The sequence below is a fragment of the Microbacterium sp. PRC9 genome, assembly GCF_031844125.1.
Taxonomy (GTDB): Bacteria; Actinomycetota; Actinomycetes; order Actinomycetales; family Microbacteriaceae; genus Microbacterium.
In genome coordinates, this window is the sequence record NZ_JAUZUR010000002.1 from 675,682 (window position 1) to 730,646 (window position 54,965).

Below are 54,965 nucleotides of genomic sequence, written 5' to 3' on the forward strand. Positions count from 1 at the left end.
CATAAACCGAACGCCCCGGCTCACGGCCAGGGCGCGATTGTGCTGATGTCCCGCCAGACTACGTCACGGCGTCTGTTCGGACAAACTCACTCGGGCAGCACCCAGCACGAATTCACGAACCCGGTGGTGGCGAGCGCGGTCGTCGGGATCGTCTCGCGGAAGGCGCGCGCGTGGAGCTCGGATGCCGGCAGCTCGACGACCCGCCAGCCCACCACGCCGTGCTCCTGGTCCTGCGCCTCGATCGCGCACGCGACCGCGGCGCCGGGGGGACTGCTGATCTGGAATCCGAGCGTCACGGAGTGCTCGTCGACGACGTCGAACGATGTCGTGTCCGAGTCGACGGAGTTGAGCGAGGCTCGCACGGTGGACCAGCCGAAGAGACCGACGACGGCGACCGCCACCACGATGCCGGCGCCGATGAGCCACGCGCGTGCAGGGGAGCGGCGGCGGCCGTAGCGCTCGTCGAGCATGTCCTGCGTGGTCACGCCGCTCCTTCGGGCTCGTCGGGTCGGATCGGAAGATTAGGCTGGGACTCCAGGCTATGCGCTCGCGCGCACCCCCGACGACACCGCCCGCCCCGCGGGCAGAGCGAGGACCCCATGCAGCACGCGATCGTCGCACTCCTGTCCGCAGCGACGACCCCGACGCCGACGCCCACGCCCGCGGTCGATCCGAACCTCGTGAGCCCCGGCGTCGTGGGATTCCTCTTCACCGCGCTCATCGCGATCGCCGTGATCTTCCTGATCTGGGACATGATGCGCCGCATCCGCCGGGGCCGCGTGCGCGCCGACATCCAGGAGCAGCTCGACGCCGAGGAGCAGGCGGCGCGCGCCACGGACGCGACCGAGGTCGACGACCAGAGCATCGACCCGGCGGCCGACGACGACCGCGGGGACGCCACGGCGCCGCCCAAGGGCTGAGCCGCCGCGAGCGGTGGCGGTGACGGATGCTGCGGCCCGCAGCATCCGCCATCATGTTCAGTTCGGAAGCCCCAGCGACGGGGAGTACGGGTGCAGCGCGATGATGAGGCACGCCGTCCAGTGGCAGAGGAATGCGAGCACCGTGCAGACGTGGAAGATCTCGTGGAAGCCGAAGTGGCCGGGCCACGGGTTGGGACGCTTCAGCGCGTAGACGACGGCGCCGCCGGTGTAGAGCAGGCCGCCGATGGCGACGAGGACCATCATGGCCGCGCTGGCCTGGAACAGCGGAACGATGTACATGACGGCCGCCCACCCCAGCAGGAGATAGAGGGCGACGTAGAGCCAGCGCGGCGCGTTGATCCAGAAGACGCGGAACAGGATGCCGAGCAGGGCGCCGCTCCAGACGAGGACCAGCAGCAGCGCCCCCTGCTGGGGCGGCAGCGCGAGCACCGCGATCGGAGTGTAGGTGCCCGCGATCAGCAGCACGATGTTGGCGTGGTCGATGCGCTTGAGGATCGCCTTGGTCTTCGGCTTCCAGTTGAACCGGTGGTAGAGCGCGGAATTGCCGAAGAGCAGCAGCGAGGTGGCCATGAACACCGCCGACGCCCACTTCGCCGGCGCGCCCTGCGCGAGAACGATGAGCACGATGCCGGCCGCGATCGCGATGGGGAAGGTCGCCGCGTGGATCCAGCCGCGCCACGTCGGCTTGAGATCGGGTGTCGCGGCGTCGACGGCCGCGGCGTCCATCAGCGGCAGCACGGGGACCTCAGGGGCCCGGGGAATACTGCGACGGCGGCTCATTCCCCCAGCGTAGAGGGGCGCGCATGCCGCGAGGGGAACATGCTCGGTGGCAGGGGAAGTGGCACTCGGTCCCACGCTAGGGTCGACGTCGCGCGGGAGGTAGCGTAGGCATGTGGCGCGCGGCGAGACGAACGAGGGCAGGGGGCCCCTCTACCGGCTCTACATAAACCGCCTGCGCCGACGCCTGGACCCGGCATCCGTCCCCCGCCACCTCGCGATGATGATCGACGGGAACCGCCGGTGGGCGAAGCAGCTCGGTTACGACTCCGCCGCGCACGGCCACCGCGCGGGCGCGGCCAAGATGAAGGAATTCCTCCGCTGGTGCGACGACGTGGGCATCCGCGTCGTGTCGCTGTACCTGCTGTCCAACGACAACCTGCGCAAACGCGATTCGCGGGAGCTCTCCGACCTCATCGAGATCATCGCCGAACTCGCCGACGAGCTCTCGCACGAGCGTGACTGGCGCGTGAAGCACGTGGGCCGGGCGGACGCGCTGCCGGCGGACCTCCGGCGCGTCCTCGCCGACGTCGAGACCCGCACCAAGGACAACGCGGGGATGCACGTCAACCTCGCGGTCGGCTACGGCGGCCGGGGCGAGATCGTCGACGCCGTGCGCAGCATCATCGCCCAGCACGATGAGCGCGGGGGATCGCTCGAGGAGCTGGCGGCGAGCCTCACGCCCGAGCAGATCGGCGAGCATCTCTACACCGGAGGACAGCCCGATCCCGACCTCGTCATCCGCACGTCGGGGGAGCAGCGGCTGAGCGATTTCCTCCTGTGGCAGTCGGCCCACTCGGAGTTCTATTTCGTCGAGGCTCTCGGCCCGGATCTGCGCGAGGTGGACTTCCTCCGCGCCATCCGCGACTTCGCCTCGCGTGACCGTCGATACGGCGGTTGATCGGCCGCTCACACGGCTGATCGCACCTCTGCCAGAATGATCCGCGTGACGGATCTGGATTCATATCTGGCGTCGTTCGATGGGGAACCGGGGTATCTGGACTGGGCGGCGTTCGGGCCGCTCTCGCCTGCGGTCCGCAGCGAGGCGCAGGGGGACACCGAGCTGCTCGGCTCGGGCCGGCGGACGAGCATCGAACTCGTGGCCGACCACGAGCGAGAGGCCCGCGAGCTGGTCGCGGAGCTGATCGGCACGGATGCCTCGCACGTGGTGCTGCAGCCGTCCACGACGTACGGCCTCATGCACGCCATCTACGGACTGGCGGGCGGCCTCATGCTCGGCCGCGGCGAGTTCCCGAGCCTGACGGTGGCGGCGACCCGCGCGTCCGAAGCGTTCGGCTCGGTGCAGCTGCAGTGGGTCGAGCCGGCCGACGGGTTCATGACGCCCGACGCGATCCGCTCCGCCCTCTCCGACGACACCCGTGCGGTGGCGGTCAGCCTCGTCGACTTCCGCACGGGGTACCGCACCGATCTGTCGGCGATCCGCGAGGTGATCGGCGATCGACTCCTCATCGTCGACGCCATCCAGGGATTCGGCGCGGTCGAGGCCGACTACCTCGCGGCGGACGTCGTGTGCGGCAACGGCTACAAATGGCTTCGCGCGGGGCGGGGGACGGGGTTCGCGTGGTTCGGCGATCGCGCTCTCGAGCGCATCGCGCCCGTCCTGTCGGGCTTCCAGGGAGTGGAGGGCGACCTGCCGGTGGACACCGTGCCCGTGCCCGCCGCCTCGGCACGGGCCTTCTCGGTCGCCGGCTTCGACACGCTCGCCGCGGCGCGCCTGGCGACGGCGCTGCGCGAAGTGGTCGATGTGGGCGTCGCCGCCATCGAGGCGGTGCTGGCTGCGCGGGCGACCGACGTCATCTTCTTCGCGGATCGCTACGAGGTGCCGGTGGTCACACCGAGGGACCCCGAGCGCCGCGCGGGCATCGTGACCCTGGAGCCCCCTCCGCAGGACGCAGCGCCCCTCGCCGCCTCCTTGGCGAACCACGGCCTCACCGTCACGACGCGGGCCGGCCGCATCCGGGTCGCCCCGCACGTCGGCACCGGTGCCGACACGCTGCGGCTGTTCGGCGACGCGCTCGCCGCCTTCTCGTCGGCGCGCGTCTGGTGACAGGGGATGCTGCTCGTGCAGCATCCGTTCACCGACATGTCACGAATTCGTGCGTGTCGAGCGCGTCCGACGACGCGGCGCGGTCGTAACGTGAGCGCATCGGGCAAGGAGCCCGGTCGAGTCGGCCTTCCGGATCGCGACTCGTGACCCATGGTCGACTCGTGACTGCCGGGTGAACCACCCGGGGCGGGAGTGGGTTGTGACCACACGAGCACCACACGAGCAGCGCAGTCAGGACCTCGAGCGGGTCGCCGATTCCGATCAGGATCTGCGGACCTATGTACTCGACACGTCGGTGCTGCTGAGCGATCCGCGGGCGTTCTTCCGTTTCGCCGAGCACAGCGTCGTGATCCCCGTCGTGGTGATCACGGAGCTGGAGGGCAAGCGGCATGATCCCGAGATCGGCTACTTCGCCCGGCAGGCACTGCGCCATCTCGACGAACTCCGTGTCGAGCACGGGCGCCTCGACTTTCCCGTTCCCGTCGGTCAGGGCGGCACGCTTCGCGTCGAACTGAACAACACCGACGCGACGGTGCTCCCCTCGGGGATGCGGCTCGGCGACAACGACAGCCGGATCCTCGCCATCGCGATGAATCTCGCCCAGGACGGGCAGGAGGTCACCGTCGTCTCGAAGGACCTGCCGATGCGGGTCAAGGCGGCGTCGCTCGGCATCACCGCGGAGGAGTACCTCGCGGAGCAGGCGGTCGATTCCGGCTGGACCGGCATCTCCGAGCTCGACGTCTCGGGCGACGACATCAGCGACCTGTACGAGAGCGAAGTCGCCTCCAGCGAGGACGTGCAGGGGCTCCCGGTGAACACGGGCCTGATCATCCATTCCGAGCGGGGCTCGGCGCTGGGTCGGGTCGTCGGTGACGGCGAGTACCGCCTGGTGCGCGGCGACCGCGAGGTCTTCGGCCTCCACGGGCGCTCGGCCGAGCAGCGGATAGCCATCGACCTGCTGCTCGATCCCGAGGTCGGCATCGTCTCGCTCGGCGGCCGTGCCGGCACCGGAAAGTCGGCTCTCGCCCTGTGCGCCGCTCTGGAAGCGGTGCTCGAACGACAGCAGCAGCGCAAGATCATCGTGTTCCGGCCCCTGTTCGCCGTCGGCGGCCAGGAGCTCGGCTACCTGCCGGGGGACCAGCAGGAGAAGATGAACCCGTGGGGCCAGGCGGTCTTCGACACGCTCGGCTCCGTGGTCTCGACCAACGTGCTCGACGAGGTGGTCGAAAGGGGCCTCCTCGAGGTGCTGCCGCTGACGCACATCCGCGGACGCTCGCTGCACGACGCGTTCGTGATCGTCGACGAGGCGCAGTCGCTCGAGCGCAACGTGCTGCTGACGGTGCTCAGCCGCATCGGCCAGAACTCCCGCGTCGTCCTGACCCACGACGTGGGCCAGCGCGACAACCTGAGGGTCGGTCGGCACGACGGCGTCGCATCGGTCATCGAGACGCTCAAGGGTCACGCGCTGTTCGGCCACGTGACGCTCGTGCGGTCGGAGCGGTCGGCCATCGCGGCGCTCGTCACCGACCTCCTGGAGGCCGGAGAACTCGCTTGAGAGCCGCCGTCATCAGCTGACGACGCAGCGGGCCGGGATGTCGGATCCCGGCCCGCTGTGCCGTGCGAGCATGAGGAAAGTCTCATCGCCCACGGCGCATACCGCGCGATCGGTCTGTCACCATGGATGAGGGGAAACGATTCCGCGCACACGGAGGGCAGGCGAGAAGTGCACGCACGCACGGGACTCGTGATCGGCGGCATGACCGCTGTCGCAGCGAGCGTCGCTGTCGTGACTGCCGTCGCCCTCGCGAACACTGCGGCGCTGGCCGAATCCGAGGGCACGAGCGTCGCATCCCAGCGCATCGTCGTCCCGGCGGCGGCATCCCCCTCGGCGACGCCCCACCCCGCGCCGGCCGCGACGCCCGACGCCCTGGTCCCCTCGGCCGAGCCCGAGGTGGTCCAGGCGCCCGCCCCTGTCGAGGTCGCGCCGCCCGAGTCGACCAGCACGCGCACTCCCGGGAGCGCGGCGCCCGAGGCGGCGCCCGCCGCCCCGGCTCCTCCCGCAGCACCGGGCGGCGACATGGATTCTGCCATCGCCGCAGCGAAGGCCGCGGGCACGTGGGACGCGCTGCGCAGCTGGGCTGCCTCCCATGGCTGGGCGAGCGGTCGGCTCGATGCGCTGATCGCACGTCTGGAGCGTGAGATCGCCGACCAGACCGAGCAGGTCGACCGGAGCGACTCGGTCGATTCGAGCAACTCGAGCGGATCCACCACTCAGCGACAGGGCATCGTCCAGGCTCCGGCCCCGGAGCAGAAGGCCCCTGCGCAGCCGCCTCAGAAGCAGCAGAATCAGTCCGGTCAGCAGTCGATCGGTCAGAAGCCTCCCGCGCACGCGGGATCGAACGTCGGAAACGGCAACGGCGCCGGCAACGACGGAAAGAAAGACCAGTCGCGCAATTCCCCAGACAAGCGCGACTGACAACGGTCGGATCCCCCAGTCCGGCCCTTCACAGCCCCCGGTGTCCCCCAGCACCGGGGGCTTCTTCCTGCCCAGGCAGGGCACCCCCGCCAACGGGATGCCCGACGGCTCACTCCCAGCGGTAGCCCGCGCCGCGGACCGTGACGATGTGGTCGGCGCCCAGCTTGCCGCGCAGGTAGCGCACGTACACGTCGACCACGTTGGAACCGGGATCGAAGTCCAGCCCCCACACACGGCTCAGCAGCTGCTCCCGGCTGAGCACGCGGCCGGGGTTGCGCAGGAACTGCTCCGCGAGTGAGAACTCGCGCGCCGACAGGTCGACCTCGCGGCCACCTACGGTCGCGCGGCGCGCGAGGATGTCGAGCACGACGTCGCCGTGCGAGATCGCGACGCCGGGCTGCGGCACGCTCTCGCGCAGGCGCGACCGCACGCGCGCGAGCAGCTCTTCGAACGTGAACGGCTTCGGGACGTAGTCGTTGGCGCCCGCGTCCAGGCCGGTGACGGTGTCGCGCGTGCTGGATCGGGCGGTGAGCATGATCACGGGCACCGCGGAACCGCGGGCTCGCAGCTCGCGCAGCACCTCGAAGCCGTCCATCGTGGGCAGGCCGACGTCGAGGAGCACGAGGTCGGCATCGCCGCGCAGCGCCGACTCGAGTCCCTCCGGGCCGTCCTCGAAGACGAGCGTCTCGTAGCCGGCGGCCTCGAGGCCGCGACTGACGAACGCGGCGATCCGAGGTTCGTCCTCGACGATGAGGATCCTGGTCATCCGGCGGCCTCCCGTTGCAGCACGTCTCCGGCACGCACCGGTGCCGGCAGTTCGGCCTCCGTGCGAGGCAGGTGGATCGTGAACGTGGCGCCGCCTCCCGGCGTATCGGTGACGACGCAGTGCCCGCCGTGCCCCTTCGCGATCGCATCCACGATGGCGAGGCCGAGACCCGACCCGCCCACCGAGCGCTTCACGTGCGCGCGGTCGAATCGGCGGAAGATGCGGGCCCGGGCGCCAGGCGGGATGCCGGGGCCGTGGTCGCGCACCCAGAGCCGCGAGCCGTCGTCCGAGTGGGCGCTGCCGATCTCGATGGGACTGCCCTCGGGCGTGTACTTGGCGGCATTGTCGGCGAGCTGCAGCCATGCCTGCAGCAGGCGGTCCTGGTCGCCCACGGTGACTCCTTCGGCGCGGGCCTCGACCGTCCAGCTGTGGCCGGGGATGACAGCCACGAGCTCGCCCACCCGCTCGGTGAGCCCGGCGAGGTCGACGGTCTCGAGGCTGTACGAGTCCGCCTCGGCGGTGGCCAGCAGGTCGATGTCCTCGACGAGGCGCGTGAGCCGGTCGAGCTCGGCGATGCCGATGTCCCGGGCGGACGCCACATCCGCAGCATCCTGCGGGTTCATGAGCTCGAGGTGACCCCGCACGATCGTGATGGGCGTCTTCAGCTCGTGGCGCACGTCGTCGAGGAGCTGACGCTGGACGTCGACCGAATCCTCCAGGCGATCGAGCATCGAGTTGACCGTGCGCGACAGGTCGGCGATGTCGTCGTTGCCCTGGGGCTCGAGGCGATGCGAGAGGTCGGTGATCGAGATGGCGTCGGCCGTCTCGCGGAGGCGCCGGATCGGCGACAGCAGCCGCCCGGTGACGAACCACCCCACGATCCCGATCGCGAACAGCACGGCGACCGCCGCGATCACATACGTCGTCATGGCGAAGGTCACCGGCTGGAGCTCCGCGCCGAGATCGACCGCGCGAACGTACATCCCCTGGCGGGGATCGCCGGCCATGCTCACCGGGATCGCGATGTAGCGGAGCGAACCCTGGTCGGTCACCGCCGTTCCCATGTGCGGCGTGCCGTCAGCGGTCTCTTCGACGACGCGGTCGATGAGCTGCTGGTTCTTCGCGATGGGGATTCCCGTGAGGGTGGACGGCACCCACCTCGGCACGCCGTCGATCAGCGCCAGCGAGCCTTCGTTGCGCGCGGGCACCAGGCGCGCCACCACCGCGTTCAGGTAGTCGTCGACGTTCTGGAAGTCACTCTTGTCGAGCTCCTCCGTCGCCGCGGACGCGCCGTCGGTCGCGTCGGCGGAGTCGCCCTCGGCCACGGTCTGGAGCGACGCGACCTGGGCTTTGAGCCGATCGTTGACGCCACCGAGTGCCTGCTCGCGCTGTACGAGGAACGTGACGCTGCCCACGATCGCGAGACCCACGCACGCGACGGCCAGGATCGCGGCGAGGATCCTGACGCGCGCGGGAACCGGGCGGGGGGTTCGGGCCATGACCCGATTATCCCGCCGACGCACGGCTTGCGACATCGGGTGGGCTGATCAGCCCGGGTGCGTCATCGAGAGAAGGTCGAGCTTCTCGTCGAGCTGCTCGAGCGTGAGCTCGCCGCGCTCCACGTAGCCGAGGTCGATCACAGCCTCGCGCACCGTGATGCCCTTCGCGACGGAGTGCTTGGCGATCTTGGCGGCGGCCTCGTAGCCGATGAGCTTGTTGAGCGGGGTGACGATCGACGGCGACATGCCGGCGTACGCGGCGGCGCGCTCGACGTTCGCCTCGAGCCCGTCGATGGTCTTGTCAGCGAGGACGCGCGAGGTGTTCGCGAGCAGCTCGATCGACTCGAGCACCGCGCTGCCCATGATCGGGATGGCGACGTTGAGCTCGAAGGCGCCCGACGCGCCCGCCCAGGCGACCGTGGCGTCGTTGCCGATGACGCGGGCGCAGACCATGAGCGTGGCCTCGGGGATCACCGGGTTGACCTTGCCGGGCATGATCGACGATCCAGGCTGCAGATCGGGGATGTGGAGCTCGCCCAGACCTGTGTTCGGGCCCGAGCCCATCCAGCGGAGGTCGTTGTTGATCTTGGTCAGCGACACCGCGACGGTGCGGAGGGCGCCGGATGCCTCGACCAGTCCGTCGCGGTTGGCCTGGGCCTCGAAGTGGTCCTTGGCCTCGGTGATCGGCAGCTCGGTGTCGGAGACGATGAGCTCGATCACGCGCTGCGGGAAGCCGAGCGGCGTGTTGATGCCGGTGCCGACCGCGGTCCCGCCGAGGGGGACCTCGGCGACGCGGGGGAGCACCGCCTGCACGCGCTCGATGCCGAGGCGGATCTGGCGGGCGTAGCCGCCGAACTCCTGGCCGAGGGTGACGGGGGTCGCGTCCATGAGGTGGGTGCGGCCCGACTTCACGACGGTCTTCCAGAGGTCGGCCTTCGCCTCGAGGGCGACGGCCAGGTGGTCGAGAGCGGGGATCAGGTCGTCGATGAGCTCCTGAGTCACCGCGATGTGCACCGAGGTGGGGAACACGTCGTTGGACGACTGGGACGCGTTGACGTGGTCGTTCGGGTGCACGGTCGCGCCCAGCGCCTGCGTGGCGAGGGTCGCGAGCACCTCGTTCATGTTCATGTTCGACGACGTGCCGCTGCCGGTCTGGTAGACGTCGATCGGGAACTGGTCGGCGAACTCGCCGGCGATGATGCGGTCGGCCGCACCGGCGATGGCGTCTGCGATGGCGCCGTCCAGCGTGCCGAGCTCCTTGTTCGCGAGGGCCGCGGCCTTCTTGATGCGCGCGAGCGCGACGATCTGCGCGGGCTCGAGCCGGTCGCCGGAGATGGGGAAGTTCTCCACGGCGCGCTGGGTCTGCGCGGCGTAGAGCGCGTTCTTGGGCACGCGCACCTCGCCCATGGTGTCGTGCTCGATGCGGTACTCGATGTCGGTCACGTCGTTGTTCCTCACGTGTCGGTACAGGGGATGTCTTGGCAGAGCTGGGGGTTCAGGCGGGGTCGGTGATGCCGACGATGACGTCGGGTACCGCGGTGCCTTCGCCGAGGCGGTAATTGGCGCCGACGATCGCGAGGCGCCCCTCGGCGACGGCGGAGCTGATCAGCTCGGAGGAGTGGAGCAGCTCGCCGACGGTGTCGCGAAGATGCTCGCGGCCGACCTCTTCGGCGTCGATCACGTCGGGGTACACGCCGTCCACCGCGGACGCCCGCTGGACGCGGCGCACCGCGGGCACGATCGGCGAGATCAGCCGCCAGATGTGCGGGGGCAGCGGATCGGCGTCGGGGCTGGTGCTGTCGATCGCCGCGCGGACGGCGCCGCACGCGTCGTGGCCCAGCACCACGATGAGGGGCACACCGAGCACAGCGACGGCGTACTCGAGGCTGCCCACGACGGACTCGGAGACGACCTGGCCCGCGTTGCGGACGACGAAGAGGTCGCCGAGGCCCTTGTCGAAGATGATCTCCGCCGCCAGACGCGAGTCCGCGCAGCCGAAGAGGGCGGCACGGGGTCGCTGCCCTCCCGCGAGTTCATGCCGGGTGTCGACGTCCTGCCGGGGGTGGCGGGGTTCGCCGGCGACGAAGCGCGCGTTGCCGCGCTGCATCTCCCGCCAGGCCTTCGCGGGGGTGGGCTGATCGGTCACTCGGCCTCCTGGCGCAGTGCGGTGATCTGGTCGGTGACGGAGCGTGCCGTCTCTTCGAGGGCGGTCTCGCCCGCGGCTCCGTAGATGAGCACCGTGTCGGTGCCGGCGTCGGTGGTCAGCGCGACCGAGATGTTCCCGGTGCGGTCGGGGTCGAGCTCGTAGCGCTCCCACGTGATGCCGTCGATCGTGACGGTGTCCTGCGGGGCGGAGCCCGAGAGCACGCGGGCCGGCCACGACTCGTCGGCGTCGAATCCCTGGGCGACACGCAGGAAGCCGCGCTCGTCCTCCTGGGAAGGGGCGTAGACGACGGTGAACGCGCGGACTCCGCCGTTGCCCTCGATGCCTGCGCGGTTCACGATCCACCCGTCGGACATCTCCGGGGTGATGACCGTGCGGCCTTCGGAGGCGGCGACACCCTCCGCGACCGCAGCGACGTCGATCGCTTCGCGCGGCGGGGGCGTGCCGCGGGGCACGGCGGCGATGATGACGATCACGACCGCCAGCGTCGCGAGCAGCGCCGCGATGAGATTGCGCACGTTCTGACTCGAGCGGTAGATCCGCGACGACTCGGCCTTGCGGTCGGCGGTCTCCTGCGGCGTCTCGGGGCGACCGAGTTCGGCGACGATGCGGGGTTCGCGTGACATCAGAGCGCCTCGCCCTGTGCGCGATCGGCGGAGGCGCGAGCGGCCTCGAGACGGCGCTTGGCGCCCAGCAGCCATTCCTCGCAGCGGGCGGCGAGCGCCTCGCCGCGCTCCCAGAGTGCGAGGGAGTGCTCGAGGGTCGGGGCGCCCTGCTCGAGTTCGGCGACGACGCGGACGAGTTCGTCGCGCGCCTGCTCGAACGAGAGGGCCGCGACGTCCGTGAGGGCGCCGCTCGTCTCAGTCATGGTCACAGTCTATTCGGCCGCGGGACCCGCCCCGTGCCCCGCCCGGTTCGGCTCGACGTCGTCGTCGGTCCGCGTGTCGTCCTCGGCGATCTCGCCCTCGGAGCGCGCCGCGAACGAGCCGCGCCCGACGGTGACGACGATGGGAGTGGATGCCGGGGCCTGCGCGGCGTCGCGCACGATGACGCCGTCGGCGAGGTGCGCGATCGCGTAGCCGCGGGCCAGCGTCGATGCGGGGGAGAGGGCGCGCAGCGTCGCGCGGAGCTCGGCGGTGCGCTGCTCCTGGACGCGCAGCGACCGGTCGATGCGATCGCGCCCGCGAGCCGCGAGGAGCTCGACCTCGTGCGAGCGGGTGGTCAGCAGCGTCTCGGGGTCGCGCAGCACCGGGCGGGAGCGCAGCTGCTCGAGCTGGGCGATGTCGTGCGTGATGCGCTGCGTGAGCCTCGTGTTCATGCGGGCGCGCAGCTGACCGACGAGCGCGCGCTGCTCCGCGACGTCCGGCACGACGCGCTTGGCGGCGTCGGTCGGGGTCGATGCGCGCAGGTCGGCGACGTCGTCGAGGAGGGGGTGGTCGTTCTCGTGGCCGATGGCGCTGACGATGGGGGTGGATGCCGCCGCCACCGCCCGGACCAGCCGCTCGTCGCTGAAGCCGAGCAGGGTCTGCGGGTCGCCGCCGCCGCGGGCGATGATGATGACGTCGACGTCGGGTGCGGCATCCAGCGCCTTCAGAGCCGCGATCGTCTCGGGAACGCACCGGTCTCCCTGCACTGCGGCGTACTTCGTCTGGAACCGCACCTGCGGCCAGCGCAGTTCGGCGTTGCGATGGACGTCCTTCTCGGCATCCGAGTTCTCGCCGGTGATGAGGCCGATGAGGTGCGGCAGGAAGGGGATGGGCTTCTTGCGCGAGGGATCGAACAGTCCTTCGGACCGCAGCTGCACGCGCAGGCGCTCCAGCTTCTCCAGCTGGTCGCCGAGTCCCACATGGCGCATCGCGGAGACGCCGAAGCTGAAGTCGCCGTTCTTCACGAAGTAGTCGGCCTTGACGCACGCGATCACGTGGTCGCCGACCTTCAGGTCGCCGGGCAGCCGGTCTCGCGTGGAGGACCAGATGCGGAACGAGATCGTGGCGTCGGTCACGAGGTCCTTCAGGCGGCCGAACACGTTGCCGCCCCGCTGGTTCCACCCCGTGACCTCGCCCTCGACCCACACCGAGCCCCAGGTCTGGACGAAACCGCGGATCGTGTCGTTGAGCCGGGCGACGGAGGTCGGCGCCTGCGCCGTGGAATCTCGCGGCGGAACGGAGTCGGGAGGTGGCGGCTCGCCGGGGACGGTGGCGGGCTGGAAACTCGTCATGCGGTCCTTTCATGCCCGGGCGCGGGCTGCTCGCACCGGTGAGCCGGCGGGCGTCGCGGGCTCCTCGGCGGAGTCCCCGCTCAGGAGCCCGCCCGTAGAATCGAGGGGTGAGCATCAGCACCGCGGGGCAGACCCGAACGAGTCAGGCCCCTGTGAGCATGCCCGTCCCGCGGATCCCGCGGCGGCGCGAACCGCTCAAGGATATCGCCGGGGCCGGACACAAGCGGGTGCTCCTGGCATCCCCGCGCGGCTACTGCGCGGGCGTGGACCGCGCCGTCATCGCCGTCGAGAAGGCGCTCGAGCGCTACGGTGCCCCCGTGTACGTGCGCAAGCAGATCGTGCACAACATCCACGTCGTCACCGAGCTCGAGAAGCAGGGCGCCATCTTCGTCGAAGAGGTGGACGAGGTCCCCTCGGGCGCCCACGTCGTGTTCAGCGCGCACGGGGTGTCACCCGCGGTCGTGAACGCGGCATCCGATCGTGGTCTACGCGCCATCGATGCGACGTGCCCCCTCGTCACGAAGGTGCATCGCGAGGCGGTGCGCTTCGCGCGCGACGACTTCGAGATCCTCCTCATCGGCCACATCGGCCACGAGGAGGTCGAGGGCACCGCCGGCGAGGCTCCCGACCATGTCACGATCGTGAACTCGCCCGAAGAGGCCGACACGATCGAGGTGCGCGACCCGTCGAAGGTCGTGTGGCTGTCGCAGACGACGCTCTCGGTCGACGAGACGATGGAGACCGTGCGCCGTCTGCGGGTGCGCTTCCCCGAGCTGCAGGATCCGCCGTCGGACGACATCTGCTACGCGACGCAGAACCGCCAGGTCGCGATCAAGAAGGTCGCGAAGGACGCCGATCTCGTGATCGTCGTCGGGTCGGCGAACTCGTCGAACAGTGTGCGACTCGTCGAGGTCGCGCTGGAGCACGGCGCCAAGGCGGCCTACCGCGTCGACTACGCGGACGAGGTCGAGCAGGCGTGGCTCGAAGGGGTCGAGACCGTCGGCGTCACCAGCGGCGCGTCGGTGCCCGAGGTGCTCGTGCAGCAGGTGCTCGACGACCTCGCCGCCGCCGGCTACCGCGATGTCGAAGAGGTGCGCACGGCCGAGGAGGATCTGCAGTTCTCCCTCCCGAAGGAGCTGCGGACGGATGCTGCCGGCAAGCGCGACGACCGCGCCCTCGGCGGACGGACCCGCGCATGAGCGACGCCGCGAACGCCGAGCCCGATCCGCGCTCGCGTCCCCGTCCCCAGTACGGCGAGTACGCGACGCCGGAGGAGCAGCGGGCGCGCATCCAGGAGCCCGCGCCCTGGCAGCAGGAGCCGATCGCGCCGATCATGACCGATGCGCCGGCCGACGGCATCCCACCCGCTCCCGCCGTCGCCGAGAAGCGTCGGCACCCGGTCGATCGCATCGTGACGTTCGCGCTGCTCGCCTACGGCCTGGTCAACGTGATCACCTCGGTGCCCGCGTTCCTCGACTACGGCTCGTACGCCGAGACGATGCTCGGACTGATGGGCGTCGACGTGCAGCTCTCCGATCCCGCCGCGGCCAAGCCGTGGGCGATCGCTGCCGTGCTCGTCCTCGTGGTCGGCTGGTGCGCCACCGCGGCCCTCTCGGTCTGGAACATGCGCCGCTCGCGCGTGACGTGGTGGATCCCGCTGGTGGGCGGCATCGTCTTCTCGCTGATCGCCGGCGCGCTGATGGTCGCGCCGCTGACGAACGACCCCGCCGTGTGGCAGGCCCTCCTCGACAGCGCGCGACTCTGACCTTCCGCGGCGCGCGGATCGCGCGCCGTGCGGTCCCGCCACCGCGGGTCCATACTCACTGGTGACAGCGCGGGCGCGCTGCGGATTCACGTGAACCCGCGGGTGGCGTGTCTCGTGTCTCCTGCGGGAGGTGATGGATGCCGCACGACAGCGTGGAGCGCCGAGACAGGGCCGCCGGACGCGATGCCGCGCGCCTGGCCGCACTGTACGACGCACATGCGGCGCCCGTCTGGCGCTATGTCGTGCATCTCACCGGCGACCGCGCCGGTGCCGACGATATCGTGCAGGAGACGCTGCTGCGGGCGTGGCGAACGCCCAAGATCCTCGAGCAGGATCCCTCGACCACGCGCTCGTGGATGTTCACCGTCGCGCGTCACCTCGTGATCGACGAGGCGCGCAGCGCGCGGCGGCGCCGGGAGATCGGCGTCGCCGAGGTCCCCGAGCGCACCGCGCCGGACGCCACCGACGCGCTGTTCGAGGCGATCCTCGTCGAGGAAGCGCTGGCCACGCTCACCACCGACCACCGCGCCGTCGTCGTGCGCGCCTACTACCGGGGACTCTCCGTCGCCGAGATGGCCGACGAACTCGACATCCCGGAGGGCACCGTCAAGTCGCGCCTCCACTACGGGCTGCGCGCCCTCCGGCTCACCCTGCAGGAGAAGGGGGTGACGCGATGACCACGGATCACGCCCGCTTCGCCGACTGGGACGCCGCGTACGTCGTGCGCGCGCTCAGCGTGGACGACCGCCGCCGGTACGAGACCCACCTCGACAGCTGTCCCGTCTGCCGCGGCGCGATCGCCGACCTCGCGCCCACCATGGGACTCCTGGCGCGGGTCTCACCCGAACGCGCCGAGACGCTGCTCGAACCGTCGGACCAGGACGGGCCCGGCCCCGCGGCGCGCGAGCGCATGGTCGTCCGCGGGACGCGCGACGCCCGCAGGCGCCGCATGATCGCGTGGGGCAGCGGCCTCGCCGCGGCGGCGGCCGTCGCCGTGGTGGTCGCGTTCGCGGTGACGACGGCGGTCGCGCCGGCGAGCGTGCCCGAAGAGGTCGTCGCGCTCCAGGCTGTGACGGACGTGCCACTGACCGCGAAGGTGGAACTGACCGACGTGGCGTGGGGCACCCGCATTGCGATGACCTGCCACTACCCGCCCAGCCGCGATCCCTACACGGCCGACCAGGAGTGGCCCTACGTGCTCGTCGTCACCTCGACCGACGGCACCACGAGCGAGCTGTCCTCGTGGCGAGCAGGGCCGGGGACGACGGCCCACCTCGACGCCGGCACGGCCCTCGACCGCGACGACATCGCGTCGATCGAGGTGCGGGCCGTGTCGGACGGCCGCGTGCTGCTGCGCGGCGAACCCGCGGCGCCGCCGGGGGAGTGAGGGCGGCGACGGCGCTCCCGGGCTGCTCGACCGCCACGCCGACCCCGAGTGAACGAAGGCCCCGGCACCTGCCCCGCGAGGCCGGTGCCGAGGCATCCGTCGAATCTGCTGCTTACGCGCCGAGGCTCTTGCCGGCCGAGCCGAGCTGCTTCGTGGCCTCGACCACGCGGGAGGCCATCGCCGACTCGGCGATCTTGCCCCAGGCGCGCGGGTCGTAGGCCTTCTTGTTGCCCACCTCGCCGTCGACCTTCAGGACGCCGTCGTAGTTCGAGAACATGAAGCCGGCGACCGAGCGCGTGAAAGCGTACTGCGTGTCGGTGTCGACGTTCATCTTCACCACGCCGTTGGCGACCGCGAGCGCGATCTCTTCGTCCGTCGAGCCGCTGCCGCCGTGGAACACGAGATCGAGCGGCTTCGGGCCGGTGCCGAACTTCGCGGCGATGCCCTCCTGGATCTCACCGAGGAGCTCGGGGCGGAGCTTTACGTTGCCCGGCTTGTACACGCCGTGCACGTTGCCGAAGGTGAGGGCCGAGATGTAGCGGCCGTTCTCGCCGAGGCCGAGTGCCTCGACGGCCTTCGTCACGTCGGCGACCGTCGTGTAGAGCGCCTCGTTCGAGCCCTCGTGCTGGACGCCGTCCTCCTCGCCGCCCACGACGCCGATCTCGACCTCGAGGATGGCGTTGATGTTCTTGAGGCGGGGGAGCAGGTCCTTCGCGATCTCGATGTTCTCGTCGAGCGGGACAGCCGAGCCGTCCCACATGTGCGACTGGAAGATCGGGTTGCGGCCGGCCTTCACCTCTTCCTCCGACGCCTCGATGAGGGGGAGCACGAAGTCGGCGAGCGCCGGCTTCGGGCAGTGGTCGGTGTGGAGGGCGACCGTGATGGGGTAGCTCTTGGCGACCTCGGTGGCGAACTTCGCGAACGCGAGCGCACCGGCGGCGCGGTTCTTCACGGTGTGGCCGGCGAAGTAGTCCGCGCCGCCCGTCGTGACCTGGATGATGCCGTCCGAGCCGGCCTCGGTGAGTCCCTGGAGGACCGCGTTGATCGACTGCGAACTGGCGACGTTGATGGCGGGATACGCGAAGCCACCGGCCTTCGCGCGGTCCAGCATGTCGGCGTACTGCTCCGGGGTGGCGACGGGCATGAGTGCTCCCTTGATCGAGTGGGCGTCACCGCAAACTCTACCCAAGGGGCGGAAGCCGGAACGGATGCCGCTGCCCGGCGGATCGCGGGAAACCCGCGTCCCTGCGCTATGGGAAAGAAACGTGATTCCTTCGCTTTCGATGGCGTGAAATTCTCGTGAATCGGCCGCCATGCTGGCATAGGCTGACCGCATGGTGAGCCTGACCGCGGACATGAGTCCCCTCCACCCCGACCGCAACCTCGCACTCGAACTCGTGCGGGCGACCGAAGCGGCGGCGATCCGCGCAGTGCCGTTCATCGGCCGCGGCGCCAAAGAGGCGGCCGACGGGGCCGCCGTCGACGCGATGCGGGCGTTCTTCACCACCGTGAACTTCGACGGCACGATCGTCATCGGCGAGGGCGAGAAGGACGAAGCGCCCATGCTCTACAACGGCGAGCGTGTCGGCAACGGGCGCGGCCCGCAGGCCGACGTCGCGGTCGATCCGATCGACGGCACCTCGCTGACGGCGGCTGGGCGCAACAACGCTCTGTCCGTCATCGCCGTCTCGGACCACGGCACGATGCTCGACGCGTCGAGCGTCTTCTACATGGACAAGCTCGTCACCGGCCCCGCGGGCGTCGGCGTCGTCGACATCCGACTGCCGATCGGCGAGAACATCCGCCGGCTGGCGAAGGCCCTCGACAAGCCCGTCGACGAGCTGGTGGTCTCCGTGCTGCACCGCCCGCGCCACGAGCGTCTCATCGAAGAGATCCGCGAGGCCGGCGCGGGCACGCGCCTGATGAGCGACGGCGACGTGGCAGGCGGCATCAACGCCGCGCGCCACAACGCCCGCACCGACATGTGCGTCGGTGTCGGCGGCAGCCCCGAAGGCATCGTCACCGCGTGCGCGATCAAGGCGCTCGGGGGTCACATCCAGGGCCGCCTCTGGCCCCGCGACGACGACGAGAAGCAGCGCGGCATCGACGCGGGCCTGAACCTCGACGGTTACGTCTACGAGGCGGATGACCTCGTGAAGGGCAACAACACGATCTTCGTCGCGACCGGCGTCACCGACGGCGCGCTGGTCGCCGGCGTCCGTCGGGAAGGCGGGTACGTCTACACCGAGAGCGTCGTGCTGCGCGGCGCGTCGGGCACGCTGCGCCGGATCTCGTCGGAGCACCTCGTCTCGAAGTGGCTCTGACCGCCTGACGGAAACGGCCGCGGCGGTGCGACACGTGATGCCGCCGTGACCGTTTCGTGACCGGCCTTCGAGGGAACTCTGGCAGAATCTTCAGTGGTGTCGATGGAGACACGTCTGTGTTCCCAACCCGAGGAGTTGACGATGTCTGCGCACTCAGCTGATCCGTCGTCGCCCCAGACGGGCGCTCAGGCGGTGGTCGCGAACGCGATCGATCCCGCCCGCCGGCCGGACGTGCTTCTGCGTGTCCGCCGTGACGAGGGCCACGAGATCAGCGCGTGGTGGATGATCGGCGCGTTCGTCGGCGTCTCCGCCGCGGTCATCGTGCTGCTGAGCTTCGTCCCCGGCGGCGCCTGAGCCTCACTCGTTCGGCGCGGCGATGCGTGCGCGCACGTCGCCGAGCTCCGCGGTCGCGGAGAGCCGCGGCGGTTCGATGTCGCTGCCGGCGCCAGGTTCGGGCCGCTCTTCGAGCCCGGGGAGCGTCTCATCGAGCAGCTCCGGGGCCGTGAGGCGGCGCGGGCTCTTCTCGATGGCCGCGGGCTCGTTCACGGCGTCGAGTTTGGTCGCATCGATGCCGGGGAACTTGCGCGCGCTCACCAGCACGCGCGTCTCGAGGGATCCGGCGAACCGGTTGTAACTGTCGACGGTGCGCTCGATCGCCCGGCGCAGGTCGTCGGCGTGCGACGCCAGCGATCCAAGCCGCTCGTAGAGCTGGTTGCCGAGGTCGAAGAGCGCGCGGGCCTCCTGCGACACGTCCTGCTGGGTCCAGGTGTAGGCGACGGTCTTGAGTACCGCCCAGAGGTTCACGGGCGAGGCCAGCGCAACGCGCTTGCCGAACGCATAGTCCAGCAGCGAGGGGTCTTCTTCCAGCGCAGCCGCAAGGAGCGACTCGCTCGGCACGAAGCACACGACGAACTCGGGGCTCGACGAGAGCCCCGCCCAGTAGGTCTTGCGGGCGAGGGCGTCCACGTGCGCCCGTACGGCCTTGACGTGCTTGTCGAGCAGGCTGCGCCGACGGGCGGCCTCCGCCCCCTGCGCCGTCAGCGGGATGGCGCTCGCCTCCAGGAAGGCGTCGAGGGGCACTTTCGCGTCGACGGCGATCGCCTTCTCGCCGGGGAGGCGGATGACCATGTCGGGCCGGCCCGCGCCGGCGTCCGACGTGATCGACGTCTGCAGGTCGAAGTCGACGTGGCGCGTGAGCCCGGCGGCCTCGACGACGCGCCGCAGCTGCGTCTCGCCCCACACGCCACGGGTGCTGCCCGAGCGCAGGGCGCCGGCCAGCGACTCGGTGGTCGCCCGCAGGGCCTCGTCGGATTCGTGCGCCCGTCGCAGCTGCTCGGCGAGCGTGCCGAACTGCAGGTGCCGGTCGCGCTCGAGATCGTCGACCTTCGTGTGCATCGCGGCCAGCGTCTCCTGCACGGGCGCGAGCGCCCGGAGCACCGACTGCTCGCGGCGCTCGCGCTCCTCGCGGGCCGCCTGGTCGTGGCGCGCCTGGCTCGCGAGCTCGCGGTAGAGCACCTGCTGATGCTCGAGCTGGGCCTGCACGCCCTGCCGCGCGGCCTCCGAGCCGGCGAGCCGCGCGGTGAGGTCGGCCTGTTCGCGCGCGGCTCGTGCCGCGCCGCGGGCGAGTCCCGCCGCCCAGCCCGCCATCACGCCGACGAGAAGACAGGCGATTGCCACCACACTGATCACGACTGCGTCCATGACTCCAGGGTGCCGGATGCCTCGGACATCGCCTGCGCGGGGGACCGGTTCCGCGTCAGACGACGGCGAACGAGACCGCGGGGGCCTCGGTGACCGCGATCTGCGACACTCGCACGCCGACCGCCTCGGTGAGGGCGTCGATGTCGCCGGCGCCCACCCGCCGCGCCGCGTCGATCATGACGTGCGCGCAGGCCATCGCATCGGCAGTCGCGTTATGGTGCGGGAAGTCGGCGAATCCGGCCTCCGCGGCGACGAACGGCAGCCGGTACGACTCGAGACGGTAGACCCGGCGGGCCACCTGCAGACTGCACGCGTAGCGGTACGGCGGACACTCGTCGCCGGTCGCGTCGCAGGCCCGCTTGAGCACGGCCATGTCGAAGCCTGCGTTGTGGGCGACGAGGATGTCGTCTCCGGTGAAGGCGACGATGTCGGCGAGCTGGCGGCTCCACGGCGCTGCGTCGACGACGTCCTCGGGGCGGATGCCGTGGATGCGGACGTTCAGCTCGAAGAACACGTCGTGCCCGGCCGGTGGGCGGATCAGCCAGCCCGTCCGGTCGACGATCTCGCCGTCGCGCACGCGCACGAGCCCCACCGCACAGGCCGAGGCGTTGCTGGAGTTCGCCGTTTCGAAGTCGATCGCGGTGAAGTCCAGAGGCACATGTCCACACTCACCCCGGCTCGGGTGCGCGGACGGAAGGCGCGCCGAGCGCGCACTGTCGTCATAGGGTCGGAGACATGGCCAGTCGCGAGGAGATGTCGCTGTCGTTCGGAGCCGCGGCGGCCGCGTACGAGTCGGGCCGTCCCGACTATCCGCGCGAAGCCGTGGACTGGATGCTCGCCCCGGTGCGCGAGCCGGGCCGCGCTGTGCGCGTCGCCGACGTCGGGGCGGGCACCGGCAAGCTCACGCGCACGATCGTCGAAGCCGGCGCCGAGGTCGTCGCGATCGACCCGGACGCCGACATGCTCGCCGCTCTCCGCGAGCACGTCCACGGGGTTCCGACCTTCGTGGGGACGGCGGAACGGATGCCGCTTCCCGACGCCTCCGTCGACGCTGTGCTGCTCGGCCAGGCGTGGCACTGGGTCGACCCCGTCGCCGCGTCCGCCGAAGTCGGCCGGGCGCTTCGCAAGGGAGGTGTGCTCGGGCTCGTCTGGAACATCCGCGACGAGTCGGATCCGTGGGTCGCGCGCCTGACGGCGGCGATGCACGGCAGCCACGCGGAAGAGATGCTCGCGGGCGACGGGCCCCGTGTGGCCGAGCCGTTCGACGGACTCGAGCCGCGCTCGTGGACATGGACGCGCTCCCTCACGCGCGCAGCGCTCCTCGATATGGTCGCCTCGCGCAGCTACGTCATCACCGCGTCGGACGCTGACCGGGCGGCGATCCTGGCCTCGGTGAGCGACCTGTTCGACGAGCGCCGGGTCATCGAGGCGACCGGCGCCGAGGTCGTGGACCTGCCGTACGTGACGCACGCGTTCCGCGGCATCCGGTCCTGATCTCGGCAGGTCACGCGCGCACGGAGCCGACGACGTGCCATGGTCCGCTGACCTCGCGGTAGCGCGGTTCGAGGCCGCGCCCGCTCAGCACCGCGATCATGGCGTCGGGCGTGTGCGCGTACGCACGGTAGGGGTTGCCCGTCAGGTGGTACCAGGCGTTGATCGCGCGCGCTGAGAACCGGGCGAACAGCGTGCGCGGCGGGTGGCTGAACACGACGGCGCGCTGGGCTCTTCCGGCGGCGGCGCCGAGCAGACGCTCGTAGTCCGGGTAGCAGCAGACGACGCGATGCAGCACCACGATGTCGGCCGGCTCCACCGCCTCGGGCGTGCTCGCGAGATCGACCCCCAGCATCCGTGTCACCCGATCGCGCAGGCCGGCCTCGTCGAGCAGCCGGGCGGCCTCGGGCTCGTAGGCGGCGGACAGCTCGACGTTGGTCGTGTGGGACGCGCCCCGCTTGAGCGCCTCCAGCTGGATGTCGCCGATCCCCCCGCCGATCTCGAGCAGCGACGCTCCCTCGAGCCCGACGGAGCCCGCGAACTCGAGCACCAGCGCCGCGCTCGGCGACAGGCCGTCGCTGCGGTACTGCCGAGCGAGCCGCCGGGCGAACCGGGCGTTGAACTCCCGGTCGTAGCCCTCGGGCGCCCGCGGCGCGCAGCACTCGTCCACGCGCTCAGTATCGCCGCGTGCGACACGCCCGGCAACGGGTGCCGCCCTCAGAAGGACGGATGCCGCGGGGCGTGGCATCCGTCGCCATCTAGACTGGATGCCCGTGGCTCTCACCATCGGAATCGTCGGTCTCCCGAACGTCGGCAAGTCGACCCTCTTCAACGCCCTGACCAAGAACCAGGTGCTCGCGGCGAACTACCCGTTCGCGACGATCGAGCCGAACATCGGCGTGGTCAACCTGCCCGACCCGCGGCTCGACAAGCTGGCGGAGATCTTCCACTCCGAGCGGATCCTGCCCGCCGCCGTGTCCTTCGTCGACATCGCCGGCATCGTCCGCGGCGCGAGCGAGGGCGAGGGACTCGGCAACAAGTTCCTCGCGAACATCCGCGAGGCCGATGCGATCGCCCAGGTCGTGCGCGGCTTCGACGACGACGACGTCGTGCACGTCGAGGGCGCGGTGAACCCGCAGAGCGACATGGAGACCATCAACGCCGAGCTGCAGCTCGCCGACCTCGAGACGCTCGAGAAGGCGATCACGCGGTACGAGAAGGAGGTCAAGGGCAAGAAGCTCGACCCCTCGGTGCTCGCCGCGGCGATCGAGGCGAAGGATGCCCTCGAGCGCGGCGTGCTGTTGTCGGCCTCGGGCATCGACCCCTCGCCGATCAAGGAGCTGGGCCTGCTGACCGCGAAGCCCTTCATCTTCGTCTTCAACGTCGATGAGGCGGTGCTGACGGATGCTGCGAGGAAGGCCTCGCTCGAGGCTCTGGTCGCGCCGGCCAAGGCGGTGTTCCTCGACGCGAAGATCGAGTCGGAGCTCATCGACCTCGACCCGGAGGACGCGGCGGAGCTGCTCGCCTCGACCGGGCAGGACGAGTCCGGTCTCGATCAGCTGGCGCGCATCGGCTTCGACACGCTCGGGCTGCAGACGTACCTCACGGCCGGCCCGAAGGAGGCCCGTGCCTGGACCATCGGCAAGGGCTGGAAGGCTCCGCAGGCGGCCGGCGTGATCCACACCGACTTCGAGAAGGGCTTCATCAAGGCAGAGGTCATCTCGTTCGACGACCTCGTCGAGACCGGTTCGGTCGTCGAGGCCCGCTCGAAGGGCAAGGCCCGGCTCGAGGGCAAGGACTACGTCATGCAGGACGGCGATGTCGTCGAGTTCCGCTTCAACGTCTGACGATCGCTTCCCGGAAAGGCTTCCCATGACCGACACCACGCAGATCTTCGAGCCCGACGGACGCGCGATCCCCTACATCGTCGAGGGCGACGGGCCCATCGGCCTGGTGCTGATCGCCGAACCTGGACAGGACGCGCTGGGTGTGGTGGGGCACTACCTCGCCGAAGAGGCGGGATTCCACATCATCCGCGTCGGCTACCGCACGAACGTCGACGCGGCGTCGACCGGCGATCAGGCAGACGACGTCATCGCGGTCATCGATGAGCTGGGCCTCGAGCGCACGTGGGTCGGCGGGCACGGCCGCGGCGGCACCGTCGCGCGGGCGCTCGTCGCCGCGCACCCCGAGCGCGTCAACGGACTGCTGCTGCTGGGTGTCGAGGACGAAGACATCGCTCTCGCCCCGGTCATCCCCGTGCTGATCGTGCAGGGCGCGGACGACGAGGTGACCCCCCGCGCCAACGGCGAACGCCTGCAGGCGACGGCGCCCGAGCGTGCGAGCGTCAAGAACCTCGACGGGGCCGGTCACCTCTTCCCGCTCACTCACCCCGTCGAGACGGCGGTCATCGTCGAGGAGTACCTCGACTGGGACTGAGGTCCGGACGCGTCAGCCGATCGGAATCAGGTACGCGACCACGCCCACGACAGCCGCGATGGCGAACGCCAGCAGGCTGATGAACACCGCCTTGCGCTGATCCTTCCGCCGGAACTCGGCGTCCTGGACGCTCTCCTCTCCGCCGAGGTCGCCGAAGTTGTACAGACCCCGGCTGGCGAACCCGACGCAGAAGTGGAACGCGGCCTGCAGGAATCCCTGGGCCGACAGGAACACCGGCAGCGCGACCAGCAGACGCCACGGAGCCGCCCACCCGAGGGCGAACGCGATGCCCAGGAAGACGACGGCGATCGCGAGCCCCCACCACCCCGAGGCCCGGCGCCTGCGGATCTCGGCGGGACCGATGTTGCACACGCCGGGCTGGTAGGCGGCAGTCTGGTTCATGGCGACATTCTGGCGCACCGGCTACGCGATCCCCGCGAATTCCGCCAGGCGCGCCCGCCCTGCGCCGATGTTCTGCTTGAACCGCGCCGCGGCGGCGAGCACGGCCGGGTCATCCGCCTGCTCCGGCGACACGCGCGCGGGGTTCAGCGACGTCGTGTTCGACCACGCCCGCAGATCCGTCTCCTTCGACATCGCGAGCGACGCGTCGCCGCCGATCGTCTGCATCGTCGCCCAGTCTGCGGGGGTGTCGGAGTACGGCGAGGGGCGGCAGACGCGATTCTTCTCGGCGTCGTCGTCGCGGGTCGCCTCGACGTAGCCGGAGAGCGCGGCGCCGTAGCAGGGGAAGCCGACCCGCACCGGCTGCGGAGTGATGGCCTCCGGGGTCCAGATGGGTCGCAGGCCCGGGTACTTCAGCCCTTCGGCCGCGCAGTGCACGACGAGCGAATCGGCGGGAACGTGCACGTCGCCGTCGGCGAACGTCAGGCGTCCATGGCCGGCGGCCTTCAGGTGTCCGCGACGGACGACGTCGTCGATCGTGCGGACGAGGTCGAGCTCCCACGTGGCGAGCGTCGGCGTCTTGGCCATCGTCGGGGTGACGGCGGGATCGAAGCGCAGCATGATCCCGGCATCCTCCATCCGGAAGAAGACGTCGTCGGGATCCGAAGCCGCCGCCGCGGCGGCCATCGTGTCGGCCGCCATGCCGAGGAAGATCGCCGGGTCGGGCTGCACGACGGCACGGTTGAGCAGCCACGGGTCGCGCGGACGGACCCACGTGATCGCGTTCGCGCCGACGCCGTTCTGCAGCAGCCACACGCACGTGTCGGTCGCGGTCTTGCCGGCACCGACGATGACGTAGTGGCCGGGAGCCTCGGCGAGGCGGACGAGGTCGTTGACGGCTACGACGTGGGCGCCGTCCTCGACCGCGAACGGCGGGGGAGTGAGCAGCGGGATGTCGGGGGACAGGTACCGCGCGTCCACCACCCGTGCTCGGGGCGCATGGAAGCGCGAGCCGCTGAGCAGCGACACGAACCGGCGATCACCCAGGTACTCGCTGCGGCCGTGGAAGGCGACCCTGCCCGACCGGACGAGTCGTGCGAGCACGCGGGCGTAGTACTCCGACACCTCCGCGGCGCTCGCGCGCTCGTGAAGTCCTCGCTCCGGACCGTCGTCCTGCAGCCGCCCGCCGCCGAGCAGAGTCGAGGCGACGCCGTAGAAGGCCGACGCCTGGTGCAGCCGCACGAATCCGTACGCATCGAGCCAATGACCGCCGGCCCCGTGCCGGCGGTCGACGATCGCGACCGACACGTCATCGGCGGCCCCGGTGAGGGCGTCCACGAACGCCATCCCCATCGCCCCCGCCCCGACGACCACGTAGTCGACGTCGACGATCGCGTCCATGCGCTCATCAGAGCAGTGCGCGTGCGGCTCGTCAATGGCCCATACGACACCGGGACCGTGCACGGCAAGAGGGCGCGGCGAAGACTGCTCCGCACGCACAATGGGCGCGTGGGCGAGAACGAGGAACCCCAGGCCGGTGGCGCGCCGCTCGCGGCGACATCCGATGAGCCTCTTGCGCATCCCGACCCCCACCGTGCGACCGTCCTGGTGGTCGGCGTGGTGGCCACCGTGCTCTTCGTGATGCTGCGCTTCGCGGTGGCGCTGGGCGGGCACGATCCGCTCGCCGTCGACATCTGGTGGGACGATGCCATGCTCGCGGGCTTGACCGACGTGGGGCTGGTGATCGCCTGGGTGCCCTCCGTCATCGGCGGCGTGGTGGGTGCGCCTGTGGTCGGGATCCTCATCATCGCGATCTTCCTCTGGCGGCGGCGGTGGTGGGATGCCGCGACCCTCGCGGTGGCCATCGTGACCGTGACGGCGATCGGTGCCCCGATGGCCGCGATCATCGCGCGGGTGCGGCCGTCGGATTCGCTCGCCGAGAGCGTGGCCACCTCGTTCCCGTCCGGTCACACCGCTGTGGCGACGACCATCGCCGTGACGCTCGGACTGCTGCTGCGCCGCTGGTACGTCTGGACGCTCGGAGTGATCTGGGTCGCCTGGATGATGTGGAGCCGCACCTACCTGCATGCCCACTGGGCGAGCGACGTGCTTGCGGGGCTGCTGGAGGGCATCGCCGTGGCGTGCCTCGTGTGGAGCGCCGCCCAGGCCTATCGGGTCCGGCGCGCCAGGCGGTCCTCGCCGCCCGGTGGGTGAGCACGATTCCCCGCCCGAGTGCAAGCCCTGTTCCCCGCAGACGCGCCGGAGATACGCTTCGCGAATGACCACTGCGAAAAGTGCGGCGCGGGCCGCCACCGACTCACCCGTCTTCCGGACGATCGCCCGCATCGGCTACGTCGTGCTCGGCATCGTGCACATCGTGATCGGCGCCATCGCCGTATCCGTCGCCACCGGCGGTGCGGGTGAGGCGGACCAGGGCGGTGCCATGGAGAAGATCCGCGACACCCCTGCGGGAGTGCTCCTCCTGTGGGCGATCGTACTGGGGCTCACGGCGCTCGCCGTCTGGCAGGTCGCCGAGGCATTCCTGGAGCGGGATCCCGACGCCAAGAAGAAGTGGGGATACCGCGTCAAGTACATCGGCACCGCGGTCGCCTACCTCGCCATCGCGTTCACCGCGCTCGTCTACGCGCTCGGCGGAAGCTCGGACTCCTCGCAGTCCTCGCAATCCCTGAGCGCGCAGCTGATGGCCAGCTCCGGCGGCCTGTTCGTGCTCATCCTGATCGGGCTCATCGTGCTCGCCATCGGCATCGCTTTCATCGTGCGCGGTTTCACCCGCGCCTTCGAGAAGCGCCTCGACCTCCCCGCCGGGGTTGCGCGAAAGGGCATCGTGACGTTCGGCGTGGTCGGCTATGTCGCGAAGGGCATCGCCGTGGCGGTGACGGGCGCGCTGTTCGCGGTCGCCGCGTTCACACACGATCCCCAAGCGGCGGGTGGACTGGATGGCGCCCTGCACACCTTGGCGGGGCTGCCGCTCGGGCCGGTCATCCTGTGGGTGGTCGCCGCGGGACTGATCATCTACGGCGTCTTCTGCTTCGCCCGCGCCCGCTACGCGCGGATGTAGAGGCGCGGCCGCGCGACTACTCGGCCACGACCGCCGCACCCCACCGGAGTGACGCGTTGCGCTGGGCCGCAGCATCCAACGCGGCCGTCGCCGCGCGGCGCCCCTCCGCGATGAGGCGCGGCACGTCGGTCATCCGCCACTGCGCCATCCCCTCCATCTCGGGCTGGACCAGCACGACCGACGGGTCGGCGACGAGATCCGCGGTGCGGGTGACGGTGCGCATCATGCGCACGTTCTCCCACTTCGCGTGCAGCCGCACCACGATCACACGGGTGGCGCCGAGGGCGCGCGCCGCGGCGACCGGCACGTTGTCGATCATCCCGCCGTCCGCGAGCAGTGCATCGCCGCGGCGGATCGGGGGGAGAAGGCCCGGCACCGCGACAGTCGCGCGGAGGGCGGCGCTCAGCGGTCCCTCGTCGAGGATGATTCCGCGGCGCGTGCGCAGATCGGTGGCGTACGCGGCGAAGCGGCGGGGCAGGTGCTCGATGTGCGGGTCCTCGCCGAGGGCACGGGGGACGGCGTCGACGATCGCGGTGGTGTCGAGCAGACCCCACCGCGGCGTCAGAGACCAGCGTGCGATCGCGCTCCAGCGGAACGCTCGTGCGGCGCGCTCGATGGCGTGCGCCTCCAGACCGGCGGCGTAGGCCGCCGCGACGAGGGCGCCCGAACTCGTTCCGGTCGCGATGCCGGGACGGATGCCTCGCTCGGCGAGGACCTGCAGCACACCGACGTGCGCGGCGCCGAAGGCGCCACCACCTCCGAGTACGAGCCCCAGCTCAGGGTCGTCGATCATCCGTCCTCCACTTGTCGCGCCCGAGCGAAGGTAGCACCGCGCGGTTGGGGAACGCCTGTGACGCGTGCCGATCGCGGAGGCGATTGACGCGCCACGCGTCTGTTGGGATCCTGGGCGGGATCACGGATCGGCACTGGGGGCGAGAGGTGACTGCCATGGCGATGTCGACACGGGCGAAGGCGGCGAAGGCGGCGGTGGATGTCGTCGGCTCCTACTTCTCCCGCATGCAGGTCGTCGCGTCCGACCCGGACGCACTGGTCTTCGCGTTCGGCAACCCGCACGAGATGGCGCTGCCCGGCCTCCCGGCGGCCATTCGCAGGAACGCCGAGCCGCGGACCGTCGACTGGTTCGCGTACAAGAGCAGTGAGCGTTCCGCGCAGGAGGTCGTGGCCGGCGCGCTGTCGGGAGAGCTGGGACTGGACTTCGAACCCGAAGACATCGCCATGACGCAGGGCGCCTTCGGTGCGATCTCGCTCGCGTTCGCTCTGCTGGCCGATGCGGGGGACGAGGTGGTGATCCCGGTGCCCGGCTGGTTCTGCTACGCGCCGATGATGCACGCCGCGGACCTCGTCCCGGTCGGCGTGGACCTCGCCCCCGAGACATTCGACCTCGATGTCGACGCGATCGCGCGCGCGATCACCCCTCGCACGAGGATCGTCGTCGTCAACTCGCCCGCGAACCCCACCGGTCGCGTCTACCCGCCATCGACATGGGAGGCGCTCGCCGCGGTGCTCGAGAAGGCGTCGCGTGCCCAGGGACGCCGCATCTGGCTGCTGTCGGACGAGCCGTACCGCCGCATCCGCTTCGACGGCATCGCGTTCACGAGCCCCGCCGCCTCCTACCCGTGGACGGTGATCGACTACAGCTACGGCAAGGTGCTGCTCGCCCCCGGGGCGCGGCTCGGCTACCTCGCGCTGTCGCCCCTGGTCCCGACGGCGGAGCGGGAAGAGCTGCGCGCCGGGCTGTTCCCGCTGGGACTGGCCATCGGCTGGGGATTCCCCGATGCGGTCATGCAGTACTCGGTGCCCGAACTCGAGGGTCTGTCGCTCGACATGGCCGAGCTGGCACGCAAGCGCGATCGGATGTACGGCGCGCTGACCGACGCCGGCTACGAGGTCACGCGGCCCGAGGGCACCTTCTACCTGTGGGGCCGGGCGCCGGCCGGTGACGCCCAGGCGTTCTGCGATTCCCTCGAGGAGCGGGGCGTGTACGTCATGCCCGGGTCGCTGTTCGAGCAGCCGCAGCACTTCCGGATCTCATTGACGGCGACCATGACGATGATCGACCGCGCGATCCCGCACCTCCTCGAGGTGGCACCGGATCGCGACGGGACTCACTGACTCGGATGCCGCGTCGCCGGGGTTCGGATCACGCCCGGGAGCGCGCCGTCGAAGGGGTGGGGTCGAGCAGCGACCGCGCGAGAACCGTCGCTCCTGCCACGGCTGCCGGCATCGTGGCCACGGCGCCGAGCGGCACCAGGAAGCACAGCTGCGTCGCGACTCCGAAGCCCAGCACGCGCAAGCGTCTGCGGCGCAACAGCTTCTTGCGGTCGCGCCTCGTCAGCCCGCGGGCGGTCAGCGCGCGGGAGCTCAACTCGTCGGCGATCAGCCATCCGGTGAAGAGCACCGCGAAGACGGTGCTCACGACGGCGCCGATCACCGGGACGAAGCCGATCAGCGCGGCGACCAGCGCGATGCCGACGCCGCGCGCGATGAGCGACAGCCCGTCCGCGACCGAGCGCCAGAACCCATAGTCGCCCTCGATCTGGGGGCTTCCGGCGTCTGCCTCGACCGCCCTCCAGATCCGCTCGTAGAACGGCTCGCCCACCAGCAGCGTGAGTGCCGTGAACGTCACGGCCACGAGCACCAGGGCGGCACCGAGGAGCGCAGTGCCGACCGCGATGCGGAAGACGGTCGCCCAGACACCCGGCCAGCCGTCGGCGAACGGTGTCATCGCCTCGGTGAGCGCCGGCAGCGAGGCGCTGAGTGCGATGAGCCCGCCGAGGAACAGCAGGCCGACGATCGCGGCGGGCACGAGGCCGAGCGCCATGAGCCCCGGCCTCTGCCGCCATTGTGCGAAGCCACGGCCCAGCAGACCCACGCCTCCGATGAACTCCCGCATCGGATTCAGCCTAGGTCGCCCCGGGCGCGCTCGTCGCTACGCAGATCGCGTGCTCGCCGTCAACCCCTTTCGCCGCCGCGCCCAGTCCGAGGATCTTTGACTCTGCCGCGCGACGATGCGCGGACAGTCACACAGGGGAGGCCGACATGCTCGACACATCGATTCCCGCCGTTCAGGCCCGTCGCCCGGAATTGCAGTGGGTGGGCTCGGGGGCATGGGTGGCATGCGATCCGTCGCTCGCAGCCACCGACCCGCACCGCGTGGTGGCCTACCTCGAGTGCAAGGACGATCGCGTGTACCTGCTGTGGGTGACAGGCGCTGCGGGAGTCTGCGAATTCGGCTCGATCGGCGAGGCCATCGACCAGATCACCGCGAGACTCGCGCCTCTTCCGCGCTGACAGACCGGCGCGCTCTCCGCGACCATCGTCCACGCCAAGCGGCCGAGAGCCCGTCCCTTCAGGATGCATCCGCGGTAGGCGTGCGCCACGGCCCGGGTGTCGGAGCCCGGTGGCAGGATGGGGCCATGCCTGAGTCGCCGGAGGTCGAGGCTCTCGCGCGGTTCCTCGCTGACGAGGCGTCCGGGCGAGAGGTCCGCGGAGTCGATGTGCTCGAGTTCCGGACGGTCAAGACGCGTGCCACGCCGCCGGCGAGCATCATCGGACGCACGATCACCGGCGCCCGGCGCCACGGCAAGCACGTGGAGCTCTTGCTCGACGAGGCGAGCCTGGTCGTCTCGCTGGGGCGGCACGGATGGATGCGGTGGCTGGATGCCGCACCCGATGACGAACCCGCCCCGCTCTCGGTGGACGCGCCGCCCGCTCTGGCGAACTTCGAGCTGTCGGGCGACCGCGGTCTGGAGGTGACGGATGCCGGCAGCTGGGTGTCGCTCGGACTGTTCGTCGTCGGCGACGCTGCTGACGTTCCCGCGATCGCGAAGCTCGGGCCCGATCCCGCCGACGCGGCCTTCACGCGCGACCAGTTCGACAGCGCGCTGGGCGGTCGGCGCAAGCAGATCAAGGCCATCCTGCAGGAGCAGGAGTCGCTCGCCGGCATCGGCAACGCCTACTCCGACGAGATCCTCCACCTCGCCAGGGTGTCACCCGTGACCCACGCCGCCGCGCTCGACGACGCCGAAGCGGACCGGCTGTTCGACGCGACGCTGACGACCGTGCGCGGTGCGATAGATGCCCGCCTCGGCGTCCCCATCGACCAGCTGAAGGCGCACAAGGTGGCGGCGATGCGCGTGCACGGGCGCACGGGCGAAGCCTGCCCGGTGTGCGGCGACACCATCCGCGATCTCACGTTCTCCGGTACCTCGGCGCAGTACTGCCCGACGTGCCAGAACAAGGGAATGCCGCTCTGAGTCGGCGCCCACCGCGACGCGGGCGGCCGACGTCGCCGTTCCCCTGGGTAGCATGGTCGCTATGACGACTTCGCAGCAGCCCGCCCCGATCACCCTCGCCCCCGTCGCCGACGAGAAGAACCTCCTCACGGTGGTCGAGTCCGCAGGTTCGTGCTGCGGCGGCGGCAGCTGCAGCATCGACTGACCAGCCCGCGGTTCACACCACGACGCCCCGGCGATGACCGACGAACAGCTCCACATCACTCCGCGGGTCGGCCGCATCCTCATGTCGGAGGAGGCGATCTACGGACTGATCCTCGTGTCGGGCATGATCGTCGTCTCGGCCCGGGGGACGGCGTGGGAGGCCCTCGCGACTGTCGCCGTCACGGTGATCGTGTTCTTCGCCGCTCACGTGTTCGCCGGCACCTTGGGCCGCCTGGCCGCCACCGACGGTCATGCCGGACTCCGCGCAAGCCTCCGCGCCTCCGCTCGTCAATCGGGCGGCATGCTCCTCGCGTCCGTTCCGCCGCTGATCATCCTGCTGCTCGGCGCGACGCGCGTCATCGAAGACACCACCGCGCTCTGGGTGGCGCTCATCGTCAACACCGTCATGCTCGGCGCACTGGGCTGGATCGCCGTCGCGCGCTGGAGCACGCACTGGCTTCCCCGCATCCTGAGCGCGCTCATCACCGCCGCTTTCGGCGGAGTGCTCATCCTCTTGAAGGCCGTCATCCACCACTGACGTCGCCGCGTGCGGCCTGCGCCGGCGCGAGCAGGGCGGCGACCAGCGCGGGGCTGAGGCCGGGCACGTCGTCGACGGGCACCGCCACGGCCAGCAGCGCCCGGCTGAAGTAGTTGCGCACGGCGGCGGCGAGCGTGATGTCGACGATCTGCCGATCGGTGAACCCGAGATCGCGGAGGCGCTGTGTGTCAGCGTCGGTCATGGTCGCGGCATCCGTCGAGAGCTTCTCGGCGTACGCGACCACTGCCATGTCCGTCTCGTCGAGGCCGGCGTCTGCGCCCTCGCGCGCAAGCCGGGCGAGCTCGTCCTCATCGAGGAGGCCCGCACGCAGGCTCTTTCGGCCGTGTGCGAGGAGGCAGTGATCCGACCCGATCGCGCGCGCGGCGCCGAGCGTGGCGAGTTCGTAGTTGCGCAGGCCGATCGACGGGACGATGCTCCGGATCAGCGTCTCGAAGGCCGCATGGGCCTCGGGGTTGATCGCCATCGCGCGCGTGTGCCCGAAGACGAACCCGTCGCTGCGGAGATCGCCGTCGTACATCTCTGCGACATGGCCGGTGGCTCCGTCGAGGTCCGGAGTGCTCACGATCATGGTGCTGTCTCCCGTCGGCTTTCGGGCGCATCCAGAATCGCGGATGCCCCACCCCTTGTCGAGGGGTGGGGCATCCGGGTGATACGTCGGTCAGTGACCGGCGGGGGCGCCCATCGGGGCGTCGACCGGCTTGCGGATGAGGAACGCGCCGACCAGGAGCGGCAGCGACAGGAACGCCGCCGTCAAGAACGCGGCATGTGTGCCGGCCGCGCCGGCGGCGAGGGCGTCGGCACCCGACGTCGTCGCGGCCGACGTGGCCGCCGCCATGACGCCGAACATCAGCGCGATGCCCGCGGCGCCCGCGACCTGCTGCACGGTTCCGACGACCGCGGATCCGTAGGAGTAGAACCGCGGCTGGAGCGAGCCGAGCGACGCCGTGAACAGCGGCGTGAACGAGAGCGCGAGGCCGACCGAGAGCACGGTCTGCGCCACGGCGATCAGCCACACCGGCGTCTCGGTGCCGAACGTCGTGTAGAACCACAGCATCGCGGTCGTGATGACGGCGCCCGGAACGAGCAGCACCGTCGTGCCCCAGCGGTCGTAGATGCGACCGATGAACGGACCGGCGAGGCCCATCGCGAGGGCGCCCGGCAGCACCACCAGACCCGTCGTGAGCGGGTCGACGCCCAGCACGTCCTGCAGGTAGAGCGGGACGACGGTGATCGCGCCGAAGAAGGCCATCGACATGATCGCCATCTGGCCGATCGACAGCGAGAAGTTGGCGCTCTGGAACACGCGCAGGTCGAGCAGCGCGTCGTCCTTGCGCTGCAGCACGACCTGACGCCAGCCGAAGAGGCCGAGCGCGACGACGCCGACCGCCAGCGAGACGATCAGCGTCGTGGTCGACGCTGCGCTCGCGGCCGCGGCATCCGCCCCGCTGCCGTGCCCGCCCCCGCCCAGCTGGCTGAGGCCGAAGACGAGACCGCCGAAGCCGAGGGCCGACAGGATGACCGACAGGACGTCGATCGGAGCACGCGTCGTCTCGCCGAGGTTGTGGATCCAGCGCGCGCCGACGACGAGCGCCACGATGGCGATCGGCAGCACGATGCCGAAGATCCAGCGCCACTCGAAGTTGTTGAGGATGGCACCGGCCAGCGTCGGGCCGATCGCCGGGGCGAGCGACATCACGATGCTGACGCGCCCCATCATGCGGCCGCGGATGGCCGCGGGCACGACCGTCATGAGCGTCGTCATGAGCAGCGGCATCATGATCGCGGTGCCGGACGCCTGCACCACGCGGGCGACGAGCAGCATGGGGAAGCCCGGCGACAGGAACGCGATGAGCGTGCCGAGGGAGAACAGCCCCATCGCCGCGACGAACATCGTGCGCGTCGTGAAGCGGCGCAGCAGGAAGCCGGTGATCGGGATGATCACGGCCATCGTCAGCATGAACGCGGTCGTCAGCCACTGCGCGGCGAGCGCCGTGATGCCGAGGTCGGTGATGAGGTGCGGGATCGCGACGCCCATCGTCGTCTCGTTGAGGATTGCGACGAAGGCGGCGCCGAGGAGCAGCCAGATGACACGGCTCTCTTCGGGGCGCAGCGTGGGGAGGGCGCCGGCAGTGCCCGCAGCGGCGGGGATGCTGCCGGTTCCGGGGTTCGTTTCGATGGCGGCCATAGGTCGTCTCCTCGAGGGCTCGGATGGGCAGCGAAATACCACCCGAGGATGGCAAGCCTTCAGGATAACCACGGCTTCCGACATCCCATTCCCGCTTCGGGGAACGGATGTCGGCGAGGAGGCGACCCGAGGGTCAGCTGTCGGAGCGCTCGGGCTCCGCGTCGTCCCACTTCTCTGAGCCGATCGCGTCGGTCGGCTCGGCCTCGGGCTCGCGCTCCCCGAGGTTCTTCGGGAGGGGGTTCACGATCTCCTCGTGCGGGATGGCCTGGAGGGCGTCGATCTCTTCGCGGAGCTCCGCGAGGTCGCTGCCGTCGTGCTCGGGGAGGTCGGGGGTCGAGGTCATGGCACGAGCCTAGCGTCGGCGGCGCTGGTTAGGCTGGCCACGTGAGCATGCGCGGCGGTGGGGGCGGGGGCGGACACCCCGGCTTCCGCCCGGTCGACACCGAGGCCCAGCGGCGCGCGAACGCCGAGGCGCCCCAGATCCCGAACCTCGGGCGGCGGGTGGTCGCCCTCTTCCGTCCATACAAATGGTCGATCGCCATCACCGGTGTGCTCGTCGTCGCGGGCGCCGGCATCGCGGTCATACCCCCGCTGCTCGTGCAGCGGGTGTTCGATGACGCGCTGTTCCCGGTCGACGGGTCGCCCCCCGACCTCTCACTGTTGTGGAAGCTCGTGCTCGCGATGATCGCGCTCTTCCTGCTGTCCGCAGTCGTCGGCGTCGTGCAGACGTGGCTCACCTCCACCGTCGGCAACCGCGTCACCGGCGACCTCCGGGTGAAGCTGTTCGACCACCTGCAGTCGATGGAGCTCGGCTTCTTCACGCGCACCAAGACCGGCGTCATCCAATCGCGCCTCCAGAACGACGTGGGGGGCGTCTCGGGGGTGCTCACGAACACCGTGACGAGCATCCTCGGCAACACCGTCACCGTCGTCGCCTCCCTCGTCGCGATGATCCTCATCGACTGGCGGCTCACGATCATCGCCGTCGTGCTCATGCCGTTCCTCATCCTGGTGCAGCGCCGCGTCGGCCAGGTGCGGGCGCGCATCGCGGGCGAGACGCAGGAGTCGCTGTCGGAGCTGACCGCCATCACACAGGAGACGCTGAGCGTCTCGGGCATCCTGCTGTCGAAGTCGTTCAACCGCCAGCGCACCGAGTCGACGCGCTACGCCGACGAGAACGTCAACCAGGTGCGGCTGCAGGTGCGGCGCGCGATGAGCGGCCAGGGCTTCTTCGCCGTCGTCCAGGTCATCATGGCGAGCGTCCCCGCGATCATCTACCTGGTGTCGGGCTATCTCATCGGCGGCGGCACCGACGCGATCACGGCGGGCACCATCGTCGCGTTCACCACGGTGCAGGCGCGACTGCTCATGCCCCTCATGGGGCTCATGCGCGTCTCGCTCGACCTGCAGACCTCGTCGGCGCTGTTCGCCCGCATCTTCGAGTACCTCGATCTCGTGCCGGCCATCCGCGACGCCCCCGACGCTGTCGACGTCGCCGACGCCCCCGGCCCGCTCGGGCGCATCGAGTTCCGCGAGGTGGAGTTCCGCTATCCGGATGCCGCGCCCGACACCCGCGCGACGCTGCAGGGCGTGTCGTTCACGGCCGAGCCCGGTCAGCACGTCGCGTTCGTCGGGCCTTCCGGCGCGGGCAAGACGACCGTGCTGTACCTGACGCCGCGGCTGTACGAGGCATCCGGCGGCTCCGTCCTGTTCGCCGGTGAGGACGTGCGGCGCCTCACGCAGGAGTCGATCATCGACAACGTGGGCATCGTCTCGCAGGAGACCTACCTGTTCCACGCCACGATCCGCGAGAACCTGCGATACGCGAAGCCGGACGCGACGGATGCCGAGGTCGAGGCGGCGTGCCGAGCCGCGAACATCCATCACGTGATCGAGCGTTTCGAGAAGGGCTACGACACCGTCGTCGGCGAGCGCGGCTATCGACTCTCGGGCGGGGAGAAGCAGCGGATCGCCATCGCGCGGGTGCTCCTGAAGGACCCGCCCGTGCTGCTCCTCGACGAGGCGACGTCGGCCCTTGACACCGTGTCGGAGCGCGTCGTGCAGGAGGCGCTGGATGCGGCGGCGCGAGGCCGCACGACCCTGTCGATCGCGCACCGCCTGTCCACGGTGATCGCGGCCGACGTGATCCACGTCGTCGAGGCCGGGCGCATCGTCGAGTCCGGGACGCACGCCTCGCTGCTCGCGGAGGGCGGGCTCTATGCCGAACTCGCGGCTCAGCAGCTCGCGACGACGAGGATCCTCGAGGCGGAGGACGCCGAGGCGCCCGCCGACCATCCCGAGCGGCGCGCCGACAGCCCGCCCGACGCGCCCGTCTTCACCTCGGAAGAGGTGATGGCCGCCGGTCGCGGCAGCGTCGGTGACCCGGAGTGGCGCGAGGACTGAGCTCCCGCACGGCAGGCGGGGGTGGCGTCGTCACCAGAGCCGCGCGGCGGCCAGCGCCGTCGCGGCCGGCTCGGACAGCGCGACACCGTCCGCGCGCGATCCCAGCTTCCGTGCGAACGCGCCGAGCGCCCGACGGTAGGCGTCGTCGACGTGATCGCGGGCGAGGTCGACGAGGGGCGGCAGGTCCATCGCGAGGATGAGTCGGACACGGGATGCCGCGGCCCGCGGCTGGCCCGCAGCATCCAGCACCGCGATGCCTCCGGCGAGCGCCTCGAGGTAGTCGCGGAGCACGGGGAGCTCGCCCTTGTGCTGAGTGATGGAGGAGCCGTCGGCCCGCTCGCGCCACTCGACGACGACGTCGGGGATGACGTCGAACGCGCGGGCGCGCGTGTACATCTGCTGCGCGACGATCTGGTCCTCGTAGGCCTTGCCCTCGGGGAAGCGCAGACCGGTGCGCCGCCACAGATCGGTCCGGCTCACCTTCGACCACGCGACGATGTTGCCGGATGCCTCGGGGTGCTGGTCGAGGGTGACGCCGACGCGTGCGGGATCCGTCGCCGCAGCGACCCAGGGCTGCACGCTGCCGGCCTCGTACCCGCCGGCGCTGTCGGGGCGCAGGCGCACATAGGCGCCGAGTGCGAAGTCGCTGCCGCTGCCGGCGACCGTGCCGACGAGCCGCTCGAGCGCGGTCGGCGTGAGGCGGTCGTCGGCGTCGAGGAACCCCACGAACGGGGTGCGGACGAGGTCGAGCGCGGAGTTGCGCGCGGCGCCGAGCCCGCTCTGCGCGCGATGGTGGACGACCTGGAACCGGTCGTCGGCCGCGGCGGCGGCGTCGAACAGCGCACCCGTCTCATCGCTCGATGCGTCGTCGACGAGGATCGCGACCCAGTCTTCGCGTGTCTGCGCACGGAGGGAGTCGAGCGCCTCGGCAGCATAGAGAGCCACGTCGTAGCCCGGGACGATGACGGTCACGGCGGGGGTCACGTCCCGATCCTACGGGCGCCCAGGAGGGCCGGGCGCCGCCGGGCGCGGGTATGACACCTGACTGCAGAATCGGATCCGCAGGATCGGATCGCGGCGACGACACACCGCAAGCGGCGCTGCGGTTCACGGCGTGTCGTGTCCGCGTCCGCAGGTGCGGATCCGATTCTGTGTCAGTGCGGCGAACCGCTGACGGCGGCGACGGATGCCTCGACCGCGTCGGCGACGGCATCCAGCGGCGCGTTCAGCCAGCGCGGGAAGGTGAAGCGCACCGCGGTCTGCGCGACCTCCGGGGCGATGCCCATCGCCAGCAGCACGTGGGAGGGCTCGTCGCTGCCCGCCGCGCACGCCGAGCCGCTCGACGACACGACTCCGCGGCGCTCGAGCTCGAGCAGCACGGCCTCGCCGCTCGTCCCGGCGAAGGTGAAGCTCGCCGTGCCCGCCAGCCGGTGCACCGGGTCGCCCGTGAGACGCGCCGACGGGATCCGTTGAAGCACGCGGGCGATGAAGCGATCGCGGATGGCCGACACGCGAGCGGACGCCTCGACCCGTTCGGCTTCGGCGAGCTCCAGCGCGGTCGCGAAACCCACGGCGCCGGCGACATCCTCGGTGCCGCTGCGACGGCCGCGCTCCTGACCGCCGCCGTGCATGAGGGGCTCCAGCGGGATCCTGCCGCGGACGCCCAGCGCGCCCGTGCCCTTCGGCGCGCCGAGCTTGTGTCCGGCGAGCGAGATCGCGTCGTACCCGAGCTCGTCGGCCGACAGCGTGAGCCAGCCCGCCGCCTGGACGCCGTCCAGGTGCAGCGGGACGCGCCGCTCCCGGGCGACGGCGGCCAGGCCCGCGGCATCCTGCACGGTCCCCACCTCGTTGTTGGCGTACCCGATGCTCACCAGCACCGTGTCGTCGCGGAGGCTCTCGGCGACGGCATCCGCCGACACGCGCGCGTGGTCGTCGACGGGCACGCGCGTCGCCGTGACGCCGTGTACGCGCTCGAGATAATCGACCGACTCGAGCACCGACTCGTGCTCGATCGGCGTGGTGACGACGTGCGCGCGACGGTCGTCGCGACGCTGGGCCGCGGCGATCGCGATGCCCTTGATCGCGAGATTGTTCGCCTCCGTGCCGCCGGACGTGAAGACCACGTCACCGGCACGCAGTCCGAGCACCCTCGCCACGCGCGCCCGGGCGTCTGCCAGGGCGTCGGCCGCCGCCTCGCCCACGGTGTGGTGGCTCGACGCGTTGCCGTACCAGCGGGTCAGGTACGGCATCATCGCCTCGAGCACCTCGGGGCGCACCGGCGTGGTCGCGGCGTTGTCGAGGTACAGCATGCTCATCGGATGCTCCGGGTGGGATCAGGCGGCGTCGATGCGCACGTCGAGCCCGAGATCGAGGGCGCGCGCAGAGTGGGTGAGCGCGCCGACCGAGATGACGTCGACGCCGGTCTCGGCGATCGCGCGCACGGTTTCCAGCGACACCCCGCCGGACGCCTCGACCGTCGCCCTGCCCGCGACCTGGGCGACGCCCGTGCGGAGGTCGTCGAGGGAGAAGTTGTCGAGCATGATCGTGCCGATGCCGGCGGCGAGCACGGGTTCGATCTGCTCGAGCCGGTCGACCTCGACCTCGATGTGGGTCGTGTGGGGGAGGAGGTCCTTCGCGGCGAGCAGGGCGGCTGTCGGCGAGACACCCTTCTGCGCGAGGACCGCGAGGTGGTTGTCCTTCGCCATGACCGCGTCCGACAGGGAGTGGCGGTGGTTGCGTCCCCCGCCGTCGCGCACCGCCTTGCGCTCGAACGCGCGGAGCCCCGGCGTCGTCTTGCGCGTGTCGGCGATCCGCGTGCCGGTGTGCGCGACCTCGGCCACATAGGTCCCGGTGAGGGTCGCGATGCCCGACATCCGCTGCACGAAGTTGAGGCCGATCCGCTCGGCCGTGAGCACCCCGCGCGCCGGACCGGTGACGACCGCCAGCACGGCGCCGGGTTCGAACCACTCGCCGTCCTCCACGACGAGCTCGACGTCGATCGACGGGTCGGTGAGCCGGAATGCCGCCTCGAACACCTCGCCACCCGAGAACACGCCGCGTTCGCGCGCGACGAGATCGGCGCGGGCGACCGCGTTCTCGGGGATGAGCGCTTCGCTGGTGAGATCGCCCCACGGCGCGTCCTCTTCGAGGGCGGCGGCGACGGCACGGTCGATCACGGCGCGGCTCAGCATGCGACGGGCTCCTTCGAGAGGTGCGTGGAGGGGGAGTGCGGGTCGGCGTTCGCGCCGCGAACCGCCGCGAGGTGTGCGGGAGCCTCGGCGGGCGTCCCGTCGGAGCGGAAGTGCGCGCCGACCGACTCCCGGCGCGCGAGGGCGGCGGCGACGAGGTGCTCGGCGACGAGCAGCAGGTTCTCGTCCTCGAAGTCGTGCTCGGTGACCGGGGTGCGCTGCTGCGCGCGCCAGGTCGAGATGACGGATGCCGCGTGCCCGAGGCCTCCTTCATCCCGCACGAGTCCGGCATCGTCCCAGAGCAGCTCCTGCAGCGCCGGCCGCGAGAACGCCGGCGCCTCGACGCGCCCGTCCCCGTGTTCCGCAGTCGCGAAGTGCGAGTCGGTCGCCTCCACCACTGCATTTCGTGACTGCGGAGCAGGACGAGTGAGAGGGTCGGACGGCCAGGAATCGGATGCCGCGTCGTCGGCGATGACGTCACCCGCACGTGCGCCGAACACGGCGCCCTCCAGCAGCGAGTTCGACGCCAAGCGGTTCGCGCCGTGCACTCCGGTGCGCGCGACCTCGCCCACGGCGTAGAGGCCGGGCAGGGTGGTGCGGCCGAACAGATCGGTGCGGACGCCGCCCATCAGGTAGTGCGCGGCCGGCGTCACCGGGATCGGCTCGCGCGCCCAGTCGAGACCCCGCTCGCGCACCGCGCGGTCGATGGTGGGGAAACGGCGTGCGAGGAAGGCCGCGCGCTCGTCGGCGTCCTCGGAGTGGATGTGCGTCGCGTCCAGGAACACGGGGCGGCCGCTCTGCGTCTCCATCTGCCGTGCGATCGCGCGCGCGACGACGTCGCGGGGGGCCAGTTCGCCATCGGGGTGCGCGTCGAACGCGAACCGGCGGCCGTGCTCGTCGACGAGGGTAGCGCCCTCGCCGCGCACGGCCTCCGATACCAGGAACGAGTCACGCGCCGCCGGCCCGGCGGCGTCAGCCCTGCCTTCCAGCACCGTCGGGTGGAACTGGAAGAACTCGAGGTCGGCGACCTCCGCGCCGGCACGGATGGCTGCGGCGATCCCGTCTCCGGTGGCCACCTCGGGGTTGGTGGAGTGCGCGTACAGCTCGCCGGCGCCGCCCGTGGCGAGCACGACCGCGTCGGCCTCGATGGTCTCGCGGCGGCCGGAGGCAGCATCCGTCTCTCCGACGATGAGCTCGACGCCGCTGACGCGACCGTCCGTCACGACGAGGTCGACGAGGAATGCGTGCTCGACCACCGCGACGTCGCTGGCGCGGAGCCGTGCGACGAGCGCCTTCTCGATGGCCGTGCCGGTGGCGTCGCCGCCGGCGTGGAGGATGCGCGGGTAGGAGTGCGCGGCCTCGAGCCCCTTCACGAAACCGCCGCTGTCGTCGCGGTCGAACGCGACGCCGAGCGCGATGAGCTCACGGATCCGCGCGGGGCCCTCGTCGACGAGCACGCGCACCGCGGCCGGATCGCTGAGACCGGCGCCCGCGACCAGCGTGTCGCGCACGTGGTCGTCGGCGCGGTCGTCGTCGAACATCACACCCGCGATCCCGCCCTGCGCGAAGCGGGTGTTGGCGTGCTCGAGCACGTCCTTCGTCACGAGCGTGACGCGGCAGCCGTGCTCGACGGCGTGCAGGGCGGTGAGGAGGCCCGCGATGCCCGAGCCGACCACGATGGCGCTGGGCGCGCCTTCGGTTCCGTGCGCCGTCATGAGGCGTTCTCCCACGCGGCCGCGGGTGCTGCCGGGGGCTTGGCCGCCAGCATCCGCTCCAGCGCCACCCGTGCCGGATCCGCGACGGAAGCCGGCACAGTGATGCGGTTGCGCACCTCACCCGCGACGAGCCCCTCGAGCACCCACGCGAGGTAGCCGGGGTGGATGCGGTACATCGTCGAGCAGGGGCACACGACCGGGTCGAGACAGAAGATCGTGTGCTGCGGGTAGTCGGCGGCCAGGCGCTGCACGAGGTTGACCTCGGTGCCGATCGCGAACGTCGTCGGCTCGGTCGCGGCCTCGATCGCCTTGCGGATGTAATCCGTCGAGCCGGCCTCGTCGGCGGCGTCCACGACCTCCATCGGGCACTCGGGGTGGACGATGACGCGCACACCGGGGTGCTCGGCGCGGGCCTTGTCGATCTGGTCGACCGAGAAGCGGCGGTGCACCGAGCAGAAGCCGTGCCAGAGGATGACGCGGGCATCGGCGAGCTGGTCTGCGGATGCTCCGCCCAGGGGCTTGCGCGGATTCCACATCGGCATCTGCTCGAGCGGCACGCCCATCGCCTTGGCGGTGTTGCGGCCGAGGTGCTGGTCGGGGAAGAACAGCACGCGGCGCCCCCGCTGGAACGCCCACTCGAGCACCGTCCGCGCGTTCGACGACGTGCACACGATGCCGCCGTGGCGTCCGACGAAGCCCTTGATGGCGGCCGAGGAGTTCATATACGTCACGGGGATGACGGGCACAAGGCCGTCGGCATCCGTCGCGTCCATGTCGCCGTAGACCTCGGCGAGCTGCTCCCAGCACTCCTCGACCTGATCGATGTCGGCCATGTCGGCCATCGAGCAGCCGGCGGCGAGATTCGGGAGGATCACGGCCTGCTCGGGACGCGACAGCAGATCGGCGGTCTCGGCCATGAAGTGGACGCCGCAGAACACGATGGCCTCGGCGTCGGGGTGCTCCAGCGCCGCGTTCGCGAGCTGGAACGAGTCGCCCACGTAGTCGGCGTGGACCACGACCTCTTCGCGCTGGTAGAAGTGCCCGAGCACGACGGCGCGATCGCCGAGAGTCGCCTTCGCGGCGCGGATGCGCTCGTCGAGCTCGGCCTCGGACGCCTCGCGGTACTCGCGGGGAAGCTCGCCCTGGCGCGGCGACCCGGTGGGGATGACGTCGCCCATCGACGAGCCGGGGCCGTAGCCGGGGCGCGCGTCGAAGTCCCAGGGCCCGGCGGCGAGATCGGTGTTGCAGGTCTCGCCGACGACGGCGCCCGCGACGATCGCCTGGATGGCGTGGTCGACCGAGGCATCCAGTTCGGGGCGGGGCTGGAGGGTGATGTTCACGGCAGGCATGTCGGGTGCTCCGTTCGGGGGATCAGTGGCGGGCGTCGAGCGGGCCGCGGTCGGCGAGCTCGACGTCCTGGTTGTAGCGGTAGAGCCGCGCGGGGCGGTGGCTTCCGGTGCGGAAGCGGTCGGTGGGGATGAGGGTGCCGGAGTTCTCGACCTGACGGCGGAAGTTCGCCGGATCGAGGCGCCGACCGAGGACCGCCTCGTAGACCTCGCGCAGGTCGGCGAGCGTGAACTCGTCGGCGAGGAGGCCATGGGCGATGCGGCTGTAGCCGACCTTGTTTCGCAGGCGCCAGAGCGCATAGTCGACGATCTCGTTGTGATCGAACGCGAGCCGGGGGAGCTCGGCCGCGTCGAACCACTGGACGTTCTCGACGGTGTCGGTGATCTCGTCGGCGCGCAGGAGGGCCCAGTACACGATCGAGACGACGCGTGTCGGGGAGCGATCCACAGCGCCGAACGCGTACAGCTGCTCCAGGTAGCTGGGTGCGAGGCCGGTCGTCTCTGCGAGCGTGCGGGATGCCGCGGCATCCAGTCCCTCCGTGACGTCGAGCCATCCTCCGGGCAGTGCCCACTGGCCCTCGTGCGGATCGCGCGTGCGCCGCACCAGCGGGAGCACCACCTGCACGGCGTCGCTGCCGGGGAGGCGACGCAGCGTGAAGATCACGGTCGACACCGCGACCCGCGTCGCGTCGGACTCGGTCGCGGCGCCGGGGGACAGGGGTTCGGATGCTGTTCTGGTCATGGTGACTCTAACTCTCAAGAGCGATCATAGTGTCACTCTGACCAGAAGCCAAACCCCCGCCGTAACACCCGCCGTACTGCACGTCCTCGCCCGAACCGTTGCCAAGACGTGACGTACACAGCTCATTCAGAGGATGCGGGAGCAGGGGAATGTTTGTTAGGTTTACGTTCAAACATTTGTTAAGACCCAGTACTTAATGGATGCACCGGGTGCCCGCGCACTCCTCCTCCCTGCAAAGCCGCACGAGAGAAAGAACCAACGATGATTCGAAACGCGAAGCGCCGAGCGGCGCTCATCGCCGTCGCCGGGGCCACGATCCTCGGTCTCGGCCTGTCGGGCTGCGCCAGTGGCGGCGGCAACGACAGCGGCGATTCCGAAGGACGCACGCTGCGGGTCTGGGCGGGAAGCCAGACTCCGATCGAGGCGAACTTCAACCCCTTCTCGCCGAGCGTGCTGCACGCCGCGCTCGGCCCGGTCTACGAGCCGCTGTTCTTCTACAACAAGACCGCCGACGACGCGCCCGAGCCCATGCTCGGCGAGAGCTTCGAGTACAACGAGGACGGCACCGTCATCACGGTGAGCCTCAAGGACGGCGTCAAGTGGAACGACGGTGAGGACTTCACCGCCGAGGACGCCGCGTTCACGTTCAACTACGAGCCGAACCACCGTGACGGCCTCATCTCGGCCGAGGCGCCCGACGACACCACGCTCGTCCTGACGTACGAGACGCCGCAGTTCACGAACGAGTTCCAGATCCTCGGCACCACCTGGATGCTGCCCGAGCACATCTGGTCGGAGGTCGATGACTACACGACCTTCACCGACGAGGAGCCGGTGGGCACCGGCCCGTACGTCGTCGACAAGGTGACGGACGCGTCCTACACCGTCGTCGCGAACGAGAACTTCCGCGAGGAGGGGGTGCCGGCGATCAAGAAGGTGCAGTACATCGGCATCGACGCCAACCAGTCCGCGCAGGACCTGCTCACCGCGGGCGAACTCGACTGGACCGGCATGTTCGTGCCGAACCCCGACTCGGTGACCTCGAACGGCGTGATCAGCATGCTGAACACGCCGCAGGACCCGACCGTGCTCTACACCTGCTCGAACGCCGAGCTCGGCTGCACGGGCCCGCAGACCGACGTGGCGGTGCGCCAGGCGCTCAACGTCGCGATCGACCGCGGCACCATCAAGGAGAAGGCGTTCGTCGGCCTGACCGGCGACATCTCGCCGACCTTCGCCCTGCTGCCGCGCGACCAGAAGTGGGTCGCCGACCCTGCCAACGAGGTCAGCCCGCAGTCGCCCGACGCCGCGGCCGCCGGTGAGATCCTCGAGGCCGCCGGCTACACCAAGGGCGGCGACGGCTTCTACGGCAAGGACGGCGCCCCGATCGAGCTGAGCCTCATCTCGGTCGACGGGTGGACGGACTACAATGACGCGGCCAAGCTCATCAGCGAGCAGGCGGCGGAGGCAGGCCTCAAGGTCAACGCCTCGACGGTGCAGTGGCAGGAGTTCTCGGACGCACGTCAGACCGGGCAGTACCAGCTGATCATGGGCGGCGTCATCGGCACCTCGGTCGCCGACCCGTTCCAGATCTACAAGGACTGGTTCGCCGGTGAGTCGACCTCGCAGGTCGGTGAAGAGGTTCCCGCCGGCCGCTGGAACTTCAGCCGGTACGACAACTCCGTCGTGAACGAGGCCGTCGCCGCGGCCGCCGCCACGAACGACGAGGCCGCCAAGCAGGAGGCGTACGCCGCCCTGCAGACCGAGATCGTGCGCGACCTGCCGTACATCCCGCTGGTGATCAACGCCACCCAGACGTTCTTCAACACGAAGGACTTCACGGGCTGGCCGACCGAGGACGACCTGTACGCGTTCCCGCCGGCCTGGGGCTCGGTGGCGTCCGGCTACGTCCTCCAGCACCTGGAGCCGGTGAAGTAATGCGCGACCGGGCAGAAGCCGCGGCACGGAGGAGCAGGCTGCGATGAAGTTCTATGCGCGGCGGATCGCGTTCTATGTGGTGACACTCTGGGCGACGATCTCCCTCAATTTCCTCCTGCCGAGGCTTCTGCCCGGCGACCCCGCCGACATCCTCCTCGCGAAGATGCAGCGCGCCGGCGGGGAACTCAGCGAGACCACGGTCCGCAACATCAAGACCCTCCTCGGCGGCGACACGTCGTCGATGTGGGACCAGTACGTCGCGTACTGGGGCCGGATGCTCCAGGGAGACCTGGGCGTCTCCATCACGAAGTATCCGGCCCCGGTGACGGATCTCATTGCCGCGGCCCTGCCATGGACGGTGATCCTGGTGGGTCTCGCCACCGTCATCTCCTTCGTCCTGGGCGTCGGCATCGGTGCCTGGGTGGGCTGGCGCCGGGGCACATGGGTCGACCACCTGGTGCCGTTCACGACGGTGCTGCAGTCCATTCCCTACTTCTGGCTCGCCCTCGTGCTCGTTGCGATCTTCTCCGTCGCACTGGGCTGGTTCCCGATCTTCGGCGGCTACGACGTGTGGGCCTTCCCCGAGGGCCCGGAGTGGAGCTGGGCCTTCATCGGGAGCGCCGTGTACCACGGGTTCCTTCCCGCGCTCACGATCGTGCTGAGCTCGGTCGGCGGATGGCTCCTCGGCATGCGCAACATGATGGTGTCCACGGTCTCCGAGGACTACATCGTCACGGCCGAGGCCAAGGGTCTCAAGCCCGTGCGAATCCTGCGCACCTACGCGACCCGCAACGCCGCGATCCCGTCGATCGCCGGGTTCGGCATCTCGCTCGGCTTCGTCGTGGCCGGCTCCATCGTCATGGAGCAGGTGTTCACCTATCCCGGCATCGGCAAGCTCATGATCCAGTCCGTGCAGAACAGCGACTACGCGCTGATGCAGGGTGTCTTCCTGGTGATCACGATCGCGGTGCTCGCGGCGAACTTCATCATGGACATCGTCTACGGATACATCGACCCGAGGGCGCGCCACAATGTCTGAGAGGCTCGAAGTGACCGACACGTCGACCGATCTCGAGAGCGTCCCCGAGACGCTGTCGGACCGCACGATCGACCCCGCCCTCATCGCACCGGGCGCGATGATGTCGCCGCCCGTCGACGCCGACGTCGAGGCGGCGCGCGACGAGGCGCGCGCCGCGCGCCGCGGCTTCCGCCAGCTGCTGCCGAGGATGTCGCTGAAGCTCGCGCTCGGCCTCGCCATCGTCATCGGCATCACCCTCTTCGGCATCCTCGGGCCGCTGTTCTGCCAGGACCCGACCGACTCCGACAACCCGGCGCTGTCGCCGCCGAGCGCGGAGCACTGGCTCGGCACGACCAAGCTCGGCTACGACGTGCTCGCCCAGCTCGCCTGGGGCACGCGCGGCTCCCTCATGGTGGGCATCGTCGCCGGCCTCATCGCCCTGATCCTGTCGATCGTGTTCGGCATCCTCGCCGGCTACAAGGGCGGCTGGTGGGACGAGATCCTGTCGCTCTTCACGAACATCATGCTCGTCATCCCGGGTCTCCCGTTGGTGATGGTGATCGCCACCTACATCCCCGGGAGAAGTTGGATGCTGGTGGCCCTCGTCCTCGGAATCACGGGGTGGGCGGGGTCAGCGGTCGTTCTGAGAGCGCAGGCTCGCTCGCTGCGGTCGCGAGACTACGTGGCGGCCAGCCGGGTCGCGGGGGAGAAGACGGCGCGCATCATCCGCGTCGAGATCCTCCCGAACCTGCTGCCGCTGCTGGCGGCCCAGTTCCTCTTCGCGATCATCTTCGCGATCCTCGGCGAGGCGGGCCTCTCCTACCTCGGGCTCGGGCCGACCGGCTCGATCACGTGGGGCACGATGCTCAACGACGCGCAGACCGGCCAGGCGCTCGGCACCGGCGCCTGGTGGTGGTTCGTGCCGCCGGGCCTCATGATCGCGCTCCTCGGCGCGGGCCTGTCGCTCATCAACTTCTCGATCGACGAGATCATCAACCCGAAGCTGCGGCTCGCCCCCGAGAACGCCCGGCGCGTGCGCCAGGCCAAGCGCGCCGGCCGGGGTGTCGAGTCGGTCCACGTCCCGAACGGAGCCGAGGCATGAACGACGACGCCGTCCTCACCGTGCGCAACGTCTCGATCGAGTATGAGGTCGATCCGCCGGTCAAAGCAGTGCGCGACGTGTCGCTCACGCTCCACCGCGGCGAGATCCTGGGACTCGCCGGCGAGTCCGGGTGCGGCAAGTCGACCCTCGCGTACGGCATCAATCGGCTGCTCAAGCCGCCGGCGCTGATGACGGCGGGCGACGTCGTTTTCCACGACCGGTCGGGCGAAGACATCGACGTCGTCGGCCTCGCCGACGAGGAGCTGCGCCGGTTCCGGTGGGACAAGGTGTCGATGGTGTTCCAGGGCGCGATGAACTCGCTCAATCCGGTCATCAACGTCCGGGCGCAGCTGTTCGATGTGTTCGCGACGCACCGGCCCGAGATGTCCAAGCGGCAGAAGCAGCAGCGCAGCGAAGAGCTCCTCGAGCTCGTGGGCGTCGACCCGAAGCGACTGACGAGCTTCCCGCACGAGCTGTCGGGAGGCATGCGACAGCGCGTCATGATCGCGATGGCACTCGCGCTCGACCCGCAGGTCATGATCATGGACGAGCCGACCACGGCCCTCGACGTCGTGGTGCAGCGCGGCATCATCCGCGAGATCATGCGCCTGCGCGAGAGGCTCGGGTTCGCCGTCATCTTCATCACGCACGACCTGCCCATGCTGATCGAGATCTCCGACCGCATCGCGGTGATGCTGCAGGGCGAGATCGTCGAGCTCGCCACCGCGACCGACATCTACCGCACGCCGCAGCACGAGTACACGAAGAAGCTGCTGTCGAGCTTCCCGAGCCTGCGCGGCGACCGGGGCGACTTCGTGCGCACCGGCCATCAGCCCATCTCGGCGACGCTGGGCGCGGCCTCAGCAGAAGGAGGGGCCGCATGAGCGCCCAGGACCCGGTCGCGGGGTCGCCGCGCACGCTCGAGGCACGGAACCTGGTGAAGGACTTCCGGCTGCGCAGCGGCCTGAAGTTCTCGACTCTCCACGCGGTGAAGGACGTGTCGTTCACGCTCGAAGCCGGGCGCACCATCGCGCTGGTGGGGGAGTCCGGGTCGGGCAAGTCGACGATCGCGAAGATGCTCGCCCGGCTCGAGACGCCCACGAGCGGGCAGATCCTGCTCGATGGCACACCCGCCGGCGGGCGCAGCCGCGACGTCGCCGCGTATCGCGGCGACGTGCAGATGGTCTTTCAGGACCCGTTCGCGTCGCTGAACCCGTTCCACTCGATCGAGCACCATCTGGAGCGTCCGCTGCGGATCCACAACCCGGGGATCGGCCGCGACGAGGTGCGTCAGCGCGTGCTCGAGCTCCTCGAGAGGGTGCGCCTCACGCCGAGCGACAAGATGGCCGAGCGTCGTCCGCACGAGCTGTCGGGCGGTCAGCGCCAGCGCGTGGCGATCGCGCGGGCGCTCGCGCCCGGCGCGCAGTTCATCATCGCCGACGAGCCCGTCTCGATGCTCGACGTGTCCATCCGCCTCGGCGTGCTGAATCTGCTCGCGCAACTGCAGCGCGAGGACCACCTCGGAGTGCTCTACATCACCCACGACCTCGCCACGGCCCGCCACTTCTCCGACGAGATCCTGGTGATGTACCGCGGCGACATCGTCGAGCGCGGACGCGCCGACGACGTGATCCTCGATCCGCAGCACGAGTACACCCGCACGCTGCTCGGCGCCGCGCCGGATCCCGAGAACCAGGGGATGCTGCGCGACGAGGTACGGAGGGAGCTCGCCGCCGAGCGCCGCTGACCTGCCTGTGCACGCAGGTCCTCCCGACACGCCCGGGCGGGCGATGGGGGTCCTCTCCCAGCCTCGATGCGTAGCCTGACGAGACGGGTCCCGTCGGGAAGGGGTGAGGATGATCGTCGTCGACGTGATCGTCGTCCTCCTTCTCATCGCCGCCTGCGTCGCCGGGGTCCAGCGCGGCTTCTTCGCCAGCATCGGCACCCTGGCAGGCCTCGCAGCGGGCGCCTTCGCGGCCTTCTGGCTGACCCCGCTGGTGAGCGCCTGGGTGCCGTCGCCGGTGTGGCGCGGTCCCGCCGTGCTCCTCACCGCTCTCGGGCTGGTCTTCGCCGGCGCGGCGGTCGGCGCGGCGATCGGCGCGGCGCTGCGCTCCGGCGCAGACCGGCTGAAGCTGCGCGGGATCGAGCGCTTCCTCGGCGGCATCGCCTCGGTCGTCGCGGCGATTCTCGCGCTGGCGCTCGTCGCCCCCGCGATCGCGGTAGCCGGCATCCCCGTCATCTCGTCGGCTGTGGCATCCTCGGCCATCCTGCGGGGCATCGAGGCCGCCACCCCCGACCCCGTCGCCGCCGCCCTGGCACAGCTGCGCGGCGCCGTGCTCGACGACGGCCTGCCGGGGCTCGGGCTTCTGCTCGGACCGGGGACCGCAGAGCCTGCGCCCCCGGTCGCCCTGGACGATCCCGAGCTGCAGCGGGCGGCAGCATCCGTCGCCCGTGTGTCGGGGAATGCGTACGCATGCGGACGCGGATCGTCGGGCACCGGCTTCGTCGTCGCCGAGGACCGCGTCGTCACCAACGCCCACGTCGTCGCGGGCGTCGACACGCCCGTCGTCGAGCTGCCGGGAGTGCCGGCACGAGAGGGGCGCATCGTCTACTTCGACCCGATCGACGACCTCGCGGTGATCGCCGTGGACGACCTCGACGCCACCGCCCTGCCGTTCTCGCCCACGCTCGCGGCGGGCGCCGCCGCGGTCGTGCAGGGCTATCCGTACGGCGGTCCGTTCACGATGGTGCCGGCGAGCGTGCAGTCGGTGGGTGTCGCGAACGTTCCGGACGTGTACGACAGCTCGTGGAACCCGCGCGAGATCTATTCGCTGCAGGCCGTCGTGCGCCCGGGCAACTCGGGCGGCCCGCTGCTGACGGGCGACGGCGAGGTCGCGGGGGTCGTGTTCGCGCGCGCCGAGAACGACGAGAACATCGGATACGCCATGACGATGGCCGAGCTCACCCCGGTCACCGATCGTGCGCCTGCGCTCACGAACACCGTGTCGACCGGATCCTGCGTCGGCTGAGCGCACCGACCGGTATGCTTGCTCCGCAAGTCAATAACGGCCCATCACCCGGGCGGGAGAGCCTCGGCAGCGCGATCGCCGAGCACCGAAGGAGCAAGCCTCCCCGCCAATCTCTCAGGTACGCGTACCGTTCGGGCAGGCCGACTCTGGAAAGCGATTTCGAGCGAAGCAAGAAATCGGGTTGAGTAAGGCGCTCCCGCGCCGCATCGAAACCCCTCACGTGAGACATCCGCTACGCGTCTCCACGTGATCGCTCGCAATCCGCCGACGGTGAAAACCCGCTCCCTCGCAGGACGGGCGAAACTCTCAGGCCCATGACAGAGGGGGAGTTCACAGGCGTCGATCGACGCCTGCCCGTCCGCGACCGGGAGAACTCATGACAGAACTCCGTACGACTGCCCTGCACGAGCGCCACGAGGCGCTCGGCGCCTCCTTCACCGACTTCGGCGGCTGGCTCATGCCGGTGCGCTACAGCTCCGACCTCGCCGAGCATCACGCGGTGCGCACGGCCGCAGGCCTCTTCGACATCTCGCACATGGCCGAGTTCGCCGTCGAGGGCGCCGAGGCCGCGGCATTCCTCGACTACGCGCTGGCGGGCGCGGTCTCGCCGATGCGCGTGGGCAAGGCGAAGTACTCGCTGGTGCTTGCCGAGTCGGGTGGCATCGTCGACGACGTCATCGTGTACCGCATCGCCGACCACCGCTTCCTGGTGATCGCGAACGCCGGGAACCGGGATGCCGTCGGCTCCGCGTTCCGCGAGCGCGTCGGCGACTTCGAGGTCGAGCTGGAGGACCACACCGACGGCATGTCGCTGATCGCGGTGCAGGGACCCGCCGCCCGCGCCGTGGTCGAGGCGACCGCCGGGATCGCGGACGTCGCCCCGGCCTTCGCCGACCTCGGCTACTACGCGTGGTCGTCGGGCTCGTTCGAGGGCGCTCCGCTGTTCGTCGCGCGAACGGGTTACACCGGCGAGGACGGCTTCGAGCTCCTGGTCCCCAACCCCGTCGCGCCGACGCTGTGGGATGCACTGCTGGCCGCCGGCGAGCCGCTCGGCCTCGTTCCCGCGGGTCTCGCGGCCCGCGACACGCTGCGCCTGGAGGCCGGCATGCCGCTCTACGGCCACGAGCTGTCGCTCGACATCGTCCCCGCGCAGGCCGGTCTCGGCCGCGTCGTGGCGGTCGACAAGGACGACTTCGTCGGAAAGGCGGGCCTCGCGGCCGTCGTCGTGCCCGACGCTCCCGTGCTCGTCGGACTCGTCTGCGACGGCCGACGCGCTGGCCGTGCCGGCTACGCCGTGTTCGACGCGACCGAGGCCGAGACGCCGGTCGGCGAGATCACGAGCGGCGCGCTCAGCCCGACCCTGGGGCATCCCATCGCCATGGCGTTCGTCTCGTCCGCCGCGAGCGCTCCCGGCACCGAGCTCTTCATCGACGTGCGGGGTACCCGCATCCCCGCGACCGTGACCGACCTGCCCTTCTACCGGAGGAACAAATGACCGATCTCACCGCCCTCAAGTACACCGCCGAGCACGAGTGGGTCGCCCTCGACGGCGACGTCGCGACCGTCGGCATCACCTCGTACGCCGCCGACAAGCTCGGTGACGTGGTGTTCGTCGAGCTGCCCGCCGTGGGCAGCTCGGTGACCGCGGCCACCGTCGTCGGCGAGATCGAGTCCACGAAGTCGGTCGGCGAGCTCTACGCGCCGCTGACGGGTGAGGTCGTCGCGGTCAACGACGCCGTCGTCGACGACCCGTCGCTCGTGAACGCCGACCCGTTCGGCGCCGGATGGCTCGTCAAGATCACGGTCGACCCCGCGTCCGTGGCGGACCTCCTCGACCGCGACGCGTACATCTCGCTCACGGGCGGCGCCGAATGACGGGTCTGTTCGCCGACCGTCACATCGGGACGGATGCTGCGGCCCAGCGCACGATGCTCGACGCCCTGGGCTACGACAGCGTCGACGCGCTCGTCGAAGCGGCGGTCCCGGCATCCATCCATGCGAAGCCGCGCGCCACGAGCGACATCCCGCCAGCGGCGACCGAGGCCGAGGCGCTCGCCGAGCTGCGCGTGCTGGCATCGCAGAACCGCACGGCGCGGCCGATGATCGGTCTGGGGTACTACGACACCCTGACGCCGTCGGTGATCGCCCGCAACGTGCTCGAGAACCCGTCGTGGTACACCGCGTACACGCCGTACCAGCCCGAGATCTCGCAGGGGCGCCTGGAGGCCCTGATCAACTTCCAGACGATGGTGACCGATCTCACGGGGCTGGCGACGGCGAACGCGTCGATGCTCGACGAGTCGACCGCGGTCGTGGAGGGCATGCTGGTCGCTCGCCGCGGCTCGAAGGCCGCCTCGAACGTGTTCGTGGTCGACGCCGACGCCCTGCCGCAGACGAAGGCGCTGCTCGCGCACCGCGCGGCCGCCGTCGGCATCGAGCTCGTCGAGCTCGATCTGGCCCGGGGGGCGACCCTGCCGGACGAGCTTTTCGGCGTGCTCGTGCAGTACCCGGGCGCGTCGGGGAACGTGTGGGACCCGTCCGGCGTCGTCGACGCGGCGCACGTCGCCGGCGCGCTGGTCGTCGTGGCCGCTGATCTGCTGGCGCTCACGCTGCTGCGCTCGCCCGGCTCGTTCGGCGCCGATGTCGCCGTGGGCACGACGCAGCGCTTCGGCGTGCCGCTCGGCTTCGGCGGACCGCACGCCGGCTACATGGCGGTGCGGCAGGGACTCGAGCGGCAGCTGCCGGGCCGCCTCGTCGGCGTCTCGCAGGACGCCGCGGGTCACCCCGCCTACCGCCTCGCGCTGCAGACGCGCGAGCAGCACATCCGCCGGGAGAAGGCCACGTCCAACATCTGCACGTCGCAGGTGCTTCTGGCGGTCATGGCGTCGATGTACGCGGTGTACCACGGGCCCGACGGGCTCCGGGCGATCGCGACCGACGTCGCGAAGAAGGCGGAGGCGCTCGCCGCCCGGCTGCGCTCATACGGCCTCTCGCTGCGCTCGGACTCGTTCTTCGACACCATCCGCGTTGCCACGCCGGGCGCCTCGCGCCGCGTGATCGACCGCGCCCGCGAGCGCGGCTATCAGCTGTTCTGGGTCGACGACGCGACGGTCGGTGTCTCGGTCGACGAGACCACGACGGCAGGCGATCTCGCGGCCGTGGCGTGGGCCTTCGGACTGCCCGAGAACGAGTTCCTCGGCGCGGGCGAGCAGGGCGAGCGGGTGCTTTCGTTCACGGATGCTGCGCCCCTGGCGGGCGTGCCGTCCGGCCTGCACCGCGTCGAGGAGTTCCTCACGCACCCGGTGTTCAACTCGCACCGGTCCGAGACGGCGATGATGCGCTACCTGAAGCAGCTGTCCGACCGCGACTACGCGCTCGACCGCGGCATGATCCCGCTGGGCTCGTGCACGATGAAGCTCAACGCGGCGACGGAGATGGCGGCCGTGTCGTGGCCGGAGTTCTCGCGCGTGCATCCGTTCGCGCCCGAGGACGACGTGCACGGCTACCTCGCGATGATCGAGCAGCTCGAGGTGTGGCTCGCCGAGGTCACCGGTTACGACGCGGTGTCGCTGCAGCCGAACGCCGGCTCTCAGGGCGAGCTCGCGGGGCTCATGGCGATCCGCGGCTACCACCGCGCGAACGGCGACCTCGGTCGCACGGTGTGCCTCATCCCGTCGTCGGCGCACGGCACGAACGCGGCGTCCGCCGTGCTCGCGGGCATGCGCGTCGTCGTCGTCGCGTGCGATGAGGCCGGCAACGTCGACCTCGACGATCTGCGCGCGAAGA

Annotated in this window: 57 protein-coding genes and 1 riboswitch (1 of these 58 running past the window's edge); of the genes, 31 read left to right on the forward strand and 26 right to left on the reverse strand. The window is 70.6% G+C overall.

The genetic code is table 11. From position 1 onward, the window contains the following. Window positions 1-86: 86 nt before the first annotated feature. Entirely contained in the window at window positions 87-485 is a 399-nt protein-coding gene (locus Q9R33_RS06680; protein WP_056368021.1) for a DUF4307 domain-containing protein, read from the reverse strand. 114 nt (window positions 486-599) lie between these two features. Here Q9R33_RS06680 and Q9R33_RS06685 point away from each other — a divergent pair, with 114 nt between their 5' ends. Next, window positions 600-920 carry a hypothetical protein gene (locus tag Q9R33_RS06685; protein ID WP_311293217.1) on the forward strand — a complete coding sequence of 107 codons (321 nt, stop codon included), beginning with the start codon at window positions 600-602 and terminating at the stop codon, window positions 918-920. A 57-nt stretch (window positions 921-977) separates the two neighbouring features. Here Q9R33_RS06685 and Q9R33_RS06690 read toward each other — a convergent pair whose 3' ends face one another. Further along, a complete protein-coding gene (locus Q9R33_RS06690) occupies window positions 978-1,721 on the reverse strand; it encodes a hemolysin III family protein (protein WP_310246077.1) in 744 nt (247 codons plus the stop codon). A 112-nt stretch (window positions 1,722-1,833) separates the two neighbouring features. Between Q9R33_RS06690 and Q9R33_RS06695 the strand changes: the two genes are divergently transcribed. The 4 genes from Q9R33_RS06695 to Q9R33_RS06710 all read left to right on the forward strand — a co-directional run bounded on the left by Q9R33_RS06695 (window position 1,834) and on the right by Q9R33_RS06710 (window position 6,262). Continuing rightward, window positions 1,834-2,619 (forward strand): isoprenyl transferase, encoded by a 786-nt coding sequence (locus Q9R33_RS06695; protein WP_056368014.1) that lies wholly within the window; start codon window positions 1,834-1,836, stop codon window positions 2,617-2,619. Between the two features lie 36 nt (window positions 2,620-2,655). After that, window positions 2,656-3,786: an aminotransferase class V-fold PLP-dependent enzyme gene (locus tag Q9R33_RS06700; RefSeq protein WP_082496937.1), complete on the forward strand. Its 1,131-nt coding sequence runs from the start codon at window positions 2,656-2,658 to the stop codon at window positions 3,784-3,786. A gap of 199 nt (window positions 3,787-3,985) precedes the next feature. Next, window positions 3,986-5,341: a PhoH family protein gene (locus Q9R33_RS06705; RefSeq protein ID WP_045296741.1), complete on the forward strand. Its 1,356-nt coding sequence runs from the start codon at window positions 3,986-3,988 to the stop codon at window positions 5,339-5,341. 168 nt (window positions 5,342-5,509) lie between these two features. Beyond that, window positions 5,510-6,262: a hypothetical protein gene (locus Q9R33_RS06710; protein ID WP_311293218.1), complete on the forward strand. Its 753-nt coding sequence runs from the start codon at window positions 5,510-5,512 to the stop codon at window positions 6,260-6,262. Window positions 6,263-6,371: 109 nt separating this feature from the next. Here Q9R33_RS06710 and Q9R33_RS06715 read toward each other — a convergent pair whose 3' ends face one another. The 7 genes from Q9R33_RS06715 to xseA are packed head-to-tail and all read right to left on the reverse strand — an operon-like array spanning window position 6,372 to window position 12,909. Then, the gene (locus tag Q9R33_RS06715; RefSeq protein WP_056368008.1) at window positions 6,372-7,028 is read right to left on the reverse strand and encodes a response regulator transcription factor; all 657 of its coding nucleotides are present in this window, start codon (window positions 7,026-7,028) and stop codon (window positions 6,372-6,374) included. Then, on the reverse strand, window positions 7,025-8,527 hold the full coding sequence (locus tag Q9R33_RS06720) for a HAMP domain-containing sensor histidine kinase (protein ID WP_311293219.1): 1,503 nt from the start codon (window positions 8,525-8,527) through the stop codon (window positions 7,025-7,027). The genes Q9R33_RS06715 and Q9R33_RS06720 overlap by 4 nt, the downstream gene beginning before the upstream one ends. Window positions 8,528-8,575: 48 nt before the next feature. Continuing rightward, window positions 8,576-9,970, reverse strand: a complete 1,395-nt coding sequence (locus Q9R33_RS06725) for an aspartate ammonia-lyase (RefSeq protein ID WP_056368004.1) — start codon at window positions 9,968-9,970, stop codon at window positions 8,576-8,578. Between the two features lie 52 nt (window positions 9,971-10,022). Beyond that, complete coding sequence (locus Q9R33_RS06730; protein WP_082496966.1) at window positions 10,023-10,634, reverse strand: carbonic anhydrase; 612 nt, start codon at window positions 10,632-10,634, stop codon at window positions 10,023-10,025. Window positions 10,635-10,669: 35 nt separating this feature from the next. Beyond that, on the reverse strand, window positions 10,670-11,317 hold the full coding sequence (locus Q9R33_RS06735; protein WP_310246085.1) for a DUF4245 family protein: 648 nt from the start codon (window positions 11,315-11,317) through the stop codon (window positions 10,670-10,672). After that, complete coding sequence (locus Q9R33_RS06740) at window positions 11,317-11,559, reverse strand: exodeoxyribonuclease VII small subunit (protein WP_056367999.1); 243 nt, start codon at window positions 11,557-11,559, stop codon at window positions 11,317-11,319. The genes Q9R33_RS06735 and Q9R33_RS06740 overlap by 1 nt, the downstream gene beginning before the upstream one ends. Before the next feature lie 9 nt (window positions 11,560-11,568). Then, window positions 11,569-12,909, reverse strand: a complete 1,341-nt coding sequence (gene xseA, locus Q9R33_RS06745; RefSeq protein WP_311293221.1) for an exodeoxyribonuclease VII large subunit — start codon at window positions 12,907-12,909, stop codon at window positions 11,569-11,571. Window positions 12,910-13,067: 158 nt separating this feature from the next. Here xseA and Q9R33_RS06750 point away from each other — a divergent pair, with 158 nt between their 5' ends. The 4 genes from Q9R33_RS06750 to Q9R33_RS06765 all read left to right on the forward strand — a co-directional run bounded on the left by Q9R33_RS06750 (window position 13,068) and on the right by Q9R33_RS06765 (window position 16,061). Next, a complete protein-coding gene (locus tag Q9R33_RS06750) occupies window positions 13,068-14,108 on the forward strand; it encodes a 4-hydroxy-3-methylbut-2-enyl diphosphate reductase (RefSeq protein WP_056367995.1) in 1,041 nt (346 codons plus the stop codon). Then, window positions 14,105-14,674, forward strand: a complete 570-nt coding sequence (locus Q9R33_RS06755; protein WP_311293222.1) for a DUF6264 family protein — start codon at window positions 14,105-14,107, stop codon at window positions 14,672-14,674. The genes Q9R33_RS06750 and Q9R33_RS06755 overlap by 4 nt, the downstream gene beginning before the upstream one ends. A 137-nt stretch (window positions 14,675-14,811) precedes the next feature. Then, window positions 14,812-15,351 carry a sigma-70 family RNA polymerase sigma factor gene (locus tag Q9R33_RS06760; RefSeq protein WP_056367991.1) on the forward strand — a complete coding sequence of 180 codons (540 nt, stop codon included), beginning with the start codon at window positions 14,812-14,814 and terminating at the stop codon, window positions 15,349-15,351. Further along, window positions 15,348-16,061: a zf-HC2 domain-containing protein gene (locus tag Q9R33_RS06765; RefSeq protein WP_056367990.1), complete on the forward strand. Its 714-nt coding sequence runs from the start codon at window positions 15,348-15,350 to the stop codon at window positions 16,059-16,061. Before Q9R33_RS06760 ends, Q9R33_RS06765 begins: the two co-directional genes overlap by 4 nt. A 112-nt stretch (window positions 16,062-16,173) precedes the next feature. Here Q9R33_RS06765 and fbaA read toward each other — a convergent pair whose 3' ends face one another. Continuing rightward, on the reverse strand, window positions 16,174-17,205 hold the full coding sequence (gene fbaA, locus Q9R33_RS06770; RefSeq protein ID WP_311293223.1) for a class II fructose-bisphosphate aldolase: 1,032 nt from the start codon (window positions 17,203-17,205) through the stop codon (window positions 16,174-16,176). A 190-nt stretch (window positions 17,206-17,395) separates the two neighbouring features. Here fbaA and glpX point away from each other — a divergent pair, with 190 nt between their 5' ends. Together glpX and Q9R33_RS06780 are read left to right on the forward strand one after the other, a co-directional pair. Further along, window positions 17,396-18,385 (forward strand): class II fructose-bisphosphatase, encoded by a 990-nt coding sequence (glpX, locus tag Q9R33_RS06775; protein ID WP_056367988.1) that lies wholly within the window; start codon window positions 17,396-17,398, stop codon window positions 18,383-18,385. Window positions 18,386-18,526: 141 nt separating this feature from the next. Next, window positions 18,527-18,739: a UDP-N-acetylmuramyl pentapeptide phosphotransferase gene (locus Q9R33_RS06780; RefSeq protein WP_082496936.1), complete on the forward strand. Its 213-nt coding sequence runs from the start codon at window positions 18,527-18,529 to the stop codon at window positions 18,737-18,739. Between the two features lie 3 nt (window positions 18,740-18,742). On the opposite strand, the gene Q9R33_RS06785 is transcribed toward Q9R33_RS06780, so the two are convergent. Next, window positions 18,743-20,086, reverse strand: coding sequence for a DNA recombination protein RmuC (locus Q9R33_RS06785; RefSeq protein ID WP_311293224.1), 1,344 nt, complete (start codon window positions 20,084-20,086; stop codon window positions 18,743-18,745). Window positions 20,087-20,141: 55 nt separating this feature from the next. Then, window positions 20,142-20,744, reverse strand: coding sequence for a 3'-5' exonuclease (locus tag Q9R33_RS06790; RefSeq protein ID WP_056367984.1), 603 nt, complete (start codon window positions 20,742-20,744; stop codon window positions 20,142-20,144). A gap of 77 nt (window positions 20,745-20,821) precedes the next feature. Here Q9R33_RS06790 and Q9R33_RS06795 point away from each other — a divergent pair, with 77 nt between their 5' ends. After that, window positions 20,822-21,580, forward strand: a complete 759-nt coding sequence (locus tag Q9R33_RS06795) for a class I SAM-dependent methyltransferase (protein WP_311293225.1) — start codon at window positions 20,822-20,824, stop codon at window positions 21,578-21,580. A gap of 10 nt (window positions 21,581-21,590) precedes the next feature. Here Q9R33_RS06795 and Q9R33_RS06800 read toward each other — a convergent pair whose 3' ends face one another. After that, window positions 21,591-22,247 (reverse strand): hypothetical protein, encoded by a 657-nt coding sequence (locus Q9R33_RS06800; RefSeq protein WP_056367980.1) that lies wholly within the window; start codon window positions 22,245-22,247, stop codon window positions 21,591-21,593. A 103-nt stretch (window positions 22,248-22,350) separates the two neighbouring features. Between Q9R33_RS06800 and ychF the strand changes: the two genes are divergently transcribed. Together ychF and Q9R33_RS06810 are read left to right on the forward strand one after the other, a co-directional pair. After that, window positions 22,351-23,424, forward strand: coding sequence for a redox-regulated ATPase YchF (ychF, locus tag Q9R33_RS06805; RefSeq protein WP_311293226.1), 1,074 nt, complete (start codon window positions 22,351-22,353; stop codon window positions 23,422-23,424). A gap of 25 nt (window positions 23,425-23,449) precedes the next feature. Further along, the gene (locus tag Q9R33_RS06810) at window positions 23,450-24,016 is read left to right on the forward strand and encodes an alpha/beta fold hydrolase (protein ID WP_056367977.1); all 567 of its coding nucleotides are present in this window, start codon (window positions 23,450-23,452) and stop codon (window positions 24,014-24,016) included. Window positions 24,017-24,028: 12 nt separating this feature from the next. Here the strand turns inward: Q9R33_RS06810 and Q9R33_RS06815 are convergent, their stop codons facing one another. Continuing rightward, on the reverse strand, window positions 24,029-24,418 hold the full coding sequence (locus Q9R33_RS06815; RefSeq protein WP_311293227.1) for a hypothetical protein: 390 nt from the start codon (window positions 24,416-24,418) through the stop codon (window positions 24,029-24,031). A gap of 21 nt (window positions 24,419-24,439) precedes the next feature. Then, complete coding sequence (locus Q9R33_RS06820) at window positions 24,440-25,816, reverse strand: pyridine nucleotide-disulfide oxidoreductase (protein WP_311293228.1); 1,377 nt, start codon at window positions 25,814-25,816, stop codon at window positions 24,440-24,442. A gap of 108 nt (window positions 25,817-25,924) precedes the next feature. On the opposite strand from Q9R33_RS06820, the gene Q9R33_RS06825 reads away from it, so the two are divergent. Further along, the gene (locus Q9R33_RS06825) at window positions 25,925-26,629 is read left to right on the forward strand and encodes a phosphatase PAP2 family protein (protein ID WP_311293229.1); all 705 of its coding nucleotides are present in this window, start codon (window positions 25,925-25,927) and stop codon (window positions 26,627-26,629) included. Between the two features lie 64 nt (window positions 26,630-26,693). Continuing rightward, window positions 26,694-27,494 carry a DUF1206 domain-containing protein gene (locus Q9R33_RS06830; protein WP_056367968.1) on the forward strand — a complete coding sequence of 267 codons (801 nt, stop codon included), beginning with the start codon at window positions 26,694-26,696 and terminating at the stop codon, window positions 27,492-27,494. 16 nt (window positions 27,495-27,510) lie between these two features. Here the strand turns inward: Q9R33_RS06830 and Q9R33_RS06835 are convergent, their stop codons facing one another. After that, a complete protein-coding gene (locus Q9R33_RS06835) occupies window positions 27,511-28,287 on the reverse strand; it encodes a patatin-like phospholipase family protein (RefSeq protein ID WP_310246120.1) in 777 nt (258 codons plus the stop codon). Window positions 28,288-28,442: 155 nt separating this feature from the next. Between Q9R33_RS06835 and Q9R33_RS06840 the strand changes: the two genes are divergently transcribed. Further along, window positions 28,443-29,627, forward strand: a complete 1,185-nt coding sequence (locus Q9R33_RS06840) for an aminotransferase class I/II-fold pyridoxal phosphate-dependent enzyme (RefSeq protein WP_311293230.1) — start codon at window positions 28,443-28,445, stop codon at window positions 29,625-29,627. A gap of 28 nt (window positions 29,628-29,655) precedes the next feature. Here the strand turns inward: Q9R33_RS06840 and Q9R33_RS06845 are convergent, their stop codons facing one another. Continuing rightward, window positions 29,656-30,408 (reverse strand): EI24 domain-containing protein, encoded by a 753-nt coding sequence (locus Q9R33_RS06845; protein ID WP_311293231.1) that lies wholly within the window; start codon window positions 30,406-30,408, stop codon window positions 29,656-29,658. 146 nt (window positions 30,409-30,554) lie between these two features. Between Q9R33_RS06845 and Q9R33_RS06850 the strand changes: the two genes are divergently transcribed. The 4 genes from Q9R33_RS06850 (at window position 30,555) to Q9R33_RS06865 (ending at window position 32,492) form a co-directional block, all read left to right on the forward strand. Further along, window positions 30,555-30,806 carry a hypothetical protein gene (locus Q9R33_RS06850; protein WP_056367963.1) on the forward strand — a complete coding sequence of 84 codons (252 nt, stop codon included), beginning with the start codon at window positions 30,555-30,557 and terminating at the stop codon, window positions 30,804-30,806. Between the two features lie 125 nt (window positions 30,807-30,931). Next, window positions 30,932-31,771, forward strand: coding sequence for a DNA-formamidopyrimidine glycosylase family protein (locus Q9R33_RS06855; protein WP_310246128.1), 840 nt, complete (start codon window positions 30,932-30,934; stop codon window positions 31,769-31,771). 61 nt (window positions 31,772-31,832) lie between these two features. Further along, a complete protein-coding gene (locus Q9R33_RS06860; RefSeq protein ID WP_268776123.1) occupies window positions 31,833-31,955 on the forward strand; it encodes a hypothetical protein in 123 nt (40 codons plus the stop codon). A 33-nt stretch (window positions 31,956-31,988) separates the two neighbouring features. Beyond that, window positions 31,989-32,492, forward strand: coding sequence for a hypothetical protein (locus Q9R33_RS06865; protein WP_056367959.1), 504 nt, complete (start codon window positions 31,989-31,991; stop codon window positions 32,490-32,492). Here the strand turns inward: Q9R33_RS06865 and Q9R33_RS06870 are convergent. The 3 genes from Q9R33_RS06870 to Q9R33_RS06880 all read right to left on the reverse strand — a co-directional run bounded on the left by Q9R33_RS06870 (window position 32,479) and on the right by Q9R33_RS06880 (window position 35,041). Beyond that, complete coding sequence (locus Q9R33_RS06870) at window positions 32,479-33,081, reverse strand: carboxymuconolactone decarboxylase family protein (RefSeq protein ID WP_311293233.1); 603 nt, start codon at window positions 33,079-33,081, stop codon at window positions 32,479-32,481. The genes Q9R33_RS06865 and Q9R33_RS06870 overlap by 14 nt on opposite strands. 90 nt (window positions 33,082-33,171) lie before the next feature. Beyond that, window positions 33,172-34,698, reverse strand: a complete 1,527-nt coding sequence (locus Q9R33_RS06875; RefSeq protein WP_056367955.1) for a DHA2 family efflux MFS transporter permease subunit — start codon at window positions 34,696-34,698, stop codon at window positions 33,172-33,174. 133 nt (window positions 34,699-34,831) lie between these two features. Beyond that, window positions 34,832-35,041, reverse strand: coding sequence for a hypothetical protein (locus Q9R33_RS06880; RefSeq protein WP_310246135.1), 210 nt, complete (start codon window positions 35,039-35,041; stop codon window positions 34,832-34,834). 47 nt (window positions 35,042-35,088) lie between these two features. On the opposite strand from Q9R33_RS06880, the gene Q9R33_RS06885 reads away from it, so the two are divergent. Next, window positions 35,089-37,101, forward strand: coding sequence for an ABC transporter ATP-binding protein (locus Q9R33_RS06885; protein ID WP_056368385.1), 2,013 nt, complete (start codon window positions 35,089-35,091; stop codon window positions 37,099-37,101). Between the two features lie 30 nt (window positions 37,102-37,131). On the opposite strand, the gene Q9R33_RS06890 is transcribed toward Q9R33_RS06885, so the two are convergent. The 6 genes from Q9R33_RS06890 to Q9R33_RS06915 all read right to left on the reverse strand — a co-directional run bounded on the left by Q9R33_RS06890 (window position 37,132) and on the right by Q9R33_RS06915 (window position 44,092). After that, window positions 37,132-38,085, reverse strand: a complete 954-nt coding sequence (locus Q9R33_RS06890) for a glycosyltransferase family A protein (RefSeq protein ID WP_311293234.1) — start codon at window positions 38,083-38,085, stop codon at window positions 37,132-37,134. A gap of 170 nt (window positions 38,086-38,255) precedes the next feature. Beyond that, the gene (locus tag Q9R33_RS06895) at window positions 38,256-39,410 is read right to left on the reverse strand and encodes a cysteine desulfurase family protein (RefSeq protein ID WP_311293268.1); all 1,155 of its coding nucleotides are present in this window, start codon (window positions 39,408-39,410) and stop codon (window positions 38,256-38,258) included. Window positions 39,411-39,434: 24 nt separating this feature from the next. Then, window positions 39,435-40,292, reverse strand: coding sequence for a carboxylating nicotinate-nucleotide diphosphorylase (gene nadC / locus Q9R33_RS06900; RefSeq protein ID WP_056367950.1), 858 nt, complete (start codon window positions 40,290-40,292; stop codon window positions 39,435-39,437). Then, window positions 40,286-42,004, reverse strand: a complete 1,719-nt coding sequence (gene nadB, locus Q9R33_RS06905) for an L-aspartate oxidase (protein WP_311293235.1) — start codon at window positions 42,002-42,004, stop codon at window positions 40,286-40,288. The genes nadC and nadB overlap by 7 nt, the downstream gene beginning before the upstream one ends. Further along, window positions 42,001-43,353, reverse strand: a complete 1,353-nt coding sequence (gene nadA, locus Q9R33_RS06910; protein WP_311293236.1) for a quinolinate synthase NadA — start codon at window positions 43,351-43,353, stop codon at window positions 42,001-42,003. Before nadA ends, nadB begins: the two co-directional genes overlap by 4 nt. Window positions 43,354-43,375: 22 nt before the next feature. Beyond that, window positions 43,376-44,092: an NrtR DNA-binding winged helix domain-containing protein gene (locus Q9R33_RS06915; RefSeq protein WP_310246145.1), complete on the reverse strand. Its 717-nt coding sequence runs from the start codon at window positions 44,090-44,092 to the stop codon at window positions 43,376-43,378. 261 nt (window positions 44,093-44,353) lie between these two features. Between Q9R33_RS06915 and Q9R33_RS06920 the strand changes: the two genes are divergently transcribed. From Q9R33_RS06920 to gcvP, 9 genes are all read left to right on the forward strand, one after another. Continuing rightward, entirely contained in the window at window positions 44,354-46,030 is a 1,677-nt protein-coding gene (locus tag Q9R33_RS06920; protein ID WP_311293237.1) for an ABC transporter substrate-binding protein, read from the forward strand. Between the two features lie 43 nt (window positions 46,031-46,073). After that, the gene (locus Q9R33_RS06925; protein WP_311293238.1) at window positions 46,074-47,069 is read left to right on the forward strand and encodes an ABC transporter permease; all 996 of its coding nucleotides are present in this window, start codon (window positions 46,074-46,076) and stop codon (window positions 47,067-47,069) included. Between the two features lie 97 nt (window positions 47,070-47,166). Further along, on the forward strand, window positions 47,167-48,150 hold the full coding sequence (locus tag Q9R33_RS06930) for an ABC transporter permease (protein WP_396654071.1): 984 nt from the start codon (window positions 47,167-47,169) through the stop codon (window positions 48,148-48,150). Next, window positions 48,147-49,034 carry an ABC transporter ATP-binding protein gene (locus Q9R33_RS06935; protein ID WP_311293239.1) on the forward strand — a complete coding sequence of 296 codons (888 nt, stop codon included), beginning with the start codon at window positions 48,147-48,149 and terminating at the stop codon, window positions 49,032-49,034. The genes Q9R33_RS06930 and Q9R33_RS06935 overlap by 4 nt, the downstream gene beginning before the upstream one ends. Next, entirely contained in the window at window positions 49,031-49,897 is an 867-nt protein-coding gene (locus tag Q9R33_RS06940; protein ID WP_311293240.1) for an ATP-binding cassette domain-containing protein, read from the forward strand. Before Q9R33_RS06935 ends, Q9R33_RS06940 begins: the two co-directional genes overlap by 4 nt. Window positions 49,898-50,006: 109 nt before the next feature. Continuing rightward, complete coding sequence (locus Q9R33_RS06945; protein ID WP_311293241.1) at window positions 50,007-51,179, forward strand: MarP family serine protease; 1,173 nt, start codon at window positions 50,007-50,009, stop codon at window positions 51,177-51,179. 43 nt (window positions 51,180-51,222) lie between these two features. Further along, window positions 51,223-51,319: riboswitch (glycine riboswitch) on the forward strand. Window positions 51,320-51,555: 236 nt separating this feature from the next. Then, the gene (gene gcvT / locus Q9R33_RS06950) at window positions 51,556-52,674 is read left to right on the forward strand and encodes a glycine cleavage system aminomethyltransferase GcvT (RefSeq protein ID WP_311293242.1); all 1,119 of its coding nucleotides are present in this window, start codon (window positions 51,556-51,558) and stop codon (window positions 52,672-52,674) included. Then, a complete protein-coding gene (gcvH, locus tag Q9R33_RS06955) occupies window positions 52,671-53,054 on the forward strand; it encodes a glycine cleavage system protein GcvH (RefSeq protein WP_045296801.1) in 384 nt (127 codons plus the stop codon). Before gcvT ends, gcvH begins: the two co-directional genes overlap by 4 nt. Continuing rightward, window positions 53,051-54,965, forward strand: the 5' portion of a protein-coding gene (gene gcvP / locus Q9R33_RS06960; RefSeq protein WP_311293243.1) for an aminomethyl-transferring glycine dehydrogenase. The gene runs 977 nt beyond the window's last position; 1,915 of the gene's 2,892 nt are visible here — the first part of the coding sequence; its start codon is at window positions 53,051-53,053; its stop codon lies off the right edge, out of view. Before gcvH ends, gcvP begins: the two co-directional genes overlap by 4 nt.

Bases quoted from the DNA above. Each gene is read 5' to 3' on its own strand.
- xseA (WP_311293221.1), bottom strand. From the start codon at position 12,909: ATGACGAGTTTCCAGCCCGCCACCGTCCCCGGCGAGCCGCCACCTCCC.
- Q9R33_RS06880 (WP_310246135.1), bottom strand. From the start codon at position 35,041: ATGACCTCGACCCCCGACCTCCCCGAGCACGACGGCAGCGACCTCGCG.
- gcvT (WP_311293242.1), top strand. From the start codon at position 51,556: ATGACAGAACTCCGTACGACTGCCCTGCACGAGCGCCACGAGGCGCTC.
- Q9R33_RS06715 (WP_056368008.1), bottom strand. From the start codon at position 7,028: ATGACCAGGATCCTCATCGTCGAGGACGAACCTCGGATCGCCGCGTTC.
- Q9R33_RS06755 (WP_311293222.1), top strand. From the start codon at position 14,105: ATGAGCGACGCCGCGAACGCCGAGCCCGATCCGCGCTCGCGTCCCCGT.
- Q9R33_RS06685 (WP_311293217.1), top strand. From the start codon at position 600: ATGCAGCACGCGATCGTCGCACTCCTGTCCGCAGCGACGACCCCGACG.
- Q9R33_RS06945 (WP_311293241.1), top strand. From the start codon at position 50,007: ATGATCGTCGTCGACGTGATCGTCGTCCTCCTTCTCATCGCCGCCTGC.
- nadC (WP_056367950.1), bottom strand. From the start codon at position 40,292: ATGCTGAGCCGCGCCGTGATCGACCGTGCCGTCGCCGCCGCCCTCGAA.
- fbaA (WP_311293223.1), bottom strand. From the start codon at position 17,205: ATGCCCGTCGCCACCCCGGAGCAGTACGCCGACATGCTGGACCGCGCG.
- Q9R33_RS06830 (WP_056367968.1), top strand. From the start codon at position 26,694: ATGACCACTGCGAAAAGTGCGGCGCGGGCCGCCACCGACTCACCCGTC.
- Q9R33_RS06760 (WP_056367991.1), top strand. From the start codon at position 14,812: ATGCCGCACGACAGCGTGGAGCGCCGAGACAGGGCCGCCGGACGCGAT.
- Q9R33_RS06885 (WP_056368385.1), top strand. From the start codon at position 35,089: ATGCGCGGCGGTGGGGGCGGGGGCGGACACCCCGGCTTCCGCCCGGTC.
- gcvH (WP_045296801.1), top strand. From the start codon at position 52,671: ATGACCGATCTCACCGCCCTCAAGTACACCGCCGAGCACGAGTGGGTC.
- Q9R33_RS06895 (WP_311293268.1), bottom strand. From the start codon at position 39,410: ATGCTGTACCTCGACAACGCCGCGACCACGCCGGTGCGCCCCGAGGTG.
- Q9R33_RS06740 (WP_056367999.1), bottom strand. From the start codon at position 11,559: ATGACTGAGACGAGCGGCGCCCTCACGGACGTCGCGGCCCTCTCGTTC.
- Q9R33_RS06795 (WP_311293225.1), top strand. From the start codon at position 20,822: ATGGCCAGTCGCGAGGAGATGTCGCTGTCGTTCGGAGCCGCGGCGGCC.
- glpX (WP_056367988.1), top strand. From the start codon at position 17,396: ATGGTGAGCCTGACCGCGGACATGAGTCCCCTCCACCCCGACCGCAAC.
- Q9R33_RS06815 (WP_311293227.1), bottom strand. From the start codon at position 24,418: ATGAACCAGACTGCCGCCTACCAGCCCGGCGTGTGCAACATCGGTCCC.
- Q9R33_RS06750 (WP_056367995.1), top strand. From the start codon at position 13,068: ATGCCCGTCCCGCGGATCCCGCGGCGGCGCGAACCGCTCAAGGATATC.
- Q9R33_RS06735 (WP_310246085.1), bottom strand. From the start codon at position 11,317: ATGTCACGCGAACCCCGCATCGTCGCCGAACTCGGTCGCCCCGAGACG.
- Q9R33_RS06840 (WP_311293230.1), top strand. From the start codon at position 28,443: ATGGCGATGTCGACACGGGCGAAGGCGGCGAAGGCGGCGGTGGATGTC.
- Q9R33_RS06810 (WP_056367977.1), top strand. From the start codon at position 23,450: ATGACCGACACCACGCAGATCTTCGAGCCCGACGGACGCGCGATCCCC.
- Q9R33_RS06940 (WP_311293240.1), top strand. From the start codon at position 49,031: ATGAGCGCCCAGGACCCGGTCGCGGGGTCGCCGCGCACGCTCGAGGCA.
- Q9R33_RS06915 (WP_310246145.1), bottom strand. From the start codon at position 44,092: ATGACCAGAACAGCATCCGAACCCCTGTCCCCCGGCGCCGCGACCGAG.
- Q9R33_RS06920 (WP_311293237.1), top strand. From the start codon at position 44,354: ATGATTCGAAACGCGAAGCGCCGAGCGGCGCTCATCGCCGTCGCCGGG.
- Q9R33_RS06850 (WP_056367963.1), top strand. From the start codon at position 30,555: ATGCTCGACACATCGATTCCCGCCGTTCAGGCCCGTCGCCCGGAATTG.
- Q9R33_RS06780 (WP_082496936.1), top strand. From the start codon at position 18,527: ATGTCTGCGCACTCAGCTGATCCGTCGTCGCCCCAGACGGGCGCTCAG.
- Q9R33_RS06835 (WP_310246120.1), bottom strand. From the start codon at position 28,287: ATGATCGACGACCCTGAGCTGGGGCTCGTACTCGGAGGTGGTGGCGCC.
- Q9R33_RS06875 (WP_056367955.1), bottom strand. From the start codon at position 34,698: ATGGCCGCCATCGAAACGAACCCCGGAACCGGCAGCATCCCCGCCGCT.
- Q9R33_RS06860 (WP_268776123.1), top strand. From the start codon at position 31,833: ATGACGACTTCGCAGCAGCCCGCCCCGATCACCCTCGCCCCCGTCGCC.
- Q9R33_RS06690 (WP_310246077.1), bottom strand. From the start codon at position 1,721: ATGAGCCGCCGTCGCAGTATTCCCCGGGCCCCTGAGGTCCCCGTGCTG.
- Q9R33_RS06870 (WP_311293233.1), bottom strand. From the start codon at position 33,081: ATGATCGTGAGCACTCCGGACCTCGACGGAGCCACCGGCCATGTCGCA.
- Q9R33_RS06785 (WP_311293224.1), bottom strand. From the start codon at position 20,086: ATGGACGCAGTCGTGATCAGTGTGGTGGCAATCGCCTGTCTTCTCGTC.
- Q9R33_RS06765 (WP_056367990.1), top strand. From the start codon at position 15,348: ATGACCACGGATCACGCCCGCTTCGCCGACTGGGACGCCGCGTACGTC.
- Q9R33_RS06720 (WP_311293219.1), bottom strand. From the start codon at position 8,527: ATGGCCCGAACCCCCCGCCCGGTTCCCGCGCGCGTCAGGATCCTCGCC.
- Q9R33_RS06845 (WP_311293231.1), bottom strand. From the start codon at position 30,408: ATGCGGGAGTTCATCGGAGGCGTGGGTCTGCTGGGCCGTGGCTTCGCA.
- nadA (WP_311293236.1), bottom strand. From the start codon at position 43,353: ATGCCTGCCGTGAACATCACCCTCCAGCCCCGCCCCGAACTGGATGCC.
- Q9R33_RS06730 (WP_082496966.1), bottom strand. From the start codon at position 10,634: ATGCAGCGCGGCAACGCGCGCTTCGTCGCCGGCGAACCCCGCCACCCC.
- Q9R33_RS06865 (WP_056367959.1), top strand. From the start codon at position 31,989: ATGACCGACGAACAGCTCCACATCACTCCGCGGGTCGGCCGCATCCTC.
- nadB (WP_311293235.1), bottom strand. From the start codon at position 42,004: ATGACGGCGCACGGAACCGAAGGCGCGCCCAGCGCCATCGTGGTCGGC.
- Q9R33_RS06855 (WP_310246128.1), top strand. From the start codon at position 30,932: ATGCCTGAGTCGCCGGAGGTCGAGGCTCTCGCGCGGTTCCTCGCTGAC.
- Q9R33_RS06925 (WP_311293238.1), top strand. From the start codon at position 46,074: ATGAAGTTCTATGCGCGGCGGATCGCGTTCTATGTGGTGACACTCTGG.
- Q9R33_RS06820 (WP_311293228.1), bottom strand. From the start codon at position 25,816: ATGGACGCGATCGTCGACGTCGACTACGTGGTCGTCGGGGCGGGGGCG.
- Q9R33_RS06700 (WP_082496937.1), top strand. From the start codon at position 2,656: ATGATCCGCGTGACGGATCTGGATTCATATCTGGCGTCGTTCGATGGG.
- Q9R33_RS06935 (WP_311293239.1), top strand. From the start codon at position 48,147: ATGAACGACGACGCCGTCCTCACCGTGCGCAACGTCTCGATCGAGTAT.
- Q9R33_RS06930 (WP_396654071.1), top strand. From the start codon at position 47,167: ATGATGTCGCCGCCCGTCGACGCCGACGTCGAGGCGGCGCGCGACGAG.